This window comes from Actinomyces sp. W5033, assembly GCF_051303165.1.
Window position 1 is genome coordinate 1 of record NZ_JBPPGD010000014.1, and the last position, 43,904, is coordinate 43,904.

General features: G+C 72.2%; 36 protein-coding genes, 1 tRNA gene and 4 pseudogenes. 25 read left to right on the forward strand and 16 right to left on the reverse strand.

The genetic code is table 11. From position 1 onward, the window contains the following. Nucleotides 1–51 precede the first annotated feature (51 nt). Together ACSJJR_RS09480 and ACSJJR_RS09485 are read right to left on the reverse strand one after the other, a co-directional pair. Nucleotides 52–792 carry an MIP/aquaporin family protein gene (locus tag ACSJJR_RS09480; RefSeq protein WP_435943174.1) on the reverse strand — a complete coding sequence of 247 codons (741 nt, stop codon included), beginning with the start codon at nt 790–792 and terminating at the stop codon, nt 52–54. Between the two features lie 177 nt (nt 793–969). Next, complete coding sequence (locus ACSJJR_RS09485; RefSeq protein ID WP_435943175.1) at nt 970–2,694, reverse strand: glycerol-3-phosphate dehydrogenase/oxidase; 1,725 nt, start codon at nt 2,692–2,694, stop codon at nt 970–972. Nucleotides 2,695–2,830: 136 nt separating this feature from the next. Here ACSJJR_RS09485 and ACSJJR_RS09490 point away from each other — a divergent pair, with 136 nt between their 5' ends. From ACSJJR_RS09490 to ACSJJR_RS09505, 4 genes are all read left to right on the forward strand, one after another. Further along, nucleotides 2,831–3,931 (forward strand): sugar-binding transcriptional regulator, encoded by a 1,101-nt coding sequence (locus ACSJJR_RS09490; RefSeq protein WP_435943176.1) that lies wholly within the window; start codon nt 2,831–2,833, stop codon nt 3,929–3,931. Continuing rightward, nucleotides 3,928–4,506, forward strand: a complete 579-nt coding sequence (locus tag ACSJJR_RS09495; protein WP_435943177.1) for an amino-acid N-acetyltransferase — start codon at nt 3,928–3,930, stop codon at nt 4,504–4,506. The genes ACSJJR_RS09490 and ACSJJR_RS09495 overlap by 4 nt, the downstream gene beginning before the upstream one ends. After that, nucleotides 4,503–5,486 carry an A/G-specific adenine glycosylase gene (locus ACSJJR_RS09500; RefSeq protein WP_435943178.1) on the forward strand — a complete coding sequence of 328 codons (984 nt, stop codon included), beginning with the start codon at nt 4,503–4,505 and terminating at the stop codon, nt 5,484–5,486. Before ACSJJR_RS09495 ends, ACSJJR_RS09500 begins: the two co-directional genes overlap by 4 nt. Nucleotides 5,487–5,579: 93 nt before the next feature. Then, nucleotides 5,580–6,599, forward strand: a complete 1,020-nt coding sequence (locus tag ACSJJR_RS09505) for a hypothetical protein (protein WP_435943179.1) — start codon at nt 5,580–5,582, stop codon at nt 6,597–6,599. A gap of 35 nt (nt 6,600–6,634) precedes the next feature. Here the strand turns inward: ACSJJR_RS09505 and disA are convergent, their stop codons facing one another. The 5 genes from disA to ACSJJR_RS09530 form a co-directional block, all read right to left on the reverse strand. Beyond that, nucleotides 6,635–7,705 carry a DNA integrity scanning diadenylate cyclase DisA gene (disA, locus tag ACSJJR_RS09510; RefSeq protein WP_435943180.1) on the reverse strand — a complete coding sequence of 357 codons (1,071 nt, stop codon included), beginning with the start codon at nt 7,703–7,705 and terminating at the stop codon, nt 6,635–6,637. Nucleotides 7,706–7,840: 135 nt separating this feature from the next. Further along, nucleotides 7,841–9,274, reverse strand: coding sequence for a DNA repair protein RadA (radA, locus tag ACSJJR_RS09515; RefSeq protein ID WP_435943181.1), 1,434 nt, complete (start codon nt 9,272–9,274; stop codon nt 7,841–7,843). Between the two features lie 107 nt (nt 9,275–9,381). Next, the gene (locus ACSJJR_RS09520) at nt 9,382–10,104 is read right to left on the reverse strand and encodes an L-ribulose-5-phosphate 4-epimerase (RefSeq protein WP_435943182.1); all 723 of its coding nucleotides are present in this window, start codon (nt 10,102–10,104) and stop codon (nt 9,382–9,384) included. Between the two features lie 212 nt (nt 10,105–10,316). Next, on the reverse strand, nt 10,317–12,407 hold the full coding sequence (gene tkt / locus ACSJJR_RS09525) for a transketolase (RefSeq protein ID WP_435943183.1): 2,091 nt from the start codon (nt 12,405–12,407) through the stop codon (nt 10,317–10,319). Nucleotides 12,408–12,636: 229 nt separating this feature from the next. Next, nucleotides 12,637–13,884 (reverse strand): ROK family protein, encoded by a 1,248-nt coding sequence (locus tag ACSJJR_RS09530; RefSeq protein ID WP_435943184.1) that lies wholly within the window; start codon nt 13,882–13,884, stop codon nt 12,637–12,639. Nucleotides 13,885–13,954: 70 nt separating this feature from the next. Here ACSJJR_RS09530 and xylA point away from each other — a divergent pair. Further along, nucleotides 13,955–14,941, forward strand: a pseudogene (xylA, locus tag ACSJJR_RS09535) (xylose isomerase); the annotation flags it as partial. Between the two features lie 97 nt (nt 14,942–15,038). Then, nucleotides 15,039–16,268, forward strand: a pseudogene (locus ACSJJR_RS09540) (FGGY-family carbohydrate kinase); the annotation flags it as partial. A 77-nt stretch (nt 16,269–16,345) separates the two neighbouring features. On the opposite strand, the gene ACSJJR_RS09545 reads toward ACSJJR_RS09540, so the two are convergent. The 3 genes and pseudogenes from ACSJJR_RS09545 to ACSJJR_RS09555 all read right to left on the reverse strand — a co-directional run bounded on the left by ACSJJR_RS09545 (nt 16,346) and on the right by ACSJJR_RS09555 (nt 18,473). Next, nucleotides 16,346–17,002 (reverse strand): acetylxylan esterase, encoded by a 657-nt coding sequence (locus ACSJJR_RS09545; protein ID WP_435943186.1) that lies wholly within the window; start codon nt 17,000–17,002, stop codon nt 16,346–16,348. A gap of 40 nt (nt 17,003–17,042) precedes the next feature. Further along, nucleotides 17,043–17,354: pseudogene (locus ACSJJR_RS09550) on the reverse strand (acetylxylan esterase); the annotation flags it as partial. Between the two features lie 576 nt (nt 17,355–17,930). Continuing rightward, complete coding sequence (locus ACSJJR_RS09555) at nt 17,931–18,473, reverse strand: hypothetical protein (RefSeq protein ID WP_435943185.1); 543 nt, start codon at nt 18,471–18,473, stop codon at nt 17,931–17,933. A 370-nt stretch (nt 18,474–18,843) separates the two neighbouring features. On the opposite strand from ACSJJR_RS09555, the gene ACSJJR_RS09560 reads away from it, so the two are divergent. The 8 genes and pseudogenes from ACSJJR_RS09560 to ACSJJR_RS09595 all read left to right on the forward strand — a co-directional run bounded on the left by ACSJJR_RS09560 (nt 18,844) and on the right by ACSJJR_RS09595 (nt 29,245). Beyond that, nucleotides 18,844–19,674, forward strand: coding sequence for an L-arabinose isomerase family protein (locus ACSJJR_RS09560; protein ID WP_435943065.1), 831 nt, complete (start codon nt 18,844–18,846; stop codon nt 19,672–19,674). A 178-nt stretch (nt 19,675–19,852) separates the two neighbouring features. Then, the gene (locus tag ACSJJR_RS09565) at nt 19,853–20,806 is read left to right on the forward strand and encodes an aldose 1-epimerase family protein (protein ID WP_435943063.1); all 954 of its coding nucleotides are present in this window, start codon (nt 19,853–19,855) and stop codon (nt 20,804–20,806) included. Nucleotides 20,807–20,836: 30 nt separating this feature from the next. Then, nucleotides 20,837–21,862, forward strand: coding sequence for a LacI family DNA-binding transcriptional regulator (locus ACSJJR_RS09570; RefSeq protein WP_435943062.1), 1,026 nt, complete (start codon nt 20,837–20,839; stop codon nt 21,860–21,862). Nucleotides 21,863–22,094: 232 nt separating this feature from the next. Beyond that, nucleotides 22,095–23,240: a multiple monosaccharide ABC transporter substrate-binding protein gene (gene chvE / locus ACSJJR_RS09575; RefSeq protein WP_435943061.1), complete on the forward strand. Its 1,146-nt coding sequence runs from the start codon at nt 22,095–22,097 to the stop codon at nt 23,238–23,240. An 82-nt stretch (nt 23,241–23,322) separates the two neighbouring features. Continuing rightward, nucleotides 23,323–23,805: pseudogene (locus ACSJJR_RS09580) on the forward strand (ATP-binding cassette domain-containing protein); the annotation flags it as partial. Between the two features lie 219 nt (nt 23,806–24,024). Next, on the forward strand, nt 24,025–24,837 hold the full coding sequence (locus ACSJJR_RS09585; protein ID WP_435943187.1) for an ATP-binding cassette domain-containing protein: 813 nt from the start codon (nt 24,025–24,027) through the stop codon (nt 24,835–24,837). After that, a complete protein-coding gene (gene mmsB, locus ACSJJR_RS09590; protein ID WP_435943060.1) occupies nt 24,837–26,021 on the forward strand; it encodes a multiple monosaccharide ABC transporter permease in 1,185 nt (394 codons plus the stop codon). Before ACSJJR_RS09585 ends, mmsB begins: the two co-directional genes overlap by 1 nt. A gap of 158 nt (nt 26,022–26,179) precedes the next feature. Next, the gene (locus tag ACSJJR_RS09595) at nt 26,180–29,245 is read left to right on the forward strand and encodes a glycoside hydrolase family 2 TIM barrel-domain containing protein (RefSeq protein ID WP_435943059.1); all 3,066 of its coding nucleotides are present in this window, start codon (nt 26,180–26,182) and stop codon (nt 29,243–29,245) included. Between the two features lie 99 nt (nt 29,246–29,344). On the opposite strand, the gene ACSJJR_RS09600 is transcribed toward ACSJJR_RS09595, so the two are convergent. Continuing rightward, complete coding sequence (locus ACSJJR_RS09600) at nt 29,345–30,010, reverse strand: potassium channel family protein (RefSeq protein WP_435943058.1); 666 nt, start codon at nt 30,008–30,010, stop codon at nt 29,345–29,347. Between the two features lie 103 nt (nt 30,011–30,113). After that, complete coding sequence (locus ACSJJR_RS09605) at nt 30,114–31,598, reverse strand: TrkH family potassium uptake protein (protein ID WP_435943057.1); 1,485 nt, start codon at nt 31,596–31,598, stop codon at nt 30,114–30,116. 246 nt (nt 31,599–31,844) lie between these two features. Here ACSJJR_RS09605 and ACSJJR_RS09610 point away from each other — a divergent pair, with 246 nt between their 5' ends. The 3 genes from ACSJJR_RS09610 (at nt 31,845) to ACSJJR_RS09620 (ending at nt 33,729) form a co-directional block, all read left to right on the forward strand. Continuing rightward, a complete protein-coding gene (locus tag ACSJJR_RS09610; protein WP_435943056.1) occupies nt 31,845–32,087 on the forward strand; it encodes a helix-turn-helix domain-containing protein in 243 nt (80 codons plus the stop codon). 147 nt (nt 32,088–32,234) lie between these two features. Then, the gene (locus ACSJJR_RS09615; protein ID WP_005504750.1) at nt 32,235–32,333 is read left to right on the forward strand and encodes a 30S ribosomal protein bS22; all 99 of its coding nucleotides are present in this window, start codon (nt 32,235–32,237) and stop codon (nt 32,331–32,333) included. Nucleotides 32,334–32,454: 121 nt separating this feature from the next. Beyond that, the gene (locus tag ACSJJR_RS09620) at nt 32,455–33,729 is read left to right on the forward strand and encodes a UDP-N-acetylmuramate dehydrogenase (protein ID WP_435943055.1); all 1,275 of its coding nucleotides are present in this window, start codon (nt 32,455–32,457) and stop codon (nt 33,727–33,729) included. Nucleotides 33,730–33,777: 48 nt separating this feature from the next. Here the strand turns inward: ACSJJR_RS09620 and ACSJJR_RS09625 are convergent, their stop codons facing one another. Further along, the gene (locus ACSJJR_RS09625; protein ID WP_435943054.1) at nt 33,778–34,818 is read right to left on the reverse strand and encodes an adenosine deaminase; all 1,041 of its coding nucleotides are present in this window, start codon (nt 34,816–34,818) and stop codon (nt 33,778–33,780) included. A 108-nt stretch (nt 34,819–34,926) separates the two neighbouring features. Here ACSJJR_RS09625 and ACSJJR_RS09630 point away from each other — a divergent pair, with 108 nt between their 5' ends. Next, a complete protein-coding gene (locus ACSJJR_RS09630; protein ID WP_435943053.1) occupies nt 34,927–36,168 on the forward strand; it encodes a phosphotransferase in 1,242 nt (413 codons plus the stop codon). Between the two features lie 100 nt (nt 36,169–36,268). Here the strand turns inward: ACSJJR_RS09630 and ACSJJR_RS09635 are convergent, their stop codons facing one another. Together ACSJJR_RS09635 and ACSJJR_RS09640 are read right to left on the reverse strand one after the other, a co-directional pair. Then, nucleotides 36,269–37,483 (reverse strand): pyridoxal phosphate-dependent aminotransferase, encoded by a 1,215-nt coding sequence (locus ACSJJR_RS09635; protein ID WP_435943052.1) that lies wholly within the window; start codon nt 37,481–37,483, stop codon nt 36,269–36,271. A gap of 160 nt (nt 37,484–37,643) precedes the next feature. Continuing rightward, nucleotides 37,644–38,591, reverse strand: a complete 948-nt coding sequence (locus tag ACSJJR_RS09640) for a DUF4862 family protein (RefSeq protein WP_435943051.1) — start codon at nt 38,589–38,591, stop codon at nt 37,644–37,646. A 184-nt stretch (nt 38,592–38,775) separates the two neighbouring features. Here ACSJJR_RS09640 and ACSJJR_RS09645 point away from each other — a divergent pair. From ACSJJR_RS09645 to rplA, 5 genes are all read left to right on the forward strand, one after another. After that, nucleotides 38,776–38,848: transfer RNA gene (locus tag ACSJJR_RS09645), tRNA-Trp, on the forward strand. 100 nt (nt 38,849–38,948) lie between these two features. Next, nucleotides 38,949–39,185 (forward strand): preprotein translocase subunit SecE, encoded by a 237-nt coding sequence (gene secE, locus ACSJJR_RS09650; RefSeq protein ID WP_435943050.1) that lies wholly within the window; start codon nt 38,949–38,951, stop codon nt 39,183–39,185. A gap of 39 nt (nt 39,186–39,224) precedes the next feature. Then, on the forward strand, nt 39,225–40,022 hold the full coding sequence (nusG, locus tag ACSJJR_RS09655) for a transcription termination/antitermination protein NusG (protein WP_435943049.1): 798 nt from the start codon (nt 39,225–39,227) through the stop codon (nt 40,020–40,022). A 221-nt stretch (nt 40,023–40,243) separates the two neighbouring features. Next, on the forward strand, nt 40,244–40,672 hold the full coding sequence (gene rplK, locus ACSJJR_RS09660; protein ID WP_435943048.1) for a 50S ribosomal protein L11: 429 nt from the start codon (nt 40,244–40,246) through the stop codon (nt 40,670–40,672). 76 nt (nt 40,673–40,748) lie between these two features. Then, the gene (gene rplA / locus ACSJJR_RS09665; protein WP_435943047.1) at nt 40,749–41,438 is read left to right on the forward strand and encodes a 50S ribosomal protein L1; all 690 of its coding nucleotides are present in this window, start codon (nt 40,749–40,751) and stop codon (nt 41,436–41,438) included. A 121-nt stretch (nt 41,439–41,559) separates the two neighbouring features. Here rplA and ACSJJR_RS09670 read toward each other — a convergent pair whose 3' ends face one another. Further along, a complete protein-coding gene (locus ACSJJR_RS09670; RefSeq protein ID WP_435943046.1) occupies nt 41,560–42,303 on the reverse strand; it encodes a prepilin peptidase in 744 nt (247 codons plus the stop codon). Nucleotides 42,304–42,747: 444 nt separating this feature from the next. On the opposite strand from ACSJJR_RS09670, the gene rplJ reads away from it, so the two are divergent. Both rplJ and rplL read left to right on the forward strand, forming a co-directional pair. Further along, on the forward strand, nt 42,748–43,269 hold the full coding sequence (gene rplJ, locus ACSJJR_RS09675; RefSeq protein WP_435943045.1) for a 50S ribosomal protein L10: 522 nt from the start codon (nt 42,748–42,750) through the stop codon (nt 43,267–43,269). Between the two features lie 84 nt (nt 43,270–43,353). Then, nucleotides 43,354–43,743 (forward strand): 50S ribosomal protein L7/L12, encoded by a 390-nt coding sequence (gene rplL, locus ACSJJR_RS09680; RefSeq protein WP_435943044.1) that lies wholly within the window; start codon nt 43,354–43,356, stop codon nt 43,741–43,743. Nucleotides 43,744–43,904 lie beyond the last annotated feature (161 nt).

Here is a 43,904-nt window from a genome sequence, read left to right on the forward strand (position 1 = left end):
GGGGGGGGGGGGGGGGGTTTTGGTTGGTCTGGTGCCACCCGGATGCGGAGATCAGAACAGTCCGGCGATGTGCGGGACGATGAGGCCCGCGGCGACGGCGCCGATGACCGGGCCGACGATCGGGACCCAGGAGTAGGCCCAGTCCGAGCTGCCCTTGCCCGGGATGGGCAGGAGGGCGTGGGCGATGCGCGGGCCCAGGTCACGGGCCGGGTTGATGGCGTAACCCGTGGGTCCACCCAGGCTCAGGCCGATGACGACGATGACCAGGGCGACGGCCAGCGGGCCAAGCCCGGAGGGGGTCTTGCCCGAGGCGATGATCCAGGCCAGCAGCACGAAGGTGCCCACGGCCTCGGTCACGACGTTCCAGCCGTAGGAGCGCACTGCCGGGCCGGTGGCGAAGACACCGAGCTTGGCGGCGGCGTCGGCCTTCTGGTCGAACTGCTTCTTGTAGGCCAGCCACACGGCGGCGGCGCCCAGGATGGCACCGACCATCTGGGCCACGAAGTACACGATGATGTTCGTGGCCGAGGCGGGGATGCCCTCGGCCAGGTCGCGTCCGGCCACCGCCAGGCCGATGGTGACGGCCGGGTTGAGGTGGGCGCCGGTCTTGTAGGCGGCGTAGACGCCGACGAAGACCGCCAGTCCCCAGGCCATGGTGACGACGATCCAGCCGCCGTCCTTGGCCTTGGAGGTGGGCAGGGCGACGCCGGCGACGACGCCGCAGCCCAGGAGGATGAGAAGGAAGGTCCCAAATGCCTCTGAGGCGAAGATCTGGGGCAGGGTCGCTGTCATTGCGGCACTCTTTCTGCACGGCACTGTGCGGGTTCCGGACGGCACCGGCGCGGTCCGGGTTGTCGGTGGGTGGGTAAGGGAGGGTGTGCTGCCCACCGCCCTAGCCGGTGGCGGCGGGCAGCACGGGGGCATGGGCCCGGGCGGAGGGGGAGGCGTCTCCGGCCGGAGAGTACGGGACTAGACCGCCCTGGTGACGTGGGCGACCGCGGCCTCGTCACTCGCCTCGGCCTCGGCCGCGGCAAGCTCGGCCACGCGCTGGGCGTAGGACTCCTTCTCAGTGGCGACGTCCTGCTCGGACCAGCCCAGCAGCGGTGCCATGACCGACAGGATCTCGTCGGCTGCCGCCAGCCCACGGTCACGGTGAGACAGGTCCAGGCGCAGGCGGCGCAGCAGGACGTCGTCCAGGTGGGCGGCGCCCTCGTGCGTCACGGCCCAGGCGACCTCGGCCCTGAGGAAGACGGGGTCGCCGGTCAGCGGCTCGCCCAGCGAGGGCTCGGCGTCGATGGTCTCCAGCAGGTCCACCACCTCGTCGCCGTAGCGGTCGAGCAGGTGGGTGACGCGCTCGAGCGTCCAGCCGCGCTCGCGGGCGATGTCGCCGGCACGCAGGGTCAGGGCGTGGTAGCCGGCCGCGCCCACGAGGGGGAGGTCAGCAGTGGTGGAGGGGTGGGCCTTGGTGCCGGCCTCACCCAGGGCGTGGTCGACGGCGTCCTGCGCCATGACCCGGTAGGTGGTGAGCTTGCCGCCGGCGATGGCCGTCAGGCCGGGCACGATGCGGGTGACCGTGTGCTCGCGCGAGACCTTGGTGGAGGAGGCCTCGGCCCCGGGACGCAGACGGGGCTGGAGCAGCGGCCGCAGCCCGGCGTAGACGCCGATGATGTCCTCACGGCCGATGGGGCGCTCCAGGACGGCGTTGGCGTGCTCGAGGACGTAGTCGATGTCCGCCGAGGTCGCCACCGGCTTGGCGACGTCCTCGTGCCACGGGGTGTCCGTGGTGCCGATGACCCAGTAGTGGGGCCAGGGGATGATGAACAGGACGGACTTCTCCGTGCGCAGGAAGATGCCGGTCTCCGCGTCGATGGCCTCCTTGGGCACGACGATGTGGATGCCCTTGGAGGCCAGGACCTTGAGCCCGCCCTCGCCGGAGGCGAGGTCCTGGGTGTCCTCGGTCCACACGCCGGTGGCGTTGATGACCTGGCGGGCGTGGATCTCGTGGGACTGTCCGGTCTCGAGGTCGGTGACGATCGCGCCGGTGACGCGCTCGCCCTCACGCAGGAAGCCCGTGACCTTGGTGCGGCTGGCGGCGAAGGCCCCCATGCCCACAGCGGTGCGCACGAGGTCGATGACGAGGCGGGCGTCGTCCACGCGCGCGTCGTAGAACTGGATGGCGCCTGCCAGGTGGGAGGTGTCCAGGGCGGGGGCCAGGGCCTTGGTGCCCTTGCGGCCCAGGTGGCGCTGGGCGGGGACGGTCTGGCGGCCGCGGGCGCCGGCGAGGGCGAGGGCGTCGTACATGCCGATGCCGACGGCGGAGTAGGAGCGCTCGACCTGGTGCTTGAGGGGCCACAGGAAGGGCTGCGCCTTGACCAGGTGAGGGGCTGTCCGGGTCAGCAGACGGCCGCGCTCGGTGAGCGACTCGTGCACGAGGGCGAAGTTGAGCTGGTAGAGGTAGCGCAGGCCGCCGTGGACGAGCTTGGAGGACCAGGAGGAGGTGCCCGAGGCCCAGTCACCCATCTCCACGATGCCGGTGCGCAGGCCGCGGCTGGCAGCATCGACCACGATTCCGGCGCCCGTGACGCCGCCGCCAACGACGAGGACGTCGAGGCCCTCCTCGCCGCTCATCGCCTCCAGCGCGGCGGTGCGCTGGGCGGTGGTCAGGGCACTATTGGCATGACTGGTGGTGCTCATGTTTGCTCCTGGGGTTGGGCGCCTCGGGGAGGCCGGGCGTGGCGGTGCGCTGTCCGGCACAAGGATCACGAGGATGTGTGAGGATGGGCAAGGCTCGTGCACGAACGTGCACGCTCGGACCGGGAGAGGTGAGACGATGACCTCATCGAGCGCCAGAGCGACCACAGGCGACGGCGTGGCGGGCCAGAGCGCCGTCTACACCGCCGCCTCCATGTACTACGTCCAGGGCGAGACCATGGAGGTCATCGCCCGTCACCTAGGGGTCTCGCGCTCCACCGTCTCGCGCCTGCTCTCACGCGCCCGCGAGCAGGGCGTCGTGCGCATCGAGCTGCGTGAGCCGGGGGCCGCCGGCAGCCTGGGGCACCACCTGCTCGACCTGCACGGCGTGCGCGCCCGCATCGTCCCCGTGCGTGAGGGCACCACCGAGATCCACCGCCTTCAGCAGGTGGCCGCCGTCGCGGCCTCCACCTTGACCGAGATGATCGACGCCGAGGTCGCGGCCCTGTCCCCCCACGCCTGCGCAGAGCCCGGCGGGGCAGGTGGGGCGGCAGCCCGGGGGCTGGAGACGGCGCCCGGCGACGGGCTCGTCGTCGGCGTCGCCTGGGGCACCACGATGAACGAGGTCAGCACCGCGCTGAGCAGCCGACCCGTACCGGGCCTGACCATCGTCCAGCTCAACGGCGCCTCCGAGCCCCTGCAGGACGGACCCAGCGCCAGTGACCTCCTGGCGCGCATGGGGCACAGCCTGGGGGCGCGGACCATCACCTTCCCCGTACCCGCCTTCTTCGACCAGGTCACCACCCGCGAGGCCATGTGGTCCGAGCGCTCCGTCAAACGCGTCCTGGCCGTCGCCGCCCGCGCCCGCATCGCCGTCTTCGGCGTCGGATCCCTCGACTCCGAGCTACCCAGCCAGGTCTATGCCGGCGGGCACCTGACCCGCTCGGACCTTGCCATCGCCCGTCGCGAGGAGGTGGTGGGAGACGTGTGCACCGTCCTGCTGCGGGCCGACGGCACCTGGCGTGACATCGACCTCAACGCCCGGGCCACCGGCCCCACGCCCGCCCAGCTCGCCCGGGTCCCGCGCAGACTGTGCGTCGTGGCCGGCACCGGCAAGGCCCGCGCCGCGCTCGCGGCCCTGCGGGCGCGGGTGGCCACCGACCTCGTCATCGACGACGCCACCGCCCGCGCCGTCCTCGCGCTCGGCAGCCGGCAGGAACCACGGAAGGACCGGACATGACCCCCACCACCGTCCCCGCCAGCCGTGCCGTCAGGGCCCTGGGCGGAGGGGTCCTCCTGCGCCCCGCCCTGCCGCGCGACGCCCGTGCCGTCGCCGAGCTCGTGCGCCCCTACGCCGAGCGCCGCATCCTCATCGCCAAGGACCTCATCAGCTACTTCGAGGACATCCAGGAGTTCAGCGTCGCCGAGACCGGCCACGGCGGTGAGCACGGTGCCGCGCCCGAGGCCCACGAGGTGGTCGGCTGCGGGGCCCTGCACGTCATGTGGGACGACATCGCCGAGGTCCGTACCCTCGCCGTGCGGCCCGACCACCTCCACCGCCGGCTCGGCTCCGCGCTGCTCACCCGCCTCGTGGAGCAAGCGCGTTGCCTCGGCCTGCGACGGGTCTTCTGCCTGACCTTCGAGGTCGGCTTCTTCCAGGCGCACGGCTTCAAGCCCATCGAGGGCACCCCTGTGGGCACCGATGTCTTCAGCGAGATGGTTCGCTCGCACGACGACGGCGTCGCCGAGTTCCTCGACCTCGCGCGTGCCAAGCCCAACACCCTGGGCAACACCCGCATGCTTCTCGAGCTGTGAGCGGGGCTGCGCACGTGCCCGGCGCCTGTGCGAAGGGCGGGGCCCCCGGCGTCGCCGGGCCCGAGGCCGCCCGCGAGGTCATCGACTGGTACCGCCACCACGCCCGCGACCTGCCCTGGAGGAGACCCGGCACCAGCCCCTACGCCGTGCTCGTCTGCGAGGTCATGAGCCAGCAGACCCCCGTCGAGCGGGTCCTGCCCGCCTGGCGCGAGTGGATGAGCCGCTGGCCTGACCCGGCGGCGCTGGCGGCCGCCGACGCCGGCGAGGTCCTGCGCGTGTGGGGGCGCCTGGGCTACCCGCGCCGCGCCCTGCGCCTGATGGAGACGGCGCGCGTCGTCGTCGAGCAGCACGACGGCGTCCTGCCTCAGGAGGCTGCCTCCCTCCTCGCCCTTCCCGGCGTCGGCCCGTACACGGCCGGGGCCGTGCTCGCCTTCGCCCTCGGGCGCCGCGCCCTGGCCCTCGACACGAACGTGCGGCGGGTCCTCGCCCGCGCGCACACGGGCACGGCCCTGGCCCCGCCCACCCTCACCCGGGCCGAGACCACCCGTGCCGGCGCCCTCCAGCCCGGCTCCGACGCCGAGGGCTCGGCCTGGTCCGCCGCCGTCATGGAGCTTGGCGCCCTCGTGTGCACGGCGCGCGCCCCGCGCTGCGAGCAGTGCCCCTGGCGCGAGCGCTGTGCCTGGCTCGCGGCGGGCCGGCCGGCTGATGAGCACGCCGGGCGCCGTCGCACCCAGACCTGGCACGGCACGGACCGCCAGGCCCGCGGCCTCGTCATGGCCCGGCTGCGCGAGGCGCCCCCAGGGGCGGTGGTGGGACGCGAGGCCCTGCTCGAGGCGGCCGCGCTCGCAGGGGCCCGGGCAAGCCGGGCGGGGCAGGCGAGCGAGCCGGACCGGGACCAGCCGGGGCGGGCGCTGGCGGGCCTGCTCGCTGACGGGCTCGTCGTCTCCGAGGACGGTGGTCACACCTTCCGCCTGCCGTGAGTGTGCGCCGCCCCGTGCGCGCACCCGGCAGCGGGCAGCAGGGGCGCGGCGGGGCGCTGCGGGCTCGCTGCTGCCCACCGGTACGCTCAGCCCATGGCCCCCGGACGCAGCCCGCAGGATGACGCACGCCGTCGGTCGCAGCCTGCCCGTAACCGGGTGCCCGGGTCCTCACAGGGCGCGCGGGCGCCCCGTGGCACAGGGCGCCCCACCACGGCCGGCCGCCCCGGCGCCGGGCGCACGCAGCCCCAGCGCGCCGCCGGCACGGCGCGCCCCACGCCCTCCTCCCGCACCGCAGGCCGTCCCTCCCAGGGCCGTCGTCCCGCCATGCGCTCCCAGACCCGCCCCGTGAGCCGGCGCGGGCGCCCACCCCGGCCCAGGCGGGCCCGGCCCCGTTACTGGCTGCGCCGGCTCATCGCCCTCATCATCGCCATCGCGCTTCTGGTGGCACTGTCCTACGGCATCATCGCCGCCGCCTCCTGGGTGCGGGACACGATCCGCGCCCAGGACGCGCGGCAGGCAGCGAGAGCGGTCTCCAGTCCCTACCCCGACCCCGTCGCCTGCCCCGCCGCACAGGTCGAGGTCGCCATGAGCACCCCCACGATGGTCGCGGTCGGCGCCGGCCTGAGCATCGCCGTCACGCTGACCAACACCGGTGCCGAGGACTGCCTGCTCGACGTCGGCGCAGCGAACCTCGGTACCGTCATCACCTCGGGAGGCGTGAGGCAGTGGTCCTCACTCACCTGCCCGGCCGAGCCCGCCCAGCGCATGCTCCTCGTTAGAGCGGGTGACAGCGCGACGACGACCCTTACGTGGGACGGGCGTGTGGGCGCCGGGCAGTGCTCCGCGACCACCGCCGATGGGACGGGCGCGCAGGACGGGTCCGCCGAGCCGACCGAGGCTGCGCAGGACGGGTCCGCCGAGCCGACCGAGGCTGCGCAGGACGGGTCCGCCGAGCCGACCGAGGCTGCGCAGGACGGGACGGAGGCCGAGGGCGAGGAGGGCACTCCGGCGCCGGACGCCGACCGTCCTGTCGCCACGGAGGGGACCTACATCCTCCACCTGGAGATGGGGGGCACGGTGGTCACCGAGGACCGCGTCTTCATCATCGGCTGAGACCGCCGCCCGCACTGCGCGTCGCGCGGACGCGCTCACCCGAAGCGGTCGACGAGGGAGGCCTCGGCAAGACGCGACAGGCCGTCGCGCACCGTGCGGGCCCTGCGCGCCCCCACACCATCGACCGCCTGCAGCTCCTCGACCGTCGCCCCGAGCACGCCCTGGAGGGAGCCCCAGTGCTCGGCGACCGCGCGCGCCGTCACCAGCGGCAGCCGGGGGATCTTCGACAGCAGCCGCAGGCCCCGGGGGGACAGGGAGGCGTCGAGGTCCTGGCCGTCGGGCCCGCCCAGCCCCATGGAGCGGGCCACCATCGCCAGGTCGAGCAGGGCCGGGGCCCCGACCCACTTGAGGCGGACGTCCACGGTGGCGGTGTCGAGGTCCTTGGGCAGGTAGTCGGACAGGAGGAAGTCGCGCTCGGCCATGAGTCCGCGCGTCAGCTCCTCATGCTGCAGGGCCAGGAGCCGGCCGTCGGTGCCGAGCTCGATGACGTAGTCGTCAATGTCAGAGGCGATACGGCGCACCATCTCCAGCAGCTGCAGGACGGTGGCGACGTCGCGCACGGTGACCATGTCCTCGATCTCGAGGATGTCGAGCCCCGAGGAGGTGCGGGCCAGCCGGGTCGTGTAGCGCTCCAGGGTGGCCAGGGCCTGGTTGGTGCGGGCGAGGATCGCCTCGCTGGGCTCGATGACGTGGCGGATACCGTCGACGTACAGGGAGATGATCCGCATCGACTGGGACACGGACAGGACCGGGTAACCGGTCTGACGCGCGACCCGCTCAGCCGTGCGGTGGCGCATACCCGCCTCGCTCGTCTCGATGGCGGAGCTGGGCATGAGCTGGACGTTGGCGAGGCGGATGCGGTTGGCGTCCCGGTCGACGACGACGGCGCCGTCCATCTTGGACAGCTCACGCAGGCGGGCGGCGGAGAGCTCGACGTCGAGGGTGAATCCCCCGGAGGAGATCGACTCAACGGTCTCATCGAATCCGAGCACGATGATCGCACCTGTGCGGCCGCGCAGGATGCGCTCGAGGCCGTCACGCAGGACGGTGCCGGGGGCGATCAGAGCAAGCGTGTCGCGCAGGGATCTCGCGTGGGCGTCGGTCATGGGGGCAGTCTCCTGGGTGGCGGCGCCCGGTGGGGCCGGGCCTGCGTCCGTGGGCATCGTATCCACTGCCCGTCGGCCGCGCGCCGGCCCTGCTGCGGTCCTGGGCCGCCGGGTGCGCCAGGCCACGGCAGGTGCTCAGCCGCGGGGCAGGGCCGCGCCGATGGCCTCACCGACGTGGCTCACCGGCAGGACCTGCATCCCGGGCACCGTCCGGAGCTCCGCGGAGCCCGCCAGCGGCACGATCGCCCGGTCGAAGCCGAGGCGGGCCGCCTCGGCCAGGCGCCGCTGGATCCCGACCGTCGCCCGAACCTCGCCGGTCAGCCCCACCTCGCCGAAGGCGGCGAGCCCCGCGGGTGTGGGCAGGTTCCGGGCGGCGGAGACCACCGCCACCGCCACCGCGAGGTCCGTGGCCGGCTCCACCGTCCTGGCCCCGCCCACCGTGGACAGGTAGACGTCCGCGCTCGAGGTGTCCACACCGAGGCGCGCCTGCAGCACCGCCAGCGCCATGGCCACGCGCGAGTGGTCCAGCCCCGAGGTGGTGCGCCGCGGGGAGCCCGCGTTGGTGCCGGCGACAAGGGCCTGCACCTCCACCGGCATGGGACGGCGCCCCTCGAGGGTGACGGTGGCACAGGTGCCCGGGACCTCGGAGCGGGCGGAGGACAGGAACAGCCCGCTCGGGTCCTCCAGGCCGATGATGCCCCGCTCCCCGAGGTCGAAGCAGCCGACCTCGTCCGTGGGCCCGTAGCGGTTCTTCACGGCGCGCAGCAGGCGCAGGCGCGCGTGCCGGTCCCCCTCGAACTGGCAGACGACGTCTACCAGGTGCTCGAGGACGCGCGGCCCAGCGATCCCGCCGTCCTTCGTCACGTGCCCGACCAGCAGGACGGGGATGCTGCGCTCCTTGGCGACGGCGATAAGCGTGCTGGCCACGGCGCGCACCTGGGTGACACCGCCGGCCGAGCCCTCGACCTGGGCGGAGGCGATGGTCTGGACCGAGTCGACGACGAGCAGCGAGGGGCTGGCAGCCTCGACGTGCCCGAGGAGCGCACCGAGCTCGGTCTCGCTGGCGAGCAGCAGGGCCGGGTCGATGGCGTCGATGCGCTCCGCGCGCAGGCGCACCTGGCTGGCGGACTCCTCGCCGGTGACGTACAGGACGGGCCGGGTGCCGCGCTGGCGGGCGACGGCGGCCGCCTTGGCGGCGACGTCGAGCAGCAGGGTGGACTTGCCGACGCCGGGCTCCCCGGCGAGCAGGACGACGGCGCCGGGCACGATCCCGCCGCCGAGCACGCGGTCAAGCTCACCGACACCGGTGGGCTGGGCGCGTGCAGCCTCGGCGGAGACCTCGCCGATGGGGCGTGCGGGCTCGGCCGGGCGCACGGCCGTGGCGCGGGCCAGCGCCGCACCGCCTGAGGGGAGGGCGCCGGGCGCCTCGACGTGCTCCGTGAGCGTTCCCCACTCCTTGCACTCACGGCACTGGCCGAGCCACTTGGGGCTCTGCCAGCCGCACTCGGTGCAGACGTAGGAGGTGCGTGCCTTCTTCGACGTGCTGCTGCGGGTGGGCGAGGGGCTCATGGTGGCAAGACTAGGAGGCGGCTGCGACACGAAGGCCGCTGCGAGCCGCCGCGCCCCTGCTGACCCGGGCCGGGCCCCGGGTGAGCAGGGGCGCGGGCCCGGCGAGGTCAGTGCTGGCCGTAGACGTTCTGGTAGCGGTCGTTGAGGCGGTCCATGAGCTCCTGGGGGATGAGGTGGATCTGGCCGTCCTGCCGCGCGATGTGCACGGTGCGGGCGACCTCCTCGCACATGACCGCGGCCTTGACCGCGCTGCGCGCGTCCTTGCCGATGGTGAAGGGGCCGTGGTTGGCCATGAGGACCGCCGGGGACTTCGAGCCGCGCAGCGTCTCGACGATGCCGCGGCCGATGGAGTCGTCGCCGATGAGTGCGAAGGGACCGACGGGGATCTGCCCGCCGAACTCGTCGCCCATCATCGTCAGGGCGCAGGGGATGGGCTCGCGGCGGGCGGCCCAGGCGGTGGCGTAGGTCGAGTGCGTGTGCACGACGCCGCCCACGCCCTCCATGTGGCGGTAGACGTAGGCGTGCGCCGCCGTGTCCGAGGAGGGGGTGAGGGACTGCGGGGTGCCGTCGAGGATCTTGTTGCCGTCAAGGGTGCACACCACCATGTTCTCGGCGCTGAGCTCGTCGTAGGACACGCCCGAGGGCTTGATGACGAACAGGTCTGTTGGGGCGCCGTCGAGCACGACCCGCTCGGAGACGTTCCCGGCGGTCCACACGACCAGGCCCCAGCGGGGCAGCTCGGCGTGCAGGTCGGCGACCTTCTGCCGGGTGGCGGCGACAGCCTCCTGGAGGTCGGCGTCGAGCTCGGCGAGGACGATAGTGCTGGGCATGGGTACTCCTTGGGGCGTTGGTGAGGTGGGTGCTGTGGGGCGGTGGGAGCGCCGTCGGAGGAGCCGGACCCGGCATGTTAACGTTCACGCTCCTGGGTCCAGGCTACCGCCGCAGCCTCCACCGCGGGAGGGACCTCAGGACACACATGTCGGCCGCCCGGCCCGGGTGGGCTGGACGGCCGACATGTGGTGCTCCGGGCGGAGGGGACGGCTCAGACCTTGGCAGCCAGGGCCTCGCGCGCCACGTGGGCGACGTTCTCGCCCGTGAAGCCGTACTCCTCGAACAGGAGCGTGCCCGCGGCCGAGGCCCCGAAGTGGTCGAGGGAGACGATCGCGCCGCTGTCCCCGACGATCTCGCGCCAGCCCATTGCGATGCCCGCCTCGACTGAGACCTTGACACAGTCCTCGGGAAGCACCTGGCTGCGGTAGGCCTTGTCCTGCTCGGCGAACCACTCCAGGCAGGGGGCGGAGACCACGCGGGTGGGGGTGCCCGCCGTCTGAAGGACCTCGCGGGCGGCGACGGCGACGCCGACCTCCGAGCCGGTGGCGATGAGCACGACGGCGGGCGTCGTGACCTCGTCGTGGGCGTCCGTAGCCTCCAGCAGCGTGTAGGCGCCCTTGCTCACTCCCGCCGCGGCGGCCTCGGCACAGGCGTTCACCGTCAGGTTCTGACGAGACAGGATGATGCCGGCCGGGTTGGACCGGCGCGACAGGATCGTGCGCCAGGCCGCGGCGGTCTCGTTGGCGTCGCCGGGGCGCACGACGTCGAGGCCCGGGATGGCGCGCAGCGCCGCGAGGTGCTCGACCGGCTGGTGGGTGGGACCGTCCTCCCCGACGCCGATGGAGTCGTGCGTCCACACGAAGGTCGTGTCCAGCCCCATGAGCGCGGCCAGACGCACGGCCGGACGCATGTAGTCGGAGAAGACCATGAAGGTGCCGCCGTAGGCGCGGGTCAGACGGTCCAGGGCGATGCCGTTGAGGATGCCGCCCATCGCGTGCTCGCGGATGCCGAAGTGCAGGACGCGGCCGTAGGGGCCGTCGCCCTCCTTCTGGGCGAGCGAGGCGGGCAGGAAGGAGCCGGCACCGGCGATCGTCGTGTTGTTCGAGCCCGCGAGGTCGGCGGAACCTCCCCACAGCTCGGGCATGACGGCGCCGATCGCGGACAGGACCTTGCCCGAGGCCGCACGGGTGGCGATGGAGGAGCCGACCTCCCAGGTCGGCAGCGCCTCGTCGATGCCCTCGGGCAGCTCCTGGGCCTGCAGGCGGGCGAGCAGTGCCGCGCCCTGCGGGTTGGCGGCCTGCCACGCCGCGAAGCGGGCGTCCCAGTCCTGGCGCGCGGCGCGGGCGCCGGCCGCCGCGCGCGCGCGCGTGTAGTCGAGGATCCCGGCGGTCTGGAAGGAGGCCTCAGGGTCCAGGCCGAGGGCCGTCTTCAGCCCCGCGACCTCCTCGGCGCCGAGCTTGGCGCCGTGGGAGCCCTCGGTGCCCTGCTTCGTGGGCGAGGGCCAGGCGATGACCGTGTGCAGGCGGATGAGGGAGGGCTTGGTCGTCTCGGCGCGGGCCGCGACCAGCGCCTCGTGCAGGGCCGTGTAGTCCTCGGCGTACCCGGTGCCGCCGTGGGTCCAGTCGACGTCGAGGACCTGCCAGCCGTAGGACTCGAAGCGGGCGGAGGGGTCCTCGCTGAAGGCGATGTCCGTGTTGCCCTCGATGGAGATGTCGTTGTCGTCGTAGATGGCGATGAGGTTGCCCAGCTGCTGGGTGCCGGCGAGGGAGGCGGCCTCCGAGGTGACGCCCTCCTGCATGCAGCCGTCGCCGAGGATCGTGTAGACGTAGTGGTCGAAGACGGACTCGCCGGCCGGGGCGGTGGGGTCGAGCAGCCCGTGCTCGAAGCGGGCGGCCATGGCCAGGCCGACGGCGTTGGAGAAGCCGGCCCCCAGGGGGCCTGTCGTCGTCTCGACGCCCGCGGTGTGCCCGTACTCCGGGTGCCCGGGGGTCAGGGAGCCGGCGGTGCGCAGGGCGGCCAGGTCCTCGATCTCCAGGCCGTATCCGGCCAGGGTGAGCTGGGCGTACTGGAGCATGGAGGCGTGGCCGATGGACAGGACGAAGCGGTCGCGGCCGAGCCAGTGGGCGTCCGCCGGGTCCCCCTTCATCTCGTACTGGTAGAGCAGGTAGGCGACGCCCGCCAGCGAGATCGGGGTGCCGGGGTGGCCGGAGCCTGCCTTCTCGACGGCGTCGGCGGCCAGCGCCTTGGAGACGTTGATCGCCGTGAGGTCGTCGTCGGTGAGCGCGAAGGGCTCGGTGCTCATGCAGGTGCTCCTTAGAGAGTCTGGGGTCGGGGACGCGGGCCGCCGTGGCCAGGGTGATCCTCCCCCGGCAGCGGTGCGCGGGGCAACGGGAGAGGGCGTGACCGGGCCGGTGGGAGGCGCGTGCCCGGACGGAAGTTGTCTCACCCAAAATGTAGCACGGTTAAACAAAGCGGGCGGGGTCGGGGTGACGGTCAGTGCCTGGGTGGTGGCCCGGTGCCGCCCCTCCTCGTCATCCTGTCCGCATCCAGGCGGCGGGGTCGGCGACAACCTGCTCGAGCAGGGTCCACGCGGCGCCGGTCGCGCCGGGCATCTGGTCGCCGTCGGCCTGCACGACCTCGGGGGTGGACCAGGAGGAGGCCAGCACGCGCGCTCGAAGCTCCTGGGACAGCAGCGGCCGCAGGATCCGCGTGAGTGGGGCGAGGTGGCCGCCCAGGACCACCACCGGGATGTCGAGCAGGTTGACCGCGCCGGCCAGGCCCACGCCCAGTGCGTGCGCGGCCGCATCGACGGCGGCGACCGCCTGGGCGTCGTGGGCCTCGTAGGCGGCCACCAGCGTCTCGGGGGAGTCCTCGTCGCGCAGCCCCGCGGCGCGCAGGATGACGCGGCGCCCGGCGTAGCGCTCGAGGCAGCCGCGGTTGCCGCAGCCGCACAGGGGCCCCGCGGGGTCGATCTGCACGTGCCCGATCTCACCGGCGAATCCCGAGGTGCCGATGATGACGCGCCCCTCGCGCACGATCCCTGCGCCGATGCCGTTCTCGCCGGACAGGTAGATGTAGGAGGGGTAGTGGTGGGTGGAGCCGGGGCGCTCGCGGCCCACGGTGAGGGCGCCGAGGTTCGCCTCGTTGCCCACGAGCAGCTGCAGCCCGGCGGGTGCGAGCGCCGGGGCGAGGTGGTCGGCGGGGCGCACCTGGGACCATCCGAGGTTGGGCGCCCGGAGCAGGACGCCGTCGGACACGAGGCCCGGCAGTGCCAGCGCGGCGCCGACGAGGCGGGCGTGGCCGACGGCGTCGAGGGTGAGGAGGTCGGCGACCAGGTGCGACAGGCGGCTGAGCACGACGGTGGGGTCGGAGCCGGCGAAGTCGTCGAGGACGATTCTCTCGGCCAGCATCTGGCCGGACAGGTCGATGGCGCGCACCGCCATGTGGGTGACGTTGACCTCCAGCCCGAGCGCGACGAAGGTGCCGTGCGGTGGGGCCAGGGGGACGGCCGGGCGCCCGGGGCCGACGGAGGGGACTGGGGCGAGCTCGGCGAGGACGCCGGCCTCGACGAGCTCGTCGGCCAGGCGTGAGGCTGTCGAGCGGGTCATGCCGGTGGTGGCGGCGACGTCGGCTCGCGAGATCGGCTCGTGGGAGGACAGGACCTTCCTGGCGACGAGCGCGAGGTTCGCTGTGCGCAGCGTGGACTGGCGTGCCGACGTGGACGGGTTCGAGGCGGACGGTACCGACGTCGGCGCCGGGGTCCAGGTGCTGGTGACCACGGTCTTGACCCTACCTCATCGACGTGCTATAGTTGCATCAACAAACAAATGGATGCCCTGAACCTGGGGCGCCGAGCGCGCGAGGATCGTCGGTCGTCTCAAGGGCGCCTGCGACGCCGCCGGCCTGACCATCGAGATGGTCACGACCAACACCTTCACCCACCCGGTCTTCAAGGACGGGGGCCTGACCAACAACGACCGCACCATCCGCCGCTTCGGCCTGCGCAAGGTCCTGCGCAACGTCGATCTCGCCGCCGAGCTCGGCGCCACGACCTTCGTCATGTGGGGCGGGCGCGAGGGCGCCGAGTACGACTCCTCCAAGGACGTCAACGCGGCCATGGAGCGCTACAAGGAGGGGTTGGACACCGTCGCCCAGTACATCAAGGACAAGGGTTACGACCTCCGGATCGGCCTCGAGCCCAAGCCCAACGAGCCCCGCGGCGACATCTTCCTTCCCACCGTCGGCCACGCCCTCGCCCTCATCGCCGAGCTCGACAACGGCGACGTCGTCGGCCTCAACCCCGAGGTCGGCCACGAGCAGATGGCCAACCTCAACTACACCCACGCCATCGCCCAGGCCCTCAACGCCGGCAAGCTCTTCCACATCGACCTCAACGGCCAGAAGGGCCTGAAGTACGACCAGGACCTCGTCTTCGGCCACGGCGACCTGCTCAGCGCCTTCTTCACCGTGGACCTCATCGTCAACGGCTTCCCCAACGGTGGCCCGCGCTATGACGGCCCGATCCACTTCGACTACAAGCCCTCGCGCACCGACGGCATGGGCGGTGTGTGGGAGTCCGCCGCCGCCAACATGGAGATGTGGCTCCAGCTCGCCGAGAAGGCCAAGGCCTTCCGGGCCGACCCGCAGGTCCAGGAGGCCCTGAGGCTGTCGGGTGTCTACGAGCTCGGTGAGCCCACCCTCGCCGCCGGCGAGTCCCTCGAGGACTTCATCGGCGACCGCTCCGCCTACGAGGACTTCGACGCCGAGGCCGCCGCCGCCCGCGACTACCACTACGTCGATCTCTACCAGAAGGCCGTCATGCACCTCATCGGCTGACGCCCCCGGGTGCCGAGATCCTCGCTTTGCGCTCGACAACCACGGTCTTGGCCGTACGCTCGCGCGCAAACCGAGGATCTCGGCACCGGCCTCGGACCTGCGTAAGGACGGCGAGGTCATCCGCCCCGCCCTGCTGTGGAACGACACCCGTTCCGCCCAGGCCGCCCGCGACCTCATCGCCGAGCTCGGTGACGGCGACGAGGCTGCCGGCCGCCAGGCCTGGGCCGAGGCCGTCGGCAGCGTCCCCGTCGCCTCCCTCACCATCACCAAGCTGCGCTGGCTCGCGGACCACGAACCCGACAACGCCGCCCGCGTCGCAGCCGTGTGCCTGCCGCACGACTGGCTCACGTGGAGGCTGTCGGGCGCCGAGTCCCTCCAGACCCTCACCACCGACCGCTCGGACGCCTCGGGCACCGGCTACTTCGACGCGGTGACCAACACCTACCGGCGCGACCTGCTCGCCCGCGCGCTGCGCATCAGCCCGGGGCAGGCCGAGACCCTCGTCCTGCCCCGCGTCCTCGCCCCTCAGGAGATCGCCCTGCACGGCGGGAGCGACGTGCTCGGGCGCGACCTGTCCCACCTGGCGCTGGGCCCCGGCTGCGGTGACAACGCCGGCGCCGCCCTCGGCCTGGGCCTGCGCCCCGGCCAGACCTCGGTCTCCCTGGGCACCAGCGGCGTGGTCGCCGCGGTCTCCAGCACCCCCACCCACGACGCCTCCGGGCTCGTCACCGGCTTCGCGGACGCCACCGGCGCCTTCCTGCCGCTGGCCTGCACCCTCAACGGCGCTCGCGTGCTCGACGCCGCCAAGAAGGTCCTGGGCGTCTCCTACGACGAGTTCGACGAGATCGCCCTGGCGGCCGAGCCCGGCGCGGGCGGCCTCGTCCACGTGCCGTACCTCGAGGGCGAACGCACCCCCAACCTGCCGCAGGCCACCGGCGTGCTCACAGGCATGACGCTGGCGAACCTCACACCAGGCAACTACGCGCGCGCCGCAGTCGAGGGCCTCCTGTGCCTCATGGGAGCCTGCGTCGATGCTGTGCGGGCCCAGGGCGTCGAGGTCGCCGAGGTCTCGCTCGTCGGAGGCGGTGCCAAGTGGGCCAGCGCCACGACGCTGGCGAGCGCGGTCCTCGGCGTGCCGGTGGACGTGCCAGAGCCGGGGGAGTACGTGGCCAACGGGGCCGCCAAGCAGGCTGCCTGGGTCCTCGCGGGTGGCCAGGAGCCGCCGGTGTGGGAGCTGGCCGGCGTCGAGCACCTCACCGCCGAGCCGCAGCCTGAGGTGCGCGCCGCCTACGACGTGGTCGCCGCGGCCGTTGCCCGGCACGCCTGAGGCCCACCGGCGACGGCTCCTGACCCGGCGGGCCGTGACCGCTGCGGTGCCTCGTGCCGCGCCGTCGGGAGCGGGGCTCAGCTCCCCAGGAGGGCGCTGAGCCAGGCGACCTGCTCACGCCACTGGTAGGACTCGCCGCCCTCGTGCCCGTTGAAGGGGTAGACGCGTACCTGTGGCAGTGCGGGGCGCTCACCCTCGGGCAGGGCCCGCCCCCACTGGTTGCGGGCGGCGAAGACCGTCGAGGGCGGGCAGGTCGTGTCCATGAGCCCGGTCGAGAACAGGGCGGGCACGCGGGCACGGCGGGCCAGCGCGGCGACGTCGAAGTAGGACAGCGTGCGCAGCACCTGAGCGACGGCGTCGCGGTGCACGGACAGGTAGGTGACGATGTCCGCGTAGGGCGGCTCATCGGTCATGCCGACGGCGTGGGTGACGTGGGCGAGGAAGGGCACGTCCGGCATGGCGGCGACGGCAGGCGCGCCCAGCGCGACGGCGGCGATGGTCAGTGCCCCGCCCTGCGAGGCGCCGGTGACGACGACGCGGGTGGCGTCCACCCGCGGCAGCGCGGCGGCCGACACGACGGCGTGGTGCGCGTCGATGAACAGGCGCCGGAACAGGTAGTGCTCCGGGTCCTCGATGCCGTGCGTGGCGAAGCCGGCGGTAGCCGGGCCGTGTCCGTGGGGGTCCGGCGTGTCGCCGCCGGAGCCCCAGTGCGAGCCCTGGCCCCGGGGTGTCAACGACGAGGTGCGCGTAGCCCGCGCTGGCCCAGGCGAGGTGGTCGTGTGGCAGGCCTCGTCCACCGCCCATGCCGAGGAGCTGGACGACAGTGGGCAGCGGGGAGCCGTCGGCCTGGCCGGTGGTGGGCAGGATGAGCCACGCGCGCACAGGGTCACCGGCGTAGCCGGGGAAGGTGACGTCGTGGACGCTCACCGTGCGCAGAGGGCAGTCCACCCGCACGGCGGTGACGGCACCGGGGTTGGCGGGGTTCTCGGCCAGGGTACGGGCCCAGAAGGCGTCGAGGTCGGCGGGCTCGGGAATCTCTGGGTTGAAGACCTCGAGCTGGTCGGGGGACAGATCGAAACGGGCCATGAGGGAGTCCTTGGGGTCTCACGCGGGCAGCTGTCTCGGCTCCGGGAGCAGGCGTGGCAGGGCCTCCACCCGGTTGCGGGGACGGGGCGCCGCACCCGTACGGGCCCCCGCGGTGCAAGCAGACCAGGCGCGCGAGCCTCGTGCAGGGCGTCGCACACGCGGGCCCCGGACTCATGGGTAGCACCTTTGTGGCCGGCTCAGCAACGCGTCCCACCCCGCCCCCACCCCCCCCACCCCGCGCCCCGCCCCCCCCACCCCGCCCCCACCCCGCGCGAGGTCGGGGGTTAGGGCGCGAGAACGTCTCCTCGGCGGCCGGTCTCAGCACCTAAGCCCCGACCTCGTGGGGCCTCGGTGTGGCTCGTGCCGACGTGAACGGCACAGGCCTCGACGAGCTCAGCGAGGCGTTCGCCGGCCACCCGGCGCCGCTCGGAGTCGGCGGCGAGGTCACCTGCTTGCCTCACGGGCAGGCGGAGTCGTGCTGCTGATCGGGCAGGCTGAGGTCCCTGGTGACCTGGTGCAGATCCCAGAGCATGACGGGCCGGGCCTCGCCCCACACCGCCCCGTGCGTGGGGGCCTTCAGATGCTGCTGGGGATGACGGGCATGTGCCAGGACGTGGTGGTGTGGACCTCCTGCTCGCTGCTGAGGTCCACGAGCCAGGAGCGGCGTCCCCGTGGGGCTGTAGTGCTGTAGTGGAAGGCGGCCGTTGGTGCGAAGGCTTGGATGTTGCCGGTCCAGCTCAGGTGCTCGTTGCGCTGGGGGCAGTCGGCGGGGATTGAGGCAGAGGTGTCGCGCATGGACCAGCGGGAGCTCTCATGCAGGCGGGTGACCCACTCGTCCGAGGCGCAGAAGGCTCCCCAACCGCTCCGTCTCGGTTGCCGCACGACGGCGCGCACAGCCGCCTCGATGGCGGCCCTGGTGGCCTCACCGCCCCTGGCCGGCCGGTGACGTCCGCGTCGCGCAAGTCGTGGATGGCGAAGACCGGATCCTGCTCCACATCGCCGTCCCGGACGGGACGTAGGCGTCCGCGGAGGCCACCTGGCGCAGGGGCCGCGTGCCCAGGCGGCCGTCCTCAAGAATCCCGGCGTGACGGAAGGTGTCGCTCTGGTCTGGCTGGCCACTCGCCCGGGTGCGCAGGCACTCTCGTGCTGTGTGAGCAGATCGAGCGGCCCCTGTTGCTCGGTGCTCGCTGGTGCCGACGCTCTCGCGGTTGGGCGCAAGGGTGGGTGCTGATGCGCGGATATGGCTTGACTCGCATCGTGTGAACGTTCACACTCCCTGTGTCTCGACGGGCGACGACGTCGTCGTCATCCGTCCTCACCGGTCACCCAGGGCCCCTCCCGGGACCGGGTGAGACGTACCCCCAGATTCTCAAAGGAGAGAACCCCATGAAGCGTCGCGACTTCCTCGCCCTCGCCGCAGCCAGCGGTGCCGTCATCGGCCTGGCCGCCTGCGGCTCGGGCTCCCGTCGACGCCGTCAGCGATGAGGAGATCGACGCCCTCGTCGAGGAGTACCTCGACGTCTACGACGTCGTGCCCGCGCTGAGGCCCGGCGCCGAGCGGCACGCCTCCCTGCGCTACGGCGCCCGCCTCGAGGCCGGCATGCGCCGCTTCCTCGTCGAGCACGACGCCACCGCCTTCACCACCAACTTCGAGGACCTCGGCGGGCTGCGCCAGCTGCCCGGCCTCGCCGTCCAGCGCCTCATGGCCGCCGGCTACGGCTTCGGCGCCGAGGGCGACTGGAAGACCGCCATCCTCGTGCGCGCCGCCAAGGTCATGGGCCACGGGCTGCCCGGCGGCGCCTCCCTCATGGAGGACTACTGCTACGAGATGACCGAGGGCAAGGAGAAGATCCTCGGCGCCCACATGCTCGAGGTCTGCCCCTCCCTCACCACGTCCAGGCCACGCCTGGAGATCCACCCGCTGGGCATCGGCGACCGCGAGGACCCGGTCCGCCTCGTCTTCGACGCCGACAAGGGTCCCGGCATCGTCGTCGCCATGTCCGACATGCGCGAGCGCTTCCGCCTGACCGCCAACGTCGTCGAGGTCGTCGGCCCCGACGCGCCGCTGCCCGCTCTGCCCGTCGCCCGCGCCGTGTGGGAGCCCGCCCCCGACTTCCACACCTCCACCGAGTGCTGGATGCTCTCGGGCGCCGCCCACCACACGGTGATGTCGACGGCGACGACGCTGGAGACCTGGCAGGACCTGGCCGAGATGGCCCAGATGGAGCTCGCCGTCATCGACGAGGGCACGACGACGCGCGGATTCGCCCAGGAGCGGCGCCTGAACCAGGCGTACTACCGCCTCACGCAGGGCGTCTGAGCGGCCTGCCTCGCGGCGGCCACCGCCGGTTGCCCGGCCGCCAGTGCGGTTCCCGAGCGGACGGGCCGTCGGCAAGACACTACTGACGCGCTGTGCCGGGGCTCCTCGTCGAGGACGTCCCGGCACAGCGCGTGTACCTTGTGCCACACACCCGACCCACACGCCCGAGAGGCCGATCATGATCAACGGAGAGCTCATCGACCTGCGAGCCGGAGCCTACGAGGCGCGCATCGCCACCCAGGGTGCCACCCTCGTCCACCTGCGCCACGAGGGCCGCGACGTCGTCGTCCCCTTCGACGCCGAGGCCGCCATGCCTGAGGGCTGGCAGGGGCGAGCCCTCGTGCCCTGGCCCAACCGCATCAAGGACTCCGCCTACACCTACTGCGGGCAGACCTACCCGGTGCCCTGCAACGAGCCCGCCACCGGCTCCGCCCTCCACGGCCTGGTCGGCTGGTCTGACTTCGCCGTCGCCTCCGACACCCCGCAGGAGGGCGAGCTCAGTGAGGTGCCCCTCGAGCTGGCCCTGCCCGCCTCCTACGCCTACCCGTGGGCCCTGGAGATCTCGGTGCGCTTCCACCTCGACGCCGCCGACGGACTGACGGTGACGACGACGAGCACCAACGTGGGGGCCGCCGTCTCCACCCGTGCCACCACCGGTGCCCCCGTGCTCGACGGCGTGAGCGCCCCGGCCCCGTACGGCGTGTCCTGCCACCCCTACCTCACCCGCTCCGTCCCCCTGGACGAGTGCGTGCTCGAGGTGCCCGCTGCCCTCGTGCTCGACGTCGATCCTCACACGATGGCGCCCCTCGGCACCCGCGAGGTCGCCGGGACGGACTGGGACTGGCGTGCCGGCCGCCTCGTGGGTGCCACGCAGACGGACAACGCCTACACCGGCCTGCCCGAGGGACCGTGGTCAGTGACCCTGACCGGCGGCGAGGGCGGCCACAGCGCCGTCATCACCTCCGACGTCCCCTGGTGCCAGCTGTACTCGGCCGACAGGCTGGGACGGCCGGGCGTCGCCGTCGAGCCCATGACCTGTCCTCCCAACGCCTTCAACACGGGCGAGGACCTCATCACCCTCGCCGTCGGCGAGTCCCACGAGTTCGTCTACCGCCTGTCCGAGAAGGCCTGACGCCCACCGGGCGCCGGGAGGTCGGCCGCGATGACTGGGGGTAAGAGACGAAGGCCCAGCATGGTGGACGTCGCCCGCCTGGCTGGCGTGTCCCACCAGACGGTCTCGCGCGTCCTGAACTCCCCGGAGGGGGTGCGCCCCGCGACGCGCGAGAAGGTCCTCAAGGCCATTGAGGAGCTGGGCTACCGCCGCAACATGGCGGCCCGGGCGCTGGTGACCGCGTCGTCGCGCCTCATCGGCGTGGTGACGGCCTCCTCGGAGTTCTTCGGGCCGGCCTCGACGGCGAGCGCCATCGAGGCGGCGGCCCGGGCGGAGGGCTACGGGACCCTCGTGACCTCCCTGCGCACGAGCGACGAGGGGGAGATCGCGGAGGCCTTCACCTTCCTCGTCAACCGGGGCGTGGACGGCATCATCTCGGTGGCACCGAGGACCGGGATCGCGGCCTCGGTGACACGGGCGGCGCAGAGCGTGCCGATGGTCGTCGTGGCGGACGGCTTTGAGCCGCAGGGGCGCATCCACGTCGTGTCGGTGGACCAGGAGCTTGGCGCCCGGATGGTGGTGCGCCACCTCATCGGTGCCGGCCGCCGTCGGATCGCCTACGTGGCAGGCCCGGACGACTGGTTCGACGCCCAGGCGCGAGAGCGGGGCTGGCGCAGCGCCCTGGATGACTCGGGGCTGTGCCCGGCGGGCCGCCTGAGTGGGGACTGGACCGCCGAGTCGGGCTATGAGGCGGGTAGGGCCCTGTGCCTGCAGATCGCGGCGGCGGGACCGGACGAGGCCCCGGACGCCGTGTTCTGCTCGAACGACCTCATGGCGCTGGGCCTGCTGGCGGCGGCCCGTGACCAGGGCGTGCGCGTGCCGCAGGACCTGGCCGTCGTCGGCTATGACGACACGGCGGGCTCGGAGTTCTTCGCCCCGGCGCTGACGACGGTGACCCAGCCCTTCGAGGAGCTGGGACGCCTGTGCATGGAGGTGCTGCTGAGCGCGCTCGCGGGGGAGCCGGGGACGCGGCACTCGGTCTCACCGACGCTCAGGGTGCGGCGCTCCTCTGTGTGAGCAGGGCCCCGGGTGGGAGGACGGCCCATATCGACGTGAACGTTCACTATCTGGGTGCCCCAGCCTTTTCGGCCCCGATTACCTACTGCTCGGTAATCCGCGGAATATTAAGGAAAAATCGAATCCGGCTGATTTGACAGCCTGTCTGTGAGCGCTCAAGCTTCAGCCGTTCAGGAGCGCGAGCGCGCAGTTGTGCACGTGGCTCCGCCCCATCTCGAAGAGGAGATCCCCCATGTCCCGCATGCTCACCCGCCGCTCCGTCCTCGCGGGCTCCCTCGCCCTCGCGGGCGCTGCCACCCTCGCCGCCTGCGGCGGCTCCGGCGCCGGCGGCTCCAGCTCCAACGACACCGCCAACCTCGACGCCTCGCAGATCAAGATCGGCGTCGCCATGCCGACCAAGTCCTCCGAGCGCTGGATCAAGGACGGTGAGAACGTCAAGAAGCAGCTCGAGGAGCTCGGGTACAAGGTGGACCTCCAGTTCGCCGAGGACGACATCCCCACCCAGACCAACCAGATCGACAACATGATCACGCAGGGCGTCAACCTGCTCATCATCGCCCCGATCGACGGCACCGCCCTGTCCAACCAGCTCGACGCCGCCGGTGAGGCCGGCATCCCGGTCATCTCCTACGACCGCCTCATCCGCGACAACAAGAACGTCTCCTACTACACCTCCTTCGACAACTTCGTCGTCGGCGGCCAGATGGGCACCTCGCTGCTCACCGGCATGGGCATCATCGACAAGGACGGCAAGGACACCGGCGTCACCGGCCCCTTCAACATCGAGCTCTTCGGCGGCTCCCCGGACGACAACAACGCCCCCTTCTTCTTCAAGGGCGCCATGGAGAAGCTCCAGCCCTACATCGACAAGGGCGTCCTGAACGTCAAGTCCGGCCAGACCGACTTCGGCACCGTCGCCATCCTGCGCTGGGACGGCGCCACCGCCCAGACGCGCATGGACAACCTCATCACCTCGACCTACACCGACGGCTCGCGCGTGGACGGCGTCCTGAGCCCCTACGACGGCATCTCCATCGGCATCCTCGGTGCGCTCAAGGGCGCCGGCTACGGCACGGGCTCGCTGCCCTACCCGGTCGTCACGGGCCAGGACGCCGAGAAGCCCTCGGTCATCTCCATCCTGCGCGACGAGCAGTACTCCACGATCTTCAAGGACACCCGTAAGCTCGCCGACGCCGCCGTCCAGATGGCCGTCGCGATCCTCAAGGGCGAGGAGCCCGAGGTCAACGACACCAAGACCTACGACAACGGCGTGAAGGTCGTCCCCTCCTTCCTGCTGTCCGCGGAGATCGTCACCAAGGACAACGTCACCTCCGTCCTCGTCGACTCCGGCTACTACACCGCTGACGAGCTCAAGTGAGCAGTGCACGGGTTGGCCCCGGTTGCGGGGCCAGCCCGTGCACATGACAGGAGAGACGATGGAGACAGACACCATCCTTGAGATGCGAGGGATCACCAAGCGCTTCCCCGGCGTCCTCGCCCTTGACGACGTCAACTTCTCGGTGGCGCGCGGGGAGATCCACGCCATCTGCGGCGAGAACGGTGCCGGCAAGTCCACCCTCATGAAGGTGCTCTCCGGTGTGCACCCGCACGGCACCTACGAGGGCCAGATCTTCTTCGACGGCGAGGAGTGCACCTTCTCGGACATCAAGAGCTCGGAGGCCAAAGGCATCGCGATCATCCACCAGGAGCTCGCCCTGAGCCCCTACCTGTCGATCGCCGAGAACATCTTCCTGGGCAACGAGTGCGCCAGGCGGGGTGTCATCGACTGGCACGAGACCAAGTCGCGCGCCCAGAAGATGATGCGCTAGGTCGGCCTCGACGAGGATCCCGAGACCCGTATCCGCGACATCGGAGTCGGCAAGCAACAGCTGGTGGAGATCGCCAAGGCGCTCGTCAAGGACGCCAAGCTCCTCATCCTCGACGAGCCCACCGCGGCGCTCAACGACGAGGACTCCGCACACCTGCTCAACCTCATGCGCCAGCTGCGGGAACGGGGGATCACCTGCATCGTGATCTCCCACAAGCTCAACGAGATCCGCGAGATCGCCGACTCCACCACCATCATCCGTGACGGCCACACCATCACCACCCTTGACATGCACCGCCCGGGCGGCGTCGAGGAGGCGGAGATCATCCGCCACATGGTGGGCCGCAGCCTCGACAACCGCTACCCGGACCACGTCTCGACGGTCGGCGACGAGGCCCTGCGCATCGAAGGCTGGACCGTCCACCACCCCAACGACGCCAGCCGCAAGGTCGTGGACAACGCCAGCATCACCCTGCGTCACGGGGAGGTCGTGGGGCTGGCCGGCCTCATGGGCGCCGGGCGCACCGAGTTCGCCATGAGCGTCTTCGGCCGTTCCTACGGGCGCGACATCACCGGGCGGATCCTCAAGGACGGCAAGGAGATCTCCGTGCCGACGGTGGCCGCCGCCATCGAGCACGGCCTCGCCTACGTCTCGGAGGACCGCAAGCGCTACGGCCTCAACCTCATCGGGACGGTCAACCACAACGTCGTCGCCGCCTCGCCGGGGCGCTTCTCGCGCCGCGGGGTGCTGGACCTGCACCGGGAACGGCAGGCCAGCGCCGAGGCCTGCCGCGACATGAAGGTCAAGGCCCCCTCGATCGAGTCGCGCGTGGGCGGCCTGTCCGGCGGCAACCAGCAGAAGGTCGTCCTCGGCAAGTGGGTGACCACCCAGCCCGACGTCCTCATCCTCGACGAGCCGACCCGAGGCATCGACGTCGGCGCCAAGTACGAGATCTACACCATCATCAACCAGCTCGCCGACGCCGGAAAGGCCGTGCTCGTCATCTCATCGGAGCTGCCCGAGCTGCTCGGCATCTGCGACCGCATCTACACCCTCTCAGCCGGCCGCGTCACCGCAGACGTGCCCCGCGAGGAGGCGGACCAGGAGGTCCTCATGCGCTACATGACCCAGGAGAAGGAAAGCTGATGTCCACCTCGTCCACGTCGCTGCGCAGCAGGCTCAGCGCCAACCTGCGCTCCGGAGGGCTTGCCGTCGCCCTCGTCGCCATCATCGCCCTGTTCGCGGTGCTGACCGGAGGACAGTCACTGTCCCCCCAGAACGTCTCCAACATCATCACGCAGAACGCCTACATCCTCGTCATGGCGATCGGCATGCTCTTCGCCATCCTCATGGCGGACATCGACCTGTCGGTCGGCTCCGTCGTCGCCCTGACGGGTGCGGTCGTGGGTGTCATCACGGTCAACTGGGGCCTGCCCTGGCCGGTGGGCGTCGCCGCCGGCCTCGCGGTCGGCATCCTCGTGGGTGTCTGGCACGGCTTCTGGATCGCCTTCATCGGCATCCCAGCCTTCATCGTCACCCTGGCGGGCATGCTCATCTTCCGTGGACTGACGATGATCGTCCTCAACAACCTGCAGATCTCCCCCTTCCCGGACGGCTTCCGCTCCATCTCCTCGGGCTTCCTCAACGGGCTGCTGGGTGGGTACGGCTACGACCTGTTCACGCTCGTTCTCGCCGGCGCCCTGCTCGTCCTGTTCGTGCTGCGCGACCTGCGCGCGCGCAGGCGCTCCATCGCCAACGAGGTGGCGGTCGTGCCGGTGGGTCTGTGGGTCGTCAAGGTCGTCGGCGTCTGCGGCGCCGGCATGGCCTTCGCCTGGCTGCTGGCCACCTACAAGGGCACGCCCTTCGTGCTGCTCATCCTGGGTGTGCTCATCGTGCTCTACTCCTTCATCTCCAACCGCACGGTCTGGGGCCGCCAGGTCTACGCCATCGGCGGCAACAGGGAGGCGGCCGCCCTGTCCGGTGTCAAGGTCAGGCGGGTGCGCTTCCTCGTGTTCGTCAACTGCTCCCTGCTGGCCTCGGTCGCGGGCATCATCTTCACCTCGCGTCTCAACGTCGCGGGTCCGAAGGCCGGCAGCGGCTTCGAGCTCGACGCCATCGCGGCCTGCTTCATCGGCGGTGCAGCCGTCACCGGTGGTGTGGGCACGGTGATTGGAGCGATGATCGGCGGTCTGGTCATGGCGGTGATGAACAACGGCATGTCCCTCATGGGTGTGGGCATCGACTACCAGCAGGCCATCAAGGGTCTCGTCGTTCTCGGTGCGGTCGCCTTCGACCTCATCAACAAGAAGCGGGCCGGAGCCGCCGCCTGATCCCAGCCTCGAGCCTCTCCGGCGTGCCCGCCCGGCTGCCACGCCGGAGGGGCTCGGGGGGCAGCCGGGCACCTGCCTCTGGCGACGGGGCGCCCGGCTGCCCGCGGTGCGGCCTCGCTCGAGCAGCGGTCCTCCGACGCGACCATAGGATCAGGCGCGTGAACCACGTGAGCCCCGACCTCAGCCGCCTCGCGGATCCGACCTTCTTCGCCGACAACCGACTCCCGGCGCACTCCGACCACCTGTGGTACGCGAGCGCGGCAGAGGCTGCCAGCGGGCGCTCCTCCTTCCAGGTGTGCCTCGACGGCGTGTGGAAGCTCCACTACGCCAAGAACCCCGCTCTCGCCGTCGAGGGCTTCGAGGACCCCGCCTACGACGTCAGTGAGTGGGACGACGTGCCCGTGCCTGCCCACCTGCAGCTCCACGGCTACGACAAGCCCCAGTACGCCAACATCCAGTACCCCTGGGACGGGCACGAGCGGCTCGAGCCCGGCCAGGTCCCCACCTCCTACAACCCCACCGCCTCCTACGTGCGCACCTTCACCCTGCCGCAGCAGCTGCCTGCTGGTGACAGGCTCGTGCTGCGGCTGGAGGGCGCGGAGTCCGCCGTCGTCGTGTGGGTCAACGGCACCTACGTCGGCTACGCCGAGGGCTCCTTCACCCCCAGCGAGTTCGACCTCACCGCCCACGTGTGCGCCGGCACCAACCGCCTGGCGCTGCGGGTGTACAAGTGGTGCTCCGGCTCCTGGCTGGAGGACCAGGACTTCTTCCGCTTCTCCGGCCTGTTCCGCTCGGTCTACCTGCGCCGCCTGCCCGCCACCCACCTGGCGGACCTGCGCGTGGGCGTGAGCCTGAGCGAGGACCTGCGCACCGCCGAGGTGAGCCTGCGCACCACCCTTGAGGGGCCCGGCAGCGTGCACGCCGTCCTCGACGGCGTCGGCCCGCTCACCGCAGGCGACGACGGCGTCGCCCGTGTCACCGTCACCGACCCCCACCTGTGGAGCGGGGAGGACCCCTACCTCTACGACCTGTGCATCGAGGTGCGCGACGCCGACGGCGCCCTCACCGAGATCGTCCCCCAGCGCGTGGGCATCCGCCGTTTCGGCATCGAGGACGGCGTGCTCAGGATCAACGGGCAGCGCATCGTCTTCAAGGGCGTCAACCGGCACGAGTTCGGCGAGCGGGGCCGTGTCGTGAGCCGCGAGCGCACCGAGCTCGACCTCATCGCCCTGCGCCGGGCCAACGTCAACGCCATCCGCACGAGCCACTACCCCAACAACAGCTACCTGTACGAGCTGGCGGACGAGTACGGCTTCTACGTCATCGACGAGGCCAACCTGGAGACGCACGGCACCTGGGACGTCCTCCGCCGCCTCGGCCAGGACGCGACGCCGGCCCTGCCCGGCAACCACCCCGAGTGGCACGACGCCGTCCTCGACCGTGCCCTCGACATGTACGAGCGGGACAAGAACCACCCCTCGGTCATCATGTGGTCCTGCGGCAACGAGTCCTACGGCGGCGACAACATCGCCGACATGGCCGACCTGCTGCGCTCGAAGGACTCACGCCCCGTCCACTACGAGGGCCTGTTCTGGGACAACCGCCGCCCCGACACCTCCGATGTCGCCTCCCAGATGTACACCCCGGCCGCCACGGTTGAGGCCCAGCTCGCCGAGAGGCGCGACAAGCCCTTCATCCTGTGCGAGTACGCGCACGCCATGGGCAACTCCTTCGGCGCCGTGGACCTGTACATGGACCTGACCGAGCGCGAGCCCCTCTTCCAGGGCGGCTTCATCTGGGACTTCGCCGACCAGGCCATCCGCCTCACCGCCCCCGACGGCACCGAGTACTGGGGCTACGGCGGCGACAACGGCGAGTCCCCGCACGACGGCGACTTCTGCGGCAACGGCATCTTCTACGCCGACCACACCGAGTCCCCCAAGATCCAGGAGGTGCGCCACCTCTTCCAGGGCCTGCGCACCGAGGTCACCGCCGAGGCCGTCACGGTCACCAACCGTTTCCTGTTCACGCGCTCCAGCGCCTACGACTGCGTCGTCACCCTTGAGCGCGAGGGCGTGCTCGTGGCCGCGCAGAACCTGGAGACCGACGTGGCCCCGGGTGAGAGCGCCACCTACCCGCTGCCGCTGGCGCTGCCCGACGGCACCGGCGCCAGCGCGGGGGAGTACGTCGTGACGGTCTCCTTCCGTCTGCGTGAGGCCACCGCCTGGGCGGGGGCCGGCGAGGAGGTCGCCTGGGACCAGGGCGTCGTCGTCGTCGAGGCCCCTGCCGACGAGCCGACGGCCTTCGCCGTGGCCGGGGACCCGGCCGCCCGCCCCGTCGTCGTGCGCGGCGGCTACAACATCGGGGTGCACGGAGAGTCCTTCCAGGTCATGTTCTCCGGGCTCACCGGTGCGCTGACCTCCTACCGCTACGGCCGCACCCGGGACGGCGGCGCCGAGCTGTTGAGCGCGCCCGTGCTGCCCTGCTTCTGGCACGCCCCGACCGCCAACGAGCGCGGTTACGGCGGCCCCTACGAGGAGGGCGCCTGGCAGCTGGCCTCGCGCTACCCGCGTCTGGTCGAGGACCACGACTGGCCCGCCACGGTCGTCGAGCACGACGACGGCAGCGTCACGGTGTCCTTCACCTACGCCCTGGCGGGCCTACCGGGCACCCGCTGCCGCATGGACTACCGCGTGCTGGGTGACGGCACGGTGGAGGTCACCCAGGTCCTCGACCCGGCCGGTGAGGTGCCCTCGCTGCCCGAGCTGTCGGTGATGATCCAGGTGCCGGGGTGCGTCAACCGCCTCACCTTCTACGGGGAGGGCCCCGAGGAGACCTACGTCGACCGCCGCGGCGGCGGGCGCCTGGGCGTGTACTCCAGCGAGGTCGACCAGCAGATGGCCGGCTACCTCAACCCGCAGGAGTCCGGCAGCCACACGGGTGTGCGCTGGGCGCGCGTGACGGACCGCACGGGACGAGGCCTGCTCGTCAGCGCCCCGGCGGGCGGCGAGATCGAGCTCAGCGCCCTGCCGTGGACGCCCTTCGAGGTGGAGAACGCCCGGCACGAGTTCGAGCTGCCGGTGACGGGTCGCACCGTCATCCGCCCCGCGCTCATGCGCCGCGGGGTCGCCGGCGACGACTCCTGGGGCGCACGCCCCAAGGAGCAGCACGAGCTGCCCACCGGCCGGCTCGTGAACCGCTTCTCCTTCAAGGGCGTGCTCTGAGCCTCCGGTGCGGGAGGGCGACCTCCCGCACCGGCCGCCACCGTCGACCGCCTGCGTCCGCGCGTGCCGTCTGCCGCGCCGGACGCGGGCGGCGCGCTGTCAGGCCCGGTTGGCGAAGCGCTCCAGCAGCGTGGCGTCGCCGCCGACGACGAGCACGTCCTCGGGGGACACGAGGGTCTCCGGTGAGGCGTACTCGAAGGGCTCGCCCGGGCTCATGAGGCCGAAGACGGTGACGCCGTAGCGCGAGCGGATACGGGCCTCACCGATGGTGAAGCCGTGCAGCTCCGACGGCGGTCGCATCTTGACGATGGTGAAGCCGCCCTTCTCCATCTCGATGTAGTCGAGCATGCGGCCCGACACCAGGTGCGCGGCACGCTGGCCGGCGTCGAACTCCGGGTAGACGACGTGGTGGGCGCCGATGCGGCGCAGGATGCGCCCGTGGGCGCGGGAGATGGCCTTGGCCCAGATCTGCGGGGTCTGCAGGTCCACGAGGTTGCCGGCGATGAGGACGGAGGCCTCCAGGGAGGAGGCCACACCCACCACCGCGGTGCCGAACTCTGTGGCCCCCAGCTGCTCGAGGGCCTCCATGTCGGTGGCGTCGGCCTCCACCAGCGGGACCCGGCCGGTCCACTGGCGCACCAGCACCGGGTCCTTCTCGACGGCGAGGACCTCACGGCCCAGGCGGTCGAGGGTCGCGGCGACGGCGGAGCCGAAACGGCCCAGCCCGATGACGAGGGTCGAGTCGGTGCGGTCGACGGCGGCCATAAGCGCTCCTGAGGACGAGGTCGCGGGCCCGCTGGGCTCGCACGTGCTGGCGACAGGGTAACCGTCCGCCCGCCCGGTCGCTCAGAGGGGGCGGGCTGGGGCCTCAGCCGATGAGCGGGCGCTCGGCGGGCATGCGGATGACCCGGCGCCGCTCGCGCAGGGCCAGCGCGGAGGCCAGGGTCATCGTGCCCACGCGCCCGACGAACATGAGGACGATGATCGTGTACTTGCCCGAGTCCGGCAGTATCGAGGTGATGCCCGTGCTCAGCCCCACGGTCGCGAAGGCGGAGACCGTCTCGTAGAGGATCGTGTCCAGGGGCAGGTTCGTGATGTGCAGCAGCAGGAGGGTCGACACGCCCACCGCGGTGGCCCCGATGAAGACGACGGCGACGCTCAGGCGCACGGTGGACAGGGTGATGCGTCGGCCGAAGGCCTCGATGTCCTCGTCACCGCGCGCCTCGGCCATGATCGCCAGCACGAGGACGGCGAAGGTCGAGACCTTGATGCCCCCGGCCGTGGAGGCCGAGCCGCCGCCGATGAACATGAGCAGGTCCTGGAGGAACCAGGTCGTCTCGTGCATGGAGGAGGTGTCGACGGTCGCCAGCCCCGAGGAGCGCGCGTTGACGCCCGACACCAGCGCGGTGAGGACCCGCCCGTGCGTCGGCAGCCCGCCCAGGGTCACCGAGTTGCGCCACTCGAAGAGCCCGATGAGCAGGGAGGACACGAGGGCGAGGGCCGTGTAGGTCGTCAGCGTCAGCTTGGTGTGCAGGGTCCACTGGCGCGGGCGCGTGCGGTGGCGGGTGACGTCGAGGATGACGGGGAAGCCGATGGCGCCCACGGCCGTGCCGACGACGATCGGCAGGCACATCCACCAGTCGCTCGCGTAGGGCGCCAGCCCCTCGGGCATGATGACGAAGCCGGCGTTGTTGAAGATCGACAGCGACATGAACACCGCGTACCACAGGGCGTGGGGCAGGTCCTGGCCGAGGCTGAGGAACCGCGGGAAGAGGACGAGCGCGAGGGCTGCCTCGACGCCGACCGCCGTGTAGATGACCGCCCGCAGCAGGGAGGCGACGTCGCCCAACCGTGACTGGTTCTCGCTGGCGGCCAGGATCCGCTGAGTCAGGCCCACGTGCCGCGAGACGGCGAAGGACAGCAGGGAGGCGAGCGTCATGATGCCAAGTCCCCCGACGAAGGCGCCGGCGATGATGACGGCCTGCCCGAAGGGGGACCATGCGGTGGCGGTGTCCACGGTGGTCAGGCCGGTGACGCACACGGCGCTGGTCGCGGTGAACAGGGCATCGACGAAGCGGATGGTGGGGTGGCCGTCCGGGGTGGCCACGGGCAGGTACAGCAGTGCGGTGACGACGGCGATGATGCCCGTGAAGACGGCGACGGCGAGACGGGCGGGGGCGAAGCGGGCGGCGCGCTCGACCCGTGATCGCAGCCCCGTGCGCTCGAGCAGGCGGCGCAGCAGATCGCTGTGGCCGGTGTCCTCCGGGGCGCCCGGGCGCAGGGGGAGCGGGCGCGGGGTGGTGTGGGCGCGGTGCTCGGGGTGGGGCGAGTGTGCGCGGGAGGGCTTGGGCACGGTGCCATTGTTCCCTTAACGGGCCGACGGCGGGGCGCACGCCCCGCTGGGGCCTGTGACGGCGGTGGGCCGGGTGGGGCGCGTGGTGTGGGTGCTGGGGCTCATGAGGCCCCCGACTGCCTGTGCGTCTGCTGGGACTCGGGATATAGTGACGCGGTCGGCCGGGGGCGAGCCTGGGGCCTGACCAGGCTCCGGTGTCCAGCCGACGCCTCCCACTGTCCGTACTCCTCAGACGGGACCACACGCATGGCACCGGGTCTGCGCACCCCCTCCGGCGCTTCGGGCGCCCCCTCGTTCCTCACCGTGGCCGAGGTCGCCGACATGCTGCGGGTGTCGAAGATGACTGTGTACCGCATGGTCCACGCCGGGGAGCTGCCTGCGATGCAGGTCGGCCGCTCCTTCCGTGTTCCCGAGCGTGCCGTCGAGCAGTACCTCGCCGCCGGTCTGGGTGACTGGGGCCACGAGGAGACGGAGTCTACGGGCTCCTGATACCCGTTAGAATCGCCCGGTCACCTGTGTGGGCGCGGCGGACCGTCTCCGTCCGACCACCTCCTGCTCGCCCGGCGCCCGCGTCGGTGTGCCGGCTCAACCGCCGGCACCGCGAGCGCCCGGCACGCACGACTATGAGGAGTCCCCATGGGATCTGTCATCAAGAAGCGCCGCAAGCGCATGTCCAAGAAGAAGCACCGCAAGCTCCTGCGCAAGACGCGTCACCAGCGTCGCAACAAGAAGTGACGGGATGTGCCCGGGGCCGTGCGCCCCGGGCACACGCGTACCTCCCCCGCGGTGAGCCGGCGTGAGCCCCCCCGCCCGCCCCCTATCCTGGCCCCGCAGCCCAGAACCGAGCGGAGCAGACATGAGCGACCACGACGTCCCCTCGCCGAGGACCTCCACGGCCCCGGACACCGCCCGGCAGGGGGACGAGGCCTGCCTGCGGCCCCTGTCGGCAGGGCCCTCGCCCTGGCCCGGGGCGGTCAGCGCCCTCGCCCGCCCCCTCGACGGCCCGGCCCCGACGACCTTGGCCGAGCTCACCACCCTGCGCGTGGGCGGCCCCATCGGCTCCTACGAGCAGACCACCACCGAGGACGAGCTCATCGAGGCCGTGCGCGAGGCCGACGACGCGGGCACCCCGCTGCTCGTCGTCGGCGGGGGCTCCAACATCCTCGCCTCCGACGCCGGCTTCGACGGTCTTGTCCTGCGCGACGCCCGCCAGGAGGTCACCCTCGTGTCGGACTGTGCCTGCGGCGGCGTCGAGGTCACCGCCACCGCAGGCACGACCTGGGACGACCTCGTGCGCCAGGCCGTGGCCTCCGACTGGGCCGGCTTCGCGCCCCTGTCCGGCATTCCCGGCACCGTCGGGGCCGTGCCCGTGCAGAACGTCGGCGCCTACGGCACGGAGGTCGCCGAGCTGCTGGGCTCCGTGCAGGCCTGGGACCGCCTGCGCCGACGCCGCGTCCACCTGGCGCTGGCCGACCTGCACCTGGCCTACCGCGACTCCGCCCTCAAGCGCTCGCTCACCGACGCCACGGTCGGTGGAGGACGCACCTGGGGCCCGACCGGCCGCTGGGTGGTCCTGTCCGTCACGTTCCACGTGCGCCAGGCCTGCCTGTCAGCCCCCATCGCTTACGCCCAGCTGGCCGCGGCCCTGGGGGTGGGCACCGGGGACCGGGTCAGTGCCAGGGCGGTGCGCGAGGCTGTCCTCGCGCTGCGTGCCTCCAAGGGCATGGTGCTCGACCCCGCCGACCATGACACCTGGTCCGCCGGCTCCTTCTTCACCAACCCGGTCCTCACCACTGAGCAGGCGTCGGCCCTGCCCGAGGACGCGCCGCGGTACCCGGTGACTCACCACGCGCACAAGGTCGCCACCCGCCAGGCGCCCGTCGTCGAGGGCCTGGTCAAGACCTCGGCCGCCTGGCTCATCGACCACGCCGGCTTCCCCAAGGGATACGCGCTCGCGGCGGGTGGCCGCAGGCCACCGGCCTCGCTGTCCACCAAGCACGTGCTGGCCCTGACCAACAGGGGCTCGGCCACGGCCGCCGACCTCGCGGCCCTGCGCGACGAGGTCGTCGCTGGGGTCGAGGAGGCCTTCGGTGTCACGCTCGTGCCCGAGCCGGTCCACGTCGGCTGGTGAGCGGGCCCGGCTGGTGAGCAGCCGACGCCGGTGAGCGGGCGCCGCCGCTCAGGCTGCTGGGCCGGTCGCCGGGTCCGGGGTCTTGAGCCAGGCATCGACCTCGGCCAGCCACCGGGCCTTTGAGGCTGCTGAGGCGAGGCTGGCGCGCACCGAGCCCCGCGCGAGCTCCGCCAGGGCGGCGTCGTCCAGGCCCAGGGACCGGGCGATCTCGTACTGCGCCGTCAGGCGTGAGCGGAACAGCAACGGGTCGTCGGCACCCAGCGCGACCTGCGCGCCGTGCGCCAGCAGCGTGCCCAGCGGCACGTCCCCGCTCTCGCGGTACACCCCCAGGCTCACGTTCGAGGCCGGGCACACCTCCAGGCTGATGCCGGCGGCCACCACGGCGTCGAGCAGGGCCGGGTCCTCGCTCGTGCGCACGCCGTGCCCCAGGCGGGTCGGGCCGAGCGCGTTGACGACGTCGCGCACGTGCTCAGGCCCCAGCAGCTCGCCGCCGTGCGGCAGGGAGGCCAGCCCCGCCCGGCGCGCGATGCGGAAGGCCGGCCCCCAGGAGGCCGTGTCCCCGGCCCTCTCGTCGTTGGACAGGCCAAAGCCGACGACGCTGCCCGGCTCGTCGCCCGCGTAGCGCACCGCCAGCCGGGCCAGGGTACGGGCGTCCAGCGGGTGGCGGATGCGAGAGGCGGCGACGACGACGGCGACCTCCACCCCGGTGAGGACGGTGGCCTGGCGCGCCGCGTCGAGGATGATCTCGAGCGCCGGGGTGATGCCGCCCACGAAGGGGGCGTAAGAGGTCGGGTCCACCTGGATCTCCAGGCGCCGGGACCCCTCGGCGGCGTCGTCCAGGGCGGCCTCGAGGACGATGCGGCGCATGACCTCCTCACTGGTGACCAGGTGGCGGGCGGTGTCGTAGGCCCGCTGGAAGCGGAACCACCCCCGGTGGTCGGCCGGGACGCGCAGGGGGTCGCCGTCGATGAAGGAGGAGGGCAGGCGCGTGCGCGAGGCCTGGGCGAGATCCACCAGCGTGTCCAGGCGCATGGACCCAGTGAAGTGCAGGTGCAGGTGCGCCTTCGGCAGGGTGGCGAGGTCACGCATGGGCGGATTGTCCCACGTGCGCGCGTCCTGCCGGGGTGCGGCGGCCCTCGGCCTGCGCGCGCCCCGCGGGCTGTCCCGCTGCGCCGGTGCGTGAGGCAGACTGTGCCCATGAGCAACGTCCGCCAGGAGCCGGAGGAGCTCGCCCTCCTCACCGGTCCCCGCGCTGCCTCCGTGCTCGCAGCAGCCCTGGCCCCTGCGCACGAGCGGCTGCTCTCCTGGGAGGTCCACTCCGTCCACCACCGCCCCGGCGCGGGCGTGAGCGTAGGCTACACCGCCGTCGTCGGCCGGCCTGACGGCAGCCAGAGCACCGAGTACCTGTGCGCGACGACGGCCCGCCTGAGCAACCCGCACGCCCCTGGCGTCAACCGCGTCGCCCCCACGGCCGGCGACGGCCCGCCCGTGCACGTGTGGCGCCACCCCGCCGACCCCGAGCTGCCGGCCCTGGCGGTGGCCTGCACCCCCTCGCTCCTGTCACACCGCCTCGGCTCACCGGTGAGGACGGCGATGGTCGCCTACCGCCCCACCCGCCGTGCCGTCGTGCGCGTGACCCACCGTGACGGGTCCACCTCCTACGCCAAGGTCCTCAGACCCGCTGTCTGCGGCTCCTTCGCCCTGCGCCACCACATGCTGCGCGCCGCAGGGGTGCCGGCACCCGAGGTCCTGCGCGCCGACCCCGACGGCCTCGTCCTGCTGTCGGCCGGGCAGGGTGTGGCCCTGTCAGGTCTGCTCTCACGCGGGATGGGCGCCGCCCAGTCCCAGCGGGTGCTCGGTGCGCTCACGGCCCTGCTCGACTCCCTGCCGCGCGCCGCCCTGACCCTGGAACGTCACCCGGCCTGGTCCGAGCGCGCACGGCACTACGCCCACGCCGCCGCCACCGTCCTGCCCGAGCACGCTGCCCGCGCCCGGGCCGTCGCCGAGGGGGTCGAGCAGCTCATGGCCGTGAGCGACCCCGGCCCCGTCGTGCCGGTGCACGGCGACTTCTACGAGGCCAACGTCCTCATGGACGGCGAGAGCGTCGCCTCGCTGCTCGACGTGGACTCCCTGGGCCCCGGCCACCGGGTGGACGACCTGGCCTGCCTGCTCGGGCACGTGAGCATCCTCGACCACCTCGCCCCGGCCTCCTACCCGCACCTGCGGCCGGCCCTGGAGACCTGGACCCGGTTGGCTGAGGCCCAGACGGACCCCGTCGCGCTGCACGCACGCTGCGCGGGCGTCGTGCTCTCGCTCGTGGCCGGTGCGCGCCGTGACGACGGCGGGCCCTGGCGCCCGGACGCGGAGGGGCGCCTGGCGAGGGCGGAGCTGTGGCTCGCCCAGGCGCGCGAGCTCCACGCGCGTCGCGGGGCCCGCTGAGCCCCGAGGCCCGCTGGGGCCGGCGGACGGTGGGACCCGCGGGCCGCCGGCAGAGGCCGGGCTGCCGCCGGCAGCCGCCGGCTCCAGCGGGCGCGACGCGTCAGCGGGCCTCGGCGAGCAGCTGCTGGAGACGGCCGACGCCCTCGGTGATCGCGGCGTCGCTCGTGGCGTAGGACAGGCGCAGGTAGCCGGAGCGGCCGAAGGCCTCGCCGGGGACCACGGCGACCTCGGCGTGCTCGAGGGCGAGGTTTGCCAGCGTCATGGACGAGTCGATGACCGTGCCGCGCAGGCTCCGGCCCAGCAGGCCCTCGACGCTCGGGTAGGCGTAGAAGGCTCCCTGCGGCACAGGCACGACGAGCCCGTCGATGGCGCGCAGCATGTCCACCATGAGCAGACGGCGCCGGTCGAAGGCCTCGCGCATCTCGTGAACCGCTGACAGGTCACCGTTGAGGGCGGCCAGGGCGGCGACCTGGGACACGTTGGCGACGTTCGAGCTCAGGTGCGACTGGAGGTTGGTGGCGGCCTTGGTGACGTCCGAGGGGCTGATCATCCAGCCCACGCGCCAGCCGGTCATCGCGTAGGTCTTGGCGACTCCGTTGAGGACGATGGCCTGGTCCGCCAGCTCGGGGACGAGGGCGACGATGTGGGCGCTCTCGGCGCCGTCGTAGAGCAGGTGCTCGTAGATCTCGTCGGTGACGACCCAGATGCCGTGCTCAAGGGCCCAGTGGCCGATGGCGGTGAGCTCCTCGGGCGTGTAGACGGCACCGGTCGGGTTGGAGGGCGAGCACACGAGCAGGGCCTTGGTGCGCTCGGTGCGGGCGGCCTCGAGCTGGGCGACGGTGACCTTGTAGCCCTGATCGGCCCCGGCGAAGACCTCGACGGGGCTGCCGCCGGCGAGCCGGATGCACTCGGGGTAGGTGACCCAGTAGGGAGCGGGCAGGATGACCTCGTCACCCGGGTCCACGATGGCGGCGAAGGCCTCGTAGACGGCCTGCTTGCCGCCGTTGGTGATGACGACGTCGTCGGGGCTGACCTCGTAGCCGGAGTCGCGCAGCGTCTTGGCGGCGACGGCCTCGCGCAGGGCGGGCATGCCCTTGGCAGGGGTGTACTTGTGGTTGGCCGGGTCCTTCGCGGCGGCGACGGCGGCATCGACGATGTAGCCGGGTGTGGCGAAGTCGGGCTCGCCGGCGCCGAAACCGATGACGGGGTGGCCGGCGGCCTTGAGGGCCTTGGCCTTGGCGTCAACGACCAGCGTCGCGGAGGGGGCAATGGCGGACAGGCGTGCGGAGACACGGGACCTAGGTGCAGTAGTCACGGCGCTTATGCTCGCACGCGCCGTGGCAACGTGCCTGACACGTCCCGCCTGCGCAGGCCCGTCGCACACGGCGTCAGGGGCCCCGCACAGCCGTCGGGTGGGGTCTCCACATGAAGGGACCACCCAAAGAGATCCTCCCCCCACCCGAGGGCGGCGAGGGTCACAGGGCGACGCCGGTGGCGTCGAGGATGCGCCGCAGCATCGCGGCGCGCTGGTGGAGGCCGGCCTCGGCGGGGACCTGGCACTTGACGCCGAGGTAGCGGGCCGCGGGGGCGGAGGACTCCTCGGGGGACAGGGCCGCCAGGGTGCAGTCGCGCACGTCCTCGGCGCTCATGACCGAGCCCGGCTCGTCGATGTCGAGCGGCAGGTGCCCGTCCATCCAGGCCTTGGCGTAGCGGGTGTCCACCGGGCCGGCGCCGGAGAAGGTCACGCCCTCCAGGACCCCGGCGGCCCGGGCCAGGCGCACGTGCTCCAGGGCCAGGGCGCCGTCGTGGCCCTCCAGGGCGCTGCGCCCCCAGTTGATCGTCATGCGCACGTCGGGACGGTGCAGGGCGGTGACGACCTCGAGCTCGGCCTCGATGGTGAGCATGCGCTTCTCGCCGCGGTCGGGGGAGACGAAGGCGTCGCAGTGCTCGACGAGCAGGGTGGCGCCGCCCCAGTCCCAGTCCGCCAGCTCGGCCAGGGACTCGCCGAAGGCGCGGGCGTCGTGGGCGGTGCCGGGGGCGCCGGAGGGTGCGGAGTGCATCTCGACGCCGGCGACGACGTCACGGCCGGCGGCCTCGCGCAGCGCCTCGACGCCGTCGCGCACCTGCCGGGTGAAGGCGAGGGCGGCGGCGCGCCCCTGGGCGTCGGTGGAGGCCAGGCCGAAGGTGCCGGTGGCCCACACCCGGACCATGGTGCCCGGGATGGCGGTGATGACGTTGTGGTCCCAGGCGGGGGCGAGCTGCGAGGCGAGCCAGCCAAGGTCCCCGAGGTCGTCACGGAAGGGCAGCTCGAGGCCGCGCACGCCGGGCACAGTGGCCAGGAGGCGGTAGTACTGCTCGGTCTCCTCACGGGTGGCGGGCAGGGAGGCGTAGGCGCCGAGGACGGCGTAGGGGGTGGTGGGCATGGGCTCTCCTCGTTGAGACGGCTGGGGGTCGCTGCGGCGGCGCAGGCGCCGGCAGGAGACGGCACGACGGAGCGTGTCAGACGTCAGATGACTTGATGCTACCTCGGGAGAGGGACGTGGTGCAGCCCACGGCGGTGGCGATTTCCCGATCCGCGGTACGTGTGGCAGGATGAGACACCGCTGAAGGGCAGTGGCGCAATTGGTAGCGCACCGGTCTCCAAAACCGGCGGTTGTGGGTTCGAGTCCCGCCTGCCCTGCTGAGAACGGCGGATCTGTCGGGAGATCCCGTCGGCTCCGTCCTCTCGCCCGCAGCTCCGGGCGCTGACCGAGACCGACGACCCCCGAGGAGTCACACGCATGAGCGAGGGTAACGCCGTCGCCAAGGGCAAGAAGGCCAGGAGGACCAGCCTCCTGGGCAGTGTCCCCCGCTTCCTGCGCGAGGTCGTTGACGAGCTCCGCAAGGTCGTCTGGCCGACCTCGAAGGAGCTGCAGACCTACTTCACCGTCGTCGTCGTCTTCATCGTCGCCATCATGGCGTTCACCGGCGTGCTCGACCTGGTCTTCGACCGCCTTGTCATGTGGCTGTTCGCCTGACCCGCACCGCACGCCCCGTACAGAGGAAAGCAGGTAACCGTGTCCGAGGAGATCCTCCCCGAGGAGAGCGTCGAGGCCGCCCAGGCCGAGGCGGACGCCGCCGTCGTCGAGGACGTCGAGGTCCAGGGCGAGGCCCCCGAGGCCGGCGCCGTCGAGGAGCCCCAGGACGAGCCGGCCCGTGAGGCCGACCCGCTCGAGGAGTTCCGCAGGCACATGTCCTCGCTGCCCGGCGAGTGGTACGTCCTGCACACCTACTCCGGCTATGAGCGCCGCGTGGCCGCCGACGTCATGGCCCGTGCCGAGAACTTCGAGGTCGAGGACTACGTCTTCGACGCCGTCGTGCCCATGGAGACGGTTGTCGAGGTCAAGAACGCGGGCAAGAAGAAGGAGGTGTCGCGTGTGCGCATTCCCGGCTACGTGTTCGTCCGCATGGACCTCGACGACCCGCAGACCTCCGACCGTGTGTGGCGCACCATCAAGGACACCCCGGCCGTCACCGGCTTCGTCGGCGACCGCTACAACCCGGTCCCGCTGACCTTCGATGAGGCCGTATCCCAGCTCGGCCCCACGCCGGAGGAGCTCGCCGCCAAGCAGGCCGCCAGCGCGAACGAGCACCCGGACGAGGGTGCCCTCACCCAGGTGGTCGAGGGGGGCACCGTCTACGAGGTCGCCTTCAGTGTCGGCGAGTCCGTCATCGTCACCGACGGCCCCTTCGAGTCGCTGCCGGCGACCATCTCGGAGATCCACCCCGAGACCCAGAAGGTCCAGGTCCTCATCTCGATCTTCGGCCGCGACACCCCGGCCGAGCTGTCCTTCGCCCAGGTCGCCAAGATCTGAGGCGCCCCACGTCCTCACGCGGCGCCCGGTGCCTGCCCCCGCTCGGGGTGGGCACCGGGCGCCGCGTGTCACAGCCGCCAGCCCTGTGATACCGCCCACCGGAGGTGCTGGGCTCTCCCGCCAGGGGCTAGGATCAGTTCTCGTGCGTGCGCGCCCCTCCAGGCGCGCGAGCGCCACTGCACGGCAGGCGTGCAGTGCTCCGGACAAGAAGGACCCCCTACATGGCTCCCAAGAAGAAGGTCTCTGGGCTCATCAAGCTCCAGATCCAGGCCGGCCAGGCCAACCCCGCCCCGCCGATCGGCCCTGCGCTCGGTCAGCACGGCGTCAACATCATGGAGTTCTGCAAGGCGTACAACGCCGCGACCGAGTCGCAGCGCGGCAACGTCATCCCGGTGGAGATCACGGTCTACGAGGACCGCTCCTTCACCTTCGTGACCAAGACCCCGCCGGCCGCCGAGCTCATCAAGAAGGCTGCGGGCGTCTCCAAGGGCTCTGCCACGCCCCACTCCGCGAAGGTCGGCACGCTGACGATGGACCAGGTCAAGGAGATCGCCTCCACCAAGATGGCTGACCTCAACGCCAACGACCTCGACGCCGCCGCCGCCATCATCGCCGGCACCGCCCGCTCGATGGGCATCACGGTCGCCTGAGGCGCGGCCACCCCCACCAAGACCACCGTGGAAGGGCCATGCGCGGCCCGCACACCACGACTGCAAGGAGAAGCAGATGACCAAGCGCAGCAAGGCCTACCGCGCCGCCGCTGAGAAGATCCAGTCCGGGATCCTCTACACCCCGGCCGAGGCCGTCAAGCTCGCCAAGGCGACGTCCATCACGACCTTCGACTCCACCGTGGACGTCGTCCTGCGACTGGGCGTTGACCCCCGCAAGGCTGACCAGATGGTGCGAGGCACCGTGTCCCTGCCGCACGGTACTGGTAAGACCGCCCGCGTCATCGTCTTCGCCCAGGGCGAGAGGGCCGAGCAGGCCCTCGCAGCGGGCGCTGACGAGGTCGGCGGCGACGAGCTCATCGAGAAGGTGGCCGGCGGCTGGACCGACTTCGACGCCGCCGTCGCCACCCCGGACCTCATGGGCAAGGTCGGCCGCCTGGGCCGCGTGCTCGGTCCCCGTGGCCTCATGCCCAACCCGAAGACCGGCACCGTGACGATGGACGTGGCCAAGGCCGTCACCGACATCAAGGGCGGCCGCATCGAGTTCCGTGTGGACCGTGCTGCCAACCTCAACTTCGTCATCGGCAAGTCCTCCTTCACCGAGGAGCAGCTGGTGGAGAACTTCCAGGCCGCCCTGGACGAGGTCCTGCGCCTCAAGCCCTCCACCTCGAAGGGCCGCTACGTCCTCAAGGCGACGATGACGACGACCATGGGCCCGGGCATCCCGCTCGACATCACCAAGGCCTGACGCGTCGCTCCCTGAGACCGCTGACGCCGGCCGCCCCCTTGTGGGGCGGCCGGCGCCGTCGTTCCCGCGCTTGACCGCCGAAGCCGACGCCGCGGCGTCCCCGCCTGCCTGAGATCCGCGCTCAGGCGAGGGCGAGGAGCCAGGCGATGTAGGCACCGGCCATGAGGTACGGGCCCAGGGCGATGGGCGTGTCGCGCCGGACCCGGCCCAGGACCATGAGCGCGAGGGCCGCGCTCCCGGCCAGGAGCAGGCCGGCGACGACGCCGACGACGGGCACGGCCCAGCCGAGGCGGCCGAGCCACAGGCCCGTGAGGGCGCACAGCTTGACGTCTCCCATGCCCAGCCCCGAGGGCGCCAGGGCGAGCAGCAGGCACACGCCCCCGAGGACGGCGGCAGCGCCGACGGAGCCGATGAGCGCGGACAGCGCGAGCCCGGGCGCGCTCCCCAGGGCCAGGAGCACGGCCTCGCCGCCCGAGCAGGCGGCCGCCCAACCGGCCGCCGGGCCCAGCAACCGGTTGGGCAGCCGGTGGCAGACGGCGTCCGTGCTCCCGGCCACCGTGAGGGCGGCGAGCACCGGCAGGGCGAGCGCAGCCTCCCACCAGCACCCGGCGTCGAGCGCTGCGGCGCAGGCCGGCAGCGCGGCCGCGAGGAACAGGGCCGTTAGCCGGCGGGGGAGCAGGAGACGGCGGCGACCAGCAGCGGCGCGCAGCACGGGGGCGGGCATCCCGGCGCCCGTGCCCGGGGCGTGGGCGCCACCGTCGAGAAGGTCCTCGACATAGGCGCGGGCGAAGCGGGAAACGGGCCCGTGGACGGCCGCGCCGCAGGCCGCGAGGACCAGGGTGAGGGCGAGCAGGGCGAGGGGCACGCCCGCCACTGTCTCACGAGGCCTTCCCGCCTGGCGCGGCACCTGCCACGGCCTGTGGACAGCTGGGCGTGTGGAGGGGCCGGGCGCGTGCGCACGCCGGTCCACAGGCGGGTGGGGCCGGGCCGTGGGGCCGGCGCACGCGGGTGCGCACGGGCGCGCGGCGGCGCCGAGCCCGGCCCACGTGACCGATCGCACCGCGCAGGAGCGCCCCAGCGCTTGCGGTGCGGTGCGCCAGGACCGGTAGTGTGTCACCTGCCAAAGACCGCAGGTCTCCCGGTCCGTGAGGACCAGGACCAAGCTCGGCGCCCGTGGGCGACGAGGCCAGCGCAGGTGAGAACGAGACCCCTCCGCCCCGTGCGGTGTGAGAGCCCCGTGCCTTGCCGGCGCGGGGCTTTGTCCGTTCCCGGGCCCGGGCGCCTGCGGCAGACCACGGAAGGAGGGCCCATGGCAAGGCCTGACAAGGAGGCGGCTGTCGCCGAGCTCGCGGGCAAGTTCCACGACTGCGGTGCTGTGCTGCTGACTGAGTACCGCGGGCTGACCGTCGCCGAGCTCAGGGAGCTGCGTCGTTCGCTCGCCGGTCACGCCGAGTACACCGTGGTGAAGAACACGCTTGCCGCCATCGCCGCCCGCGAGGCCGGCCTGGAGGCCTTCGCCGACGACCTCAAGGGCCCCACCGCCCTGACCTTCGTCACCGGTGAGCCGGTCGAGGCCGCCAAGGCCCTGCGTGACTTCGCCAAGGACAACGCCAAGCTCGTCGTCAAGGGTGGTGTCATGGACGGCAACGTCCTCGACTCCGCCGAGGTCGAGAAGCTGGCTTCGCTCGAGTCCCGCGAGGTGCTGCTCGCCAAGGCTGCCGGTGCCATCAAGGCGTCGCTGTCCAAGGCTGCGTACCTCTTCGTCGCGCCCGCCTCCAAGGCGGTCCGCACTGTCGACGCCCTGCGCGAGAAGCAGGAGACCGCGGCCTGAGCCGCGTGCGCCGCCCCCACACCACACAGACCCTGTGCTGACCACATACGGCGCAGGACCCTTTTTCAGGAAGGAACGCCCATCATGGCGAAGCTGACCACTGACGAGCTCATCGAGGCCTTCAAGGAGCTCACCCTCATCGAGCTGTCCGAGTTCGTCAAGGCCTTCGAGGAGACCTTCGACGTCACCGCTGCCGCTCCGGCCGCCGTTGCCGTCGCCGCTGCCCCCGGCGCGGCCGCCGAGGGCGCCGCCGAGGAGGAGAAGACGGAGTTCGACGTCATCCTCGAGGCCGCTGGCGACAAGAAGATCGGCGTCATCAAGGAGGTGCGCGCCCTGACCTCCCTCGGCCTGAAGGAGGCCAAGGAGCTCGTTGACTCCGCCCCCAAGGCCGTCCTCGAGGGCGTCAACAAGGAGACGGCCGACAAGGCCAAGGAGCAGCTCGAGGGCGCCGGCGCCACCGTCACCCTCAAGTGACCTCCTCCCCGAGCCGGTGACCAGGGCCCGCGAGCGGCCGCCTACCTCGGGTCGGGCCTGTGCACGATGAGGCTGGCAGGAAGGTACCTACCGGGTGCGGGGCGCAGCCTCGCCGCCTGCTGCGGCGCCCTCGGTATCGACATCGGCACTGCGCACACGGC

Bases quoted from the DNA above. Each gene is read 5' to 3' on its own strand.
- ACSJJR_RS09485 (WP_435943175.1), bottom strand. From the start codon at position 2,694: ATGAGCACCACCAGTCATGCCAATAGTGCCCTGACCACCGCCCAGCGC.
- ACSJJR_RS09565 (WP_435943063.1), top strand. From the start codon at position 19,853: ATGATCAACGGAGAGCTCATCGACCTGCGAGCCGGAGCCTACGAGGCG.
- ACSJJR_RS09600 (WP_435943058.1), bottom strand. From the start codon at position 30,010: ATGGCCGCCGTCGACCGCACCGACTCGACCCTCGTCATCGGGCTGGGC.
- ACSJJR_RS09620 (WP_435943055.1), top strand. From the start codon at position 32,455: ATGAGCGACCACGACGTCCCCTCGCCGAGGACCTCCACGGCCCCGGAC.
- mmsB (WP_435943060.1), top strand. From the start codon at position 24,837: ATGTCCACCTCGTCCACGTCGCTGCGCAGCAGGCTCAGCGCCAACCTG.
- ACSJJR_RS09495 (WP_435943177.1), top strand. From the start codon at position 3,928: ATGACCCCCACCACCGTCCCCGCCAGCCGTGCCGTCAGGGCCCTGGGC.
- rplA (WP_435943047.1), top strand. From the start codon at position 40,749: ATGACCAAGCGCAGCAAGGCCTACCGCGCCGCCGCTGAGAAGATCCAG.
- rplJ (WP_435943045.1), top strand. From the start codon at position 42,748: ATGGCAAGGCCTGACAAGGAGGCGGCTGTCGCCGAGCTCGCGGGCAAG.
- ACSJJR_RS09640 (WP_435943051.1), bottom strand. From the start codon at position 38,591: ATGCCCACCACCCCCTACGCCGTCCTCGGCGCCTACGCCTCCCTGCCC.
- ACSJJR_RS09505 (WP_435943179.1), top strand. From the start codon at position 5,580: ATGGCCCCCGGACGCAGCCCGCAGGATGACGCACGCCGTCGGTCGCAG.
- ACSJJR_RS09480 (WP_435943174.1), bottom strand. From the start codon at position 792: ATGACAGCGACCCTGCCCCAGATCTTCGCCTCAGAGGCATTTGGGACC.
- ACSJJR_RS09570 (WP_435943062.1), top strand. From the start codon at position 20,837: ATGACTGGGGGTAAGAGACGAAGGCCCAGCATGGTGGACGTCGCCCGC.
- ACSJJR_RS09615 (WP_005504750.1), top strand. From the start codon at position 32,235: ATGGGATCTGTCATCAAGAAGCGCCGCAAGCGCATGTCCAAGAAGAAG.
- ACSJJR_RS09630 (WP_435943053.1), top strand. From the start codon at position 34,927: ATGAGCAACGTCCGCCAGGAGCCGGAGGAGCTCGCCCTCCTCACCGGT.
- chvE (WP_435943061.1), top strand. From the start codon at position 22,095: ATGTCCCGCATGCTCACCCGCCGCTCCGTCCTCGCGGGCTCCCTCGCC.
- radA (WP_435943181.1), bottom strand. From the start codon at position 9,274: ATGAGCCCCTCGCCCACCCGCAGCAGCACGTCGAAGAAGGCACGCACC.
- tkt (WP_435943183.1), bottom strand. From the start codon at position 12,407: ATGAGCACCGAGCCCTTCGCGCTCACCGACGACGACCTCACGGCGATC.
- ACSJJR_RS09610 (WP_435943056.1), top strand. From the start codon at position 31,845: ATGGCACCGGGTCTGCGCACCCCCTCCGGCGCTTCGGGCGCCCCCTCG.
- ACSJJR_RS09625 (WP_435943054.1), bottom strand. From the start codon at position 34,818: ATGCGTGACCTCGCCACCCTGCCGAAGGCGCACCTGCACCTGCACTTC.
- ACSJJR_RS09490 (WP_435943176.1), top strand. From the start codon at position 2,831: ATGACCTCATCGAGCGCCAGAGCGACCACAGGCGACGGCGTGGCGGGC.
- secE (WP_435943050.1), top strand. From the start codon at position 38,949: ATGAGCGAGGGTAACGCCGTCGCCAAGGGCAAGAAGGCCAGGAGGACC.
- disA (WP_435943180.1), bottom strand. From the start codon at position 7,705: ATGACCGACGCCCACGCGAGATCCCTGCGCGACACGCTTGCTCTGATC.
- ACSJJR_RS09520 (WP_435943182.1), bottom strand. From the start codon at position 10,104: ATGCCCAGCACTATCGTCCTCGCCGAGCTCGACGCCGACCTCCAGGAG.
- ACSJJR_RS09585 (WP_435943187.1), top strand. From the start codon at position 24,025: ATGGTGGGCCGCAGCCTCGACAACCGCTACCCGGACCACGTCTCGACG.
- rplL (WP_435943044.1), top strand. From the start codon at position 43,354: ATGGCGAAGCTGACCACTGACGAGCTCATCGAGGCCTTCAAGGAGCTC.
- rplK (WP_435943048.1), top strand. From the start codon at position 40,244: ATGGCTCCCAAGAAGAAGGTCTCTGGGCTCATCAAGCTCCAGATCCAG.